General features: G+C 70.4%; 43 protein-coding genes (1 of these 43 running past the window's edge). 22 read left to right on the top strand and 21 right to left on the bottom strand.

Annotated features, from left to right (window positions below):
• From LXM50_RS15955 to LXM50_RS15940, 4 genes are all read right to left on the bottom strand, one after another.
• Positions 1 to 2,323 carry the 5' portion of a molybdopterin cofactor-binding domain-containing protein gene (locus tag LXM50_RS15955; protein WP_233312458.1) on the bottom strand. Its footprint begins 626 nt before the window's first position, so 2,323 of the gene's 2,949 nt are visible here — the first part of the coding sequence; it begins with the start codon at positions 2,321 to 2,323; its stop codon lies off the left edge, out of view.
• Complete coding sequence (locus LXM50_RS15950; RefSeq protein ID WP_233312457.1) at positions 2,320 to 3,312, bottom strand: FAD binding domain-containing protein; 993 nt, start codon at positions 3,310 to 3,312, stop codon at positions 2,320 to 2,322. The genes LXM50_RS15955 and LXM50_RS15950 overlap by 4 nt, the downstream gene beginning before the upstream one ends.
• Positions 3,303 to 4,622 (bottom strand): XdhC family protein, encoded by a 1,320-nt coding sequence (locus tag LXM50_RS15945; protein WP_233312456.1) that lies wholly within the window; start codon positions 4,620 to 4,622, stop codon positions 3,303 to 3,305. Before LXM50_RS15945 ends, LXM50_RS15950 begins: the two co-directional genes overlap by 10 nt.
• A 357-nt stretch (positions 4,623 to 4,979) precedes the next feature.
• Positions 4,980 to 5,744: a class I SAM-dependent methyltransferase gene (locus LXM50_RS15940; RefSeq protein ID WP_233312455.1), complete on the bottom strand. Its 765-nt coding sequence runs from the start codon at positions 5,742 to 5,744 to the stop codon at positions 4,980 to 4,982.
• Between the two features lie 236 nt (positions 5,745 to 5,980).
• On the opposite strand from LXM50_RS15940, the gene LXM50_RS15935 reads away from it, so the two are divergent.
• Positions 5,981 to 6,694, top strand: a complete 714-nt coding sequence (locus LXM50_RS15935; RefSeq protein WP_233312454.1) for a response regulator transcription factor — start codon at positions 5,981 to 5,983, stop codon at positions 6,692 to 6,694.
• Positions 6,695 to 6,781: 87 nt separating this feature from the next.
• Positions 6,782 to 7,111 (top strand): hypothetical protein, encoded by a 330-nt coding sequence (locus LXM50_RS15930; RefSeq protein ID WP_233312453.1) that lies wholly within the window; start codon positions 6,782 to 6,784, stop codon positions 7,109 to 7,111.
• A gap of 57 nt (positions 7,112 to 7,168) precedes the next feature.
• Here LXM50_RS15930 and LXM50_RS15925 read toward each other — a convergent pair whose 3' ends face one another.
• From LXM50_RS15925 to LXM50_RS15900, 6 genes are all read right to left on the bottom strand, one after another.
• Entirely contained in the window at positions 7,169 to 7,747 is a 579-nt protein-coding gene (locus LXM50_RS15925; protein ID WP_308192536.1) for a DapH/DapD/GlmU-related protein, read from the bottom strand.
• 41 nt (positions 7,748 to 7,788) lie between these two features.
• Positions 7,789 to 8,616, bottom strand: coding sequence for a xanthine dehydrogenase accessory protein XdhC (xdhC, locus tag LXM50_RS15920; protein ID WP_233312452.1), 828 nt, complete (start codon positions 8,614 to 8,616; stop codon positions 7,789 to 7,791).
• An 84-nt stretch (positions 8,617 to 8,700) separates the two neighbouring features.
• The gene (xdhB, locus tag LXM50_RS15915; protein WP_233312451.1) at positions 8,701 to 11,094 is read right to left on the bottom strand and encodes a xanthine dehydrogenase molybdopterin binding subunit; all 2,394 of its coding nucleotides are present in this window, start codon (positions 11,092 to 11,094) and stop codon (positions 8,701 to 8,703) included.
• Positions 11,091 to 12,566, bottom strand: coding sequence for a xanthine dehydrogenase small subunit (locus LXM50_RS15910; protein ID WP_233312450.1), 1,476 nt, complete (start codon positions 12,564 to 12,566; stop codon positions 11,091 to 11,093). Before LXM50_RS15910 ends, xdhB begins: the two co-directional genes overlap by 4 nt.
• A gap of 280 nt (positions 12,567 to 12,846) precedes the next feature.
• The gene (locus LXM50_RS15905) at positions 12,847 to 13,602 is read right to left on the bottom strand and encodes an IclR family transcriptional regulator (RefSeq protein ID WP_233312449.1); all 756 of its coding nucleotides are present in this window, start codon (positions 13,600 to 13,602) and stop codon (positions 12,847 to 12,849) included.
• Positions 13,603 to 13,758: 156 nt separating this feature from the next.
• Positions 13,759 to 14,664 (bottom strand): aldose 1-epimerase family protein, encoded by a 906-nt coding sequence (locus LXM50_RS15900; protein ID WP_233312448.1) that lies wholly within the window; start codon positions 14,662 to 14,664, stop codon positions 13,759 to 13,761.
• 279 nt (positions 14,665 to 14,943) lie between these two features.
• Between LXM50_RS15900 and LXM50_RS15895 the strand changes: the two genes are divergently transcribed.
• Positions 14,944 to 17,148 (top strand): DEAD/DEAH box helicase, encoded by a 2,205-nt coding sequence (locus tag LXM50_RS15895; RefSeq protein WP_233312447.1) that lies wholly within the window; start codon positions 14,944 to 14,946, stop codon positions 17,146 to 17,148.
• A 105-nt stretch (positions 17,149 to 17,253) separates the two neighbouring features.
• Here LXM50_RS15895 and LXM50_RS15890 read toward each other — a convergent pair whose 3' ends face one another.
• Entirely contained in the window at positions 17,254 to 17,730 is a 477-nt protein-coding gene (locus LXM50_RS15890; RefSeq protein ID WP_233312446.1) for a GNAT family N-acetyltransferase, read from the bottom strand.
• A gap of 242 nt (positions 17,731 to 17,972) precedes the next feature.
• On the opposite strand from LXM50_RS15890, the gene LXM50_RS15885 reads away from it, so the two are divergent.
• The gene (locus LXM50_RS15885) at positions 17,973 to 18,806 is read left to right on the top strand and encodes a phospholipase (protein ID WP_233312445.1); all 834 of its coding nucleotides are present in this window, start codon (positions 17,973 to 17,975) and stop codon (positions 18,804 to 18,806) included.
• 136 nt (positions 18,807 to 18,942) lie between these two features.
• Here LXM50_RS15885 and LXM50_RS15880 read toward each other — a convergent pair whose 3' ends face one another.
• The gene (locus LXM50_RS15880) at positions 18,943 to 21,012 is read right to left on the bottom strand and encodes an intein-containing Rv2578c family radical SAM protein (RefSeq protein ID WP_233312444.1); all 2,070 of its coding nucleotides are present in this window, start codon (positions 21,010 to 21,012) and stop codon (positions 18,943 to 18,945) included.
• A 97-nt stretch (positions 21,013 to 21,109) separates the two neighbouring features.
• On the opposite strand from LXM50_RS15880, the gene LXM50_RS15875 reads away from it, so the two are divergent.
• Together LXM50_RS15875 and LXM50_RS15870 are read left to right on the top strand one after the other, a co-directional pair.
• Entirely contained in the window at positions 21,110 to 22,075 is a 966-nt protein-coding gene (locus LXM50_RS15875; protein ID WP_233312443.1) for a D-alanyl-D-alanine carboxypeptidase family protein, read from the top strand.
• Between the two features lie 208 nt (positions 22,076 to 22,283).
• Positions 22,284 to 23,447, top strand: coding sequence for an acyl-CoA dehydrogenase family protein (locus tag LXM50_RS15870; protein ID WP_233312442.1), 1,164 nt, complete (start codon positions 22,284 to 22,286; stop codon positions 23,445 to 23,447).
• Positions 23,448 to 23,568: 121 nt separating this feature from the next.
• Here the strand turns inward: LXM50_RS15870 and LXM50_RS15865 are convergent, their stop codons facing one another.
• Positions 23,569 to 23,994 (bottom strand): molybdopterin-binding protein, encoded by a 426-nt coding sequence (locus LXM50_RS15865; RefSeq protein WP_233312441.1) that lies wholly within the window; start codon positions 23,992 to 23,994, stop codon positions 23,569 to 23,571.
• Between the two features lie 194 nt (positions 23,995 to 24,188).
• Between LXM50_RS15865 and LXM50_RS15860 the strand changes: the two genes are divergently transcribed.
• The 5 genes from LXM50_RS15860 (at position 24,189) to LXM50_RS15840 (ending at position 27,284) form a co-directional block, all read left to right on the top strand.
• A complete protein-coding gene (locus tag LXM50_RS15860) occupies positions 24,189 to 24,638 on the top strand; it encodes a hypothetical protein (RefSeq protein WP_233312440.1) in 450 nt (149 codons plus the stop codon).
• Positions 24,639 to 24,987: 349 nt separating this feature from the next.
• Positions 24,988 to 25,347, top strand: a complete 360-nt coding sequence (locus LXM50_RS15855) for a PadR family transcriptional regulator (RefSeq protein WP_233312439.1) — start codon at positions 24,988 to 24,990, stop codon at positions 25,345 to 25,347.
• A 1-nt stretch (position 25,348) separates the two neighbouring features.
• Complete coding sequence (locus tag LXM50_RS15850) at positions 25,349 to 25,714, top strand: DUF1048 domain-containing protein (RefSeq protein ID WP_233312438.1); 366 nt, start codon at positions 25,349 to 25,351, stop codon at positions 25,712 to 25,714.
• Positions 25,715 to 25,716: 2 nt separating this feature from the next.
• Positions 25,717 to 26,523 carry an ABC transporter ATP-binding protein gene (locus tag LXM50_RS15845; protein WP_233312437.1) on the top strand — a complete coding sequence of 269 codons (807 nt, stop codon included), beginning with the start codon at positions 25,717 to 25,719 and terminating at the stop codon, positions 26,521 to 26,523.
• Positions 26,520 to 27,284 (top strand): ABC transporter permease, encoded by a 765-nt coding sequence (locus LXM50_RS15840; RefSeq protein ID WP_233312436.1) that lies wholly within the window; start codon positions 26,520 to 26,522, stop codon positions 27,282 to 27,284. The genes LXM50_RS15845 and LXM50_RS15840 overlap by 4 nt, the downstream gene beginning before the upstream one ends.
• Before the next feature lie 99 nt (positions 27,285 to 27,383).
• Here LXM50_RS15840 and LXM50_RS15835 read toward each other — a convergent pair whose 3' ends face one another.
• The 5 genes from LXM50_RS15835 to LXM50_RS15810 all read right to left on the bottom strand — a co-directional run bounded on the left by LXM50_RS15835 (position 27,384) and on the right by LXM50_RS15810 (position 32,959).
• Complete coding sequence (locus LXM50_RS15835; protein WP_233312435.1) at positions 27,384 to 28,259, bottom strand: siderophore-interacting protein; 876 nt, start codon at positions 28,257 to 28,259, stop codon at positions 27,384 to 27,386.
• Between the two features lie 85 nt (positions 28,260 to 28,344).
• On the bottom strand, positions 28,345 to 30,987 hold the full coding sequence (locus LXM50_RS18785) for an ATP-binding cassette domain-containing protein (protein ID WP_308192535.1): 2,643 nt from the start codon (positions 30,985 to 30,987) through the stop codon (positions 28,345 to 28,347).
• Between the two features lie 132 nt (positions 30,988 to 31,119).
• Positions 31,120 to 31,662, bottom strand: a complete 543-nt coding sequence (locus LXM50_RS15820; RefSeq protein WP_233312434.1) for an ECF transporter S component — start codon at positions 31,660 to 31,662, stop codon at positions 31,120 to 31,122.
• A 50-nt stretch (positions 31,663 to 31,712) separates the two neighbouring features.
• Positions 31,713 to 32,648, bottom strand: a complete 936-nt coding sequence (locus tag LXM50_RS15815; RefSeq protein ID WP_374107841.1) for a pirin family protein — start codon at positions 32,646 to 32,648, stop codon at positions 31,713 to 31,715.
• 2 nt (positions 32,649 to 32,650) lie between these two features.
• A complete protein-coding gene (locus tag LXM50_RS15810) occupies positions 32,651 to 32,959 on the bottom strand; it encodes a GNAT family N-acetyltransferase (RefSeq protein WP_233312432.1) in 309 nt (102 codons plus the stop codon).
• Positions 32,960 to 33,198: 239 nt separating this feature from the next.
• Here LXM50_RS15810 and recQ point away from each other — a divergent pair, with 239 nt between their 5' ends.
• From recQ to LXM50_RS15795, 3 genes are all read left to right on the top strand, one after another.
• A complete protein-coding gene (recQ, locus tag LXM50_RS15805; RefSeq protein WP_233312431.1) occupies positions 33,199 to 35,226 on the top strand; it encodes a DNA helicase RecQ in 2,028 nt (675 codons plus the stop codon).
• Positions 35,227 to 35,531: 305 nt separating this feature from the next.
• Positions 35,532 to 38,219 carry an aminotransferase class I/II-fold pyridoxal phosphate-dependent enzyme gene (locus LXM50_RS15800; RefSeq protein ID WP_233312430.1) on the top strand — a complete coding sequence of 896 codons (2,688 nt, stop codon included), beginning with the start codon at positions 35,532 to 35,534 and terminating at the stop codon, positions 38,217 to 38,219.
• 186 nt (positions 38,220 to 38,405) lie between these two features.
• Entirely contained in the window at positions 38,406 to 40,478 is a 2,073-nt protein-coding gene (locus LXM50_RS15795) for an acyl-CoA dehydrogenase (RefSeq protein WP_233312429.1), read from the top strand.
• 129 nt (positions 40,479 to 40,607) lie between these two features.
• On the opposite strand, the gene LXM50_RS15790 is transcribed toward LXM50_RS15795, so the two are convergent.
• The gene (locus LXM50_RS15790) at positions 40,608 to 41,567 is read right to left on the bottom strand and encodes a nucleoside hydrolase (RefSeq protein ID WP_233312428.1); all 960 of its coding nucleotides are present in this window, start codon (positions 41,565 to 41,567) and stop codon (positions 40,608 to 40,610) included.
• A gap of 64 nt (positions 41,568 to 41,631) precedes the next feature.
• The gene (locus tag LXM50_RS15785; RefSeq protein WP_233312427.1) at positions 41,632 to 43,020 is read right to left on the bottom strand and encodes an MFS transporter; all 1,389 of its coding nucleotides are present in this window, start codon (positions 43,018 to 43,020) and stop codon (positions 41,632 to 41,634) included.
• Between the two features lie 154 nt (positions 43,021 to 43,174).
• On the opposite strand from LXM50_RS15785, the gene LXM50_RS15780 reads away from it, so the two are divergent.
• From LXM50_RS15780 to LXM50_RS15770, 3 genes are read left to right on the top strand one after another with little or no spacing between them, the layout of a single operon-like run.
• On the top strand, positions 43,175 to 43,954 hold the full coding sequence (locus LXM50_RS15780) for a GntR family transcriptional regulator (protein ID WP_233312426.1): 780 nt from the start codon (positions 43,175 to 43,177) through the stop codon (positions 43,952 to 43,954).
• Positions 43,955 to 43,994: 40 nt separating this feature from the next.
• A complete protein-coding gene (locus tag LXM50_RS15775; RefSeq protein WP_233312425.1) occupies positions 43,995 to 44,837 on the top strand; it encodes a PfkB family carbohydrate kinase in 843 nt (280 codons plus the stop codon).
• Positions 44,838 to 44,871: 34 nt separating this feature from the next.
• The gene (locus LXM50_RS15770; RefSeq protein WP_233312424.1) at positions 44,872 to 45,444 is read left to right on the top strand and encodes a DNA-3-methyladenine glycosylase I; all 573 of its coding nucleotides are present in this window, start codon (positions 44,872 to 44,874) and stop codon (positions 45,442 to 45,444) included.
• A gap of 21 nt (positions 45,445 to 45,465) precedes the next feature.
• Here LXM50_RS15770 and LXM50_RS15765 read toward each other — a convergent pair whose 3' ends face one another.
• Positions 45,466 to 46,020: a hypothetical protein gene (locus tag LXM50_RS15765; protein ID WP_233312423.1), complete on the bottom strand. Its 555-nt coding sequence runs from the start codon at positions 46,018 to 46,020 to the stop codon at positions 45,466 to 45,468.
• A 185-nt stretch (positions 46,021 to 46,205) separates the two neighbouring features.
• Between LXM50_RS15765 and LXM50_RS15760 the strand changes: the two genes are divergently transcribed.
• From LXM50_RS15760 to LXM50_RS15740, 5 genes are all read left to right on the top strand, one after another.
• The gene (locus LXM50_RS15760) at positions 46,206 to 52,289 is read left to right on the top strand and encodes an Ig-like domain-containing protein (protein ID WP_233312422.1); all 6,084 of its coding nucleotides are present in this window, start codon (positions 46,206 to 46,208) and stop codon (positions 52,287 to 52,289) included.
• Between the two features lie 61 nt (positions 52,290 to 52,350).
• Positions 52,351 to 53,322: a MoxR family ATPase gene (locus LXM50_RS15755; RefSeq protein ID WP_233312421.1), complete on the top strand. Its 972-nt coding sequence runs from the start codon at positions 52,351 to 52,353 to the stop codon at positions 53,320 to 53,322.
• 74 nt (positions 53,323 to 53,396) lie between these two features.
• Complete coding sequence (locus tag LXM50_RS15750; protein WP_233312420.1) at positions 53,397 to 54,647, top strand: DUF58 domain-containing protein; 1,251 nt, start codon at positions 53,397 to 53,399, stop codon at positions 54,645 to 54,647.
• Positions 54,644 to 57,139: a transglutaminase domain-containing protein gene (locus LXM50_RS15745; RefSeq protein ID WP_233312419.1), complete on the top strand. Its 2,496-nt coding sequence runs from the start codon at positions 54,644 to 54,646 to the stop codon at positions 57,137 to 57,139. The genes LXM50_RS15750 and LXM50_RS15745 overlap by 4 nt, the downstream gene beginning before the upstream one ends.
• The coding region (locus tag LXM50_RS15740; protein ID WP_233312418.1) for an RDD family protein at positions 57,136 to 57,671 on the top strand (536 nt) is incomplete at its 3' end. The genes LXM50_RS15745 and LXM50_RS15740, both read left to right, overlap by 4 nt.

Raw genomic sequence — 57,671 nt, 5'->3', positions numbered from 1 at the left:
CGTCGAGCAGCGACGCTGCCCGGGCGAGGATGCGCCCGGCCAGCGCAGTGGCGGCGGCGTGCGTGGCCCGGCCCGCGACGACGGTCCCGGTGGATCCGAAGGCGCCGGTGTCGTGCGGCACCAGATCCGAGTCGGACTGGCACAGCCGCACGGCGCGCGTCGTCGTCTGCAGCACGGTCGCGGCGATCTGCTGGTGCACCGTGGAGGTGCCGTTGCCGAACTCCGCCGTGCCGACGTCCAGCCCGAACGCCCCGTCGGCCTCGAGCCGGATCACGGTGTGCGAATGGTGCCCGCGCGGGGGGACCGTGGCGATCATCGCGACGGCGGATCCCTCCCCGAGACGCCATCCCGGCGCGAGTCCGGCGCGGTCCGTCTCCCGATCCCGCGCGAGGCCGTCGCGCACGATCTGCACGCATTCGTCCAGACCGTAGCTGCCGATGATGAGGTCGGGCTCCTCGTGCGCGGCGATCATCGCGTCGTCCTGACCGATGAGGTTCGCGGTCCGGAACGCGAGCGGATCCATCCCCAGCCGGCGCGCGATCTCGTCGACGGTCGATTCGATCGCGAAGATCATCTGGCTCAGGCCGTAGCCGCGGAACGCGCCGGAGGGCACGGTGTTCGTGTAGACGACGTCGGCGTCGATCTTCTTCGCGTCTGCGCGATAGACCGCGATGGACTCGCCCACGCCGTGGAACATCACACCGGGGCCGTGGTTGCCGTAGGCGCCCGTGTTGGAGCGCACGTCCACGCCGATGCCGGTGATCCGGCCGTCCTTCGTCGCGCCCATGCGCACCCGGATGCGGAACGGGTGCCGCACGCTGGTCGCCGTCAGCACCTCCTTGCGGGAGAACTCGACGCGCACCGGTCGCCCGGTCGCCATGGTCGCCAGCAGCGCCAGATCCTCGGTGAACACCTCCTGCTTGCCGCCGAAGCCGCCGCCGACGCGGGCGGAGTAGACGCGCAGCTGCTCCCGATCGATGCCGAAGATGCGGGCGAGCGTGCGCCGGGCGAGGAACGGCACCTGAGTGCTGCTGCGCACGACGAAACGGCCGTCCGGATCCTGCCAGGCGATGGATCCGTGCGTCTCGAGGGCCGTGTGCGAGACGCGGTGGGTGTGGAAGGTGCGGTCCTCGACGACGTGGCTCGCGGCGAGCTCGGCCGTGAGGTCGCCGACCTCGGTGTGCAGCTCCATGACGATGTTGTCATCGGGGCGGGCGACGCCCTCGGGACTCGATGCCTCGCGGCCCGCGGCCCGATCGCGCTGACCGCCCGGCGAGGCCGGACCGTGCAGGGCGAGCGTGCCGCGGCGATCGGCGCGTTCCGGATCCGTGTTCGCGGGCAGGACTTCGTACTCGACGTCGACGAGACGCGCGGCACGATCGGCCGCGCGCTGCGACTCCGCCACGACCAGGGCGACGCGCTGTCCGACGAAGCGCACGTACTCGTCGAACACGCGGGTGTCGTACGGGTCGTCCGCCTCGATCTCGTGCTGCGCCGTGGAGAACACGGTCGTCGGAGCGTCGTCGCGGCTGAGCACCCGCACGACGCCCTCGGCGGCGAGAGCGCGCGACGCGTCCACGCGCACCACGCGGGCGTGCGGGTGCGGGCTGCGCACGACGGCGGCGTAGAGCAGCGGGCCGGGGAGCTCGGCCGGGTCGATGTCCATCGTGTAGCGGACGGTCCCGGTCACCACCCCGGTCGCGGCAGGGGCTCCGGTGGCACGGCCGACGCCGCCGGCGCGGTCATCGATGTTCACGGTGCCGCGCACGGCATCCTCGATCGCGCGGTATCCGGTGCAGCGGCAGATGTTGCCCTTGAGGGTGCGGCCAAGGTCCTCCTCGGCGCCGGCGGGCATCGAGGCGACCGTGCACACCATGCCCGCGGTGCAGAACCCGCACTGGAAGCCGGCGGCGCGGCGGAACCGCTCCTGCACGGGGTGCGGATCCTCGGGGGTGCCGAGGCCCTGGACCGTCACGATGTCGCGGCCGGCGGCGCGGTGCGCGGGGTACACGCAGCTGTGCACCGCCTCGCCGTCGACGATCACCGTGCAGGCGCCGCAGTCGCCGCCGTCGCAGCCCTTCTTCACGCCATACGAGCCCTGATCGCGCAGCCAGGTGCGCAGGCACTGCCCGGGCTCGGGATCGACGGCGACCGCGCGACCGTCGAGCGTCGCGGTCGCGGTGCGGGAAGCGCCGGATCCGCAGATCGCCCCTCGTGGGTCTCCGTGTCCTGCCTGAGACTCCCTGCTCTGTGCGGAGTCTCGTGCCGGATCCGGAGTCTCGCGCTGCGGGGGCCGGACGGTCCCGATGTTCTCGGCGGTCATCGTGCACTCCTCTCGATGCGCAGGTCGCCCGTGACCCGCCCGATCGCGTCGTCGACGCCGGTCGCGAGGCTCGGCAGCAGTTCCGCGAGGATCTCCTCGCCGAGGCGATGCGTCATCCGCCGTCGCCAGGCGGGCTCGCCGTGGATGTCGTCATACCAGCCGCGGGTGCGGTCGACCGCGGCGTCGACGGCGGCGCGCCACGCAGGGCCGTCCGCACGTGTCGCGAACCCGTCGCCCGTCCCCGCGGATTGAGCATCGGGATCCGCCGTCAGGTCGAGCACGAGGGGGTGGAACGTCGAGGCCGTCACCGTGAGCCGCAGCGTCGAGGTCGAGGTGCGGCGTCCGATCAGCAGGGCGGCCGAGCGCCCGCGCTCGGTGAGGGAGATACGGCGGAAGGCGGACTCCTGCGCGAGCGCGCGGACGGCCACGAGGAAGCCGCGGATCAGCTCGCCGTCGGCCAGGCGGGTGCGGGCGGGGCCGACGATGAGGTCGGCCACGGGTGTGCGCCGCTCTGATCCGTCCGGGCACAGGATCACGGCGGTCGCGTCCCAGCTGCTCAGCAGTGAGATCATCGGCCCGGCCGGCAGCGCGGTGGCCACGTTGCCGCCGACGGTCGAGACGTTCCAGATCTTCCATGACGCGACGAAGGAATCGCAGGCCGGCGGGATCAGATCCAGCCCGGGCAGGCTCCTGCGCGGCATCCCGCCGGGGAAGGGCTCGTCGGCGAGGGCGCGCAGATCCGCGATGCGGCACGTCGCGGCGATCTCCAGCGTGCCGTGCTCCAGCGACCCCAGACGGTCGCCGGTGCCGTGCCAGGTCAGCGGCGCCCATCCGGCTCCCGTGATGTCGAGCAGCCGGGTGGGCGCGCCGCGGGTGATATCGGTGCCGTACGAGAAGATCACGGTGCCTCCTGCGAGCCAGGAATCCCCCGGACGCCACAGCCCGGGGTCGGCGCACATCAGCACCTCGTCGACGCTCGTCACGTCCATGCCAGGGCCTCCTTCGGGGTCGCGGAGAGTCGCGGGGCGGCCGCGCAGGTGCGGCCGGCAGACGCCGCTCCGCTGCCGCGCTCGGCGGTGACGGTCGTCGCGACCGGCTCGGCTCCGCGCCGGGCATCGTCGTGCACGTCGCCGGCGGTGTCACGGAGCCGGGCAGGCAGCGCACGGTTCCCGGCCTCGGCGGGGGAGCTGGCAGCCGCGGATCCGGATCCGGCTCGCGCGGCGGACTCCACGAGGATCAGCTCGGCGAGGATCGAGACCGCGACCTCGGCCGGGGTGCGCGCGCCCAGGTCCAGCCCGATCGGGGAGTGCAGCCGGTCGAGGTGGGCGGAGGTGAGCCCGCCCGCGCGCAGCTCCTGCTCGCGCTTCTCGTGCGTGACGCGGGATCCCATCGCGCCGACGTACGAGACCTCGCGGCGGAGGGCGGCATCGAGCACAGGCAGGTCGAAGCGCGGGTCGTGCGTGAGCATCACGATCGCGGTCCGCCCGTCCACGCGCCCTGCCGCGACCTCCTGCGCGAAGTGCTCGGCCGGGTGCATCAGCACGACCTCATGCGCGCCCGGGTGGCGATCCCGTGTGGCGAACACCGGCCGCGCGTCGCACACGGTGACGTGCCTGCCCAGCGCTGCGGCGGCCTGTGCGAGCGCCGCGGAGAAGTCGTTCGCGCCGTAGATGAGGAGCCGCGCCGGCGTCGCCGTGGACTCCACGAGCAGGCGCCGCACCACCGGGCACTCCGTCGCGGTGCGGTCGGTGACGTCGATGACGTGCGTGCCGCCGGCGCGCAGCGCGGCGCGGACGTGGTCGGCCGAACGCCCCGCGGCACGGGCGACCTCGGCCGGGAGCTGTTCCCCGTCGAACGCCGCGCAGACCGCGTCCGCACCGAGTGCGATGCCGAGGCCCTCCGCAGTGAGGAGAGCGCCGGCCGTGGTGTCGTGCAGGGGCAGGTCGCGCACCAGATGCGCGCGAGCGCCGGGGTCGACCGTGCCGAGCGCCCGCACCGGCTGCACGAGCACGCGCACGTCGCCGCCGCACATGAGGCCGATCGAGATGCCGTCGTCGTCCGCGTAGCCGAAGGAGTGCAGCTCGGTCGCGCCGGAATCCAGGCACGTGAGTGCGGCATCGACGACGGCGCCCTCGATGCAGCCGCCGGAGACGGATCCGATCGTGCGGCCGTCGTCGCGCACGGCCATCGACGTGCCCGCCGGGCGCGGGACGGATCCGGACACCTCGACGATCGTCGCGATCGCCCAGCGGTCGGGTTCGGCGAAACACTCGCCGTACTCGTCGACACGATCCAGCATGGGGCACCTCCTCATCCAAGTGCCGGCCATCGGCACCTGATCAGGACGGTGCGTCGGGACTGTGCCGGAGCGCCTCGTGCGTGAGGGACCTTCCTGGCGAGGAGGAACCCCGGGTCACAATCCACGGCGTCACCGCCTGGGATGCCCGGTAGATGGTTCACTGTCGTAACCCGCCTAGGCCTGAGGTGATTCTACGTGACCATCGTCCGAGTCGCAAGAAAAACATCCGTAATGCGGATTTGAGTTTCCGCTGTGCGAACTTGATGGTCGATGCACGAGGCGCCCGTCTGCGTCGTCCGGGCGACGACGCGACGGCGACTCGCGACGTCTGCGATCCGCGGGAGTGGTCCGGCGTCGTCAGATCCGTCGGCCGCTGATGCTCATGGCGCAGCCGAAGAAGTGTCGGCGCACCTCGACGCGCAGGCCCGCTTCCGAGCGGAAGGCCTCGACGGCACGGGAGCCGTCGCCGAAGCCGGCGAGATAGCGATGCAGCATCCGGTACTCCGTCGGATTCGAGAGCAGCAGGATCCCTGCGAGCGGCACGATCCAGCGCAGGTGCGTCCGATAGAGGAACCGCAATGCTCGGCATCCGGGCTCGGTGACATCGATGAAGGCGAACGAGCCGCCCGGGCGAAGCGTCCGCACGACCTCGGAAGCGAGCCGCTCGAGCTGCGCGGCGTCGAGGGTCTTCAGGCCGTAGGCGCTGACCACGACATCGACCGTGGCGTCCTGCGTGGTCCCCGCCAGGGCGTCCTCCTCGCGCAGTCGCACGCGTCCGCCGAATCGGGCGTGACTGCGCACCTGCGCCTGTGTCATCATCTGCGCGGAGAAGTCGACCGCGGTGATCTCCGCCTGCGGGAATCGACGCTCGATCTCCGCCCAGGTCTCACCTCGCCCGCTCATCAGATCCAGCACGGTCCGGGGTGATCCGGCGGCGGGGACCAAGCCGAGCAGCTGTCGTCGCCAGAGCGCCGAGAAGCCCAGGGACAGGACGATGTTCATCCGGTCGTACGAGGCGGCCATGCGGTCGAAGAGCCGGCGCACGTCCGCGGGATCGTAGAGGGGGTCTGTGGGTGCGGGAACGCGGCAGGCAACCGTGGCGCTCTCCGGGATCTCGGTCATGCGACGACGATACCGCTTGAACTGAACATGTTCAATAATGAGGTGTGGCGAACCGCGGATCATCGTGACCGTCACGAGTAGTCAGCATCCTTCTGTCCGCACCCTCGCACGGTGAGGGCGATTCACCCCTAAGGGTGAAGACAGCTGCCCGATGGATGAATAGCGTTGAGAGCGTTCAATTCAGCGGACCGATGTGGATCGGCTGACCGTTGTCACGCGAGAAGCGAGGGTGGGAGATGGTCCGTCCCCCGGTCGGAGGCGCCGAGTCGCTGCGGATCGCGCTGGTCAATGACTACGAGGTGGTCGTTCGCGGGCTCGCCGCGATGCTGCACGCGTACCAGGACGTGATCCAGATCGTCGAGCTGGATCTGAACAAGCCCGTCGTGGAAGCGGTCGACGTCGCCCTGTACGACACGTTCGCGTCGACGCAGGGCGACCGCGCCGATGTCCACGACCTCGCTGCGAATCCGCAAGTCGGACGCGTGGTGGTGTACTCGTGGAACCTCGACGACGGGTTGATCGATGCAGCGATCACCAATGGCGTCGGCGGCTATGTCTCCAAGGGGATGCCCGCGAGCCAGCTGGTGACGGCCCTGCAGCAGATCTGTGCCGGGGGGCCGCAGGTCTGGACCGATGCACAGGGGCGGGCCGCGATCACGGCGGGCGATTGGCCCGGCCGCGAGGAAGGGCTCACGGCCCGGGAGTCCGAAGTTCTGGCGCTCATCACGCAAGGGCTGTCCAACGCGAAGATCGCCGACCGCACCCACCTCTCGATCAACTCGGTCAAGACCTACATCCGATCCGCATACCGACGCATCGGCGCGACGTCTCGCACCGAAGCCGTCCTCTGGGGTGTGGAGCACGGCTTCCGCCCGGACCGGATGCGGGTGCGCGACCCGGAGATCCCCTCGACCGCGGATGGGACCGAAGCCGACGGGAGCGTCGCGTGACTTTCTCGCGCGGCACGCGGCCGATCCCGATCCCTCATCTCGCATCGGCCGGGACGCATCCTTCCCGGCGTGAGGGATAGGCGCCGCGTGGGAACCATCTACTACGGCGGATCCGCATCTCCGATTCACATCGAGGATCGCGTCCTGGCGCATCTCAAGATCGTGATCGCGACGAAGCTGCGCCGGGGGGAGAGCTTCACGGTGTCGTGGCCGCACCCGGAGGACGGACCGCCCGGACGCAGCACGATCTGGCTGAACCCGGCCGTCGAGCTGAGGTTCGTCTTCCAGACGCCCGAGTCGCTTGAGCTGAGCCGGGAGTATCTCGCGCAGCTGGCGACCACCGCGAACTCGGCGGGTGGCATCTGTCTCACGGCGGAGGACGTCGGCCTCTGCGTGTGCTCGTCGCACCCCTGGTGAACGCCGCAGGGGCCTGCCGTTGAACGGCCCGGCGCGCTGGGCGCCGCACGCGCCTCGTCACCACTCTCGCAGCACGGCCGCCTTCGGGCCTGCGACCAGGGAACGCGCGGGGACGTCGTCGGCCACGACGGCGCCCGCGGCGACCACCGCATCCTGGCCGATCGTGACGCCCGGCAGAACGGTGGCGCCTGCGCCGATCCAGACGTTGTCCTCGATGAGGATCGGCGCACCCGAGAGGTACTGCCGCCGCTCCTCGGGGTCGACCGGGTGCCCCACCGTGATGAACGTCGCCTTCGGTCCGACCATCACACCGTCGCCGAGCCGGATCCCCGCGAAGTCGAGGAACGTGCATCCCTGGTTGATGAAGACGCGCTCGCCCAGCTCGAGGCGCAGTCCGTGGTCCGTATAGAACGGGGGGTAGATCGTGAGGCGCGGGGGAAGCGGCCGCCCGAGGACCTGCTCCAGCAGGGCGGCTCTGCCGTCGGCGTCGTCGAAGGGCAGCACGTTGAGGCGGGAGGTCAGCGCCGTCACCTCGAGGACGCGCTCGCTCATCGCCCGGAAATCGGCGCCCAGCACGCGCTCGCCGGCGGCGAGCAGTTCCGGGTCGTGGATGGGCAGGAAACGATCGCGTGTCATCCGACCAGTATGCGGACCGCGGCCGACACCCGCCCCGACCGTCAGTCGGCGACCGCCGCCTCGTCGATGAGCTGCAGGATGCGGGCCGCGACGCTCACCGCGATCACGGCGGGCTGCTTGCCGGCGACCTCGGGGATCCCGATCGGGGTCGTCACCCGTGCCACATCGTCGTCGGTCTGGCCCAGCTCGTGCAGCTTCTTGCGGAAACGCGCCCATTTCGACGCGGATCCGATCAGGCCGACGGATCCGAGTCCCGTGGTGCGCAGCGCCTGATCGACGATCGCGAGGTCCTCGACATGGTCGTGCGTCATGACCAGCACGTGTGCGCCGGGCGTGAGATCTGCGAGAGCCGCCTCGGGGACGGGCGCGTGCACCACGCGCACCCGCGCGACGGCGTCGCCGAGCGGGCCGCGCATTCCGGGGATCCCGATCCGCTCCTCGGCGAGCATCTCGGCGCGCGAATCGACGAGGGTCAGCTCCAGTTCGTGCCGTGCGAGGATGCGCGCGAGCTCGAGACCGACGTGGCCGAGGCCGAACACGGCGACGGCCGGGGTGACCCGGATCGGCTCGAGCAGCATGGTGACCTCTCCTCCGCAGCACTGCACGCCGTACTCGGTCACGGCCTTGTCGCTCAGCGTGAGCGCGAGCAGCTCGGGCTCGGCGGAGCCGTCGGCGAGCATCCGCCGCGCCTGCTCGATCGCGGTCTGCTCGAGGTTGCCTCCGCCGACCGTGCCGTGCACGGCGTCGGGGGAGACGACCATCTTCGCGCCGCCGTTGCGTGGCGCGTGGCCGCGGACGGTCGCCAGGGTCACGATCACGGCCGGGATCCGCCGCGACCGCAGATCCTGCAGCGCGTCCAGCCAGTCCATGGTGTTCCTCTTCTGTTCGAGCCGTCCCCCTCAGGGTGGCCCAGGCCCTGTGCTGAGGGGGACGACTCGAAGGCGGTGGTGCGGTCAGTCGCCGGCGGCGGTGACGAGGGGGCGTTCTGCGCGGGCGGTGGGCGCAGCGAGATCAGCGGCGCCGGACTCCTGCGCGGCACGGACGGCCCAGAACACGGCCTCCGGCGTCGCGGGGGAGCCCAGATCGACCGAGTGGCCGGCCGGCCCGAAGGCCGCCACGGCGTCGCGGATCGCTTCGCGTGCACTGAACGCGAGCATGAACGGCGGCTCGCCCACGGCCTTGGAGCCGTAGACGGCGCCCTCCTCGCGCGCGTTCTCGAACAGCCGCACGTGGAACTCCTCCGGCATCTCGGAGAAGCTCGGCAGCTTGTACGTCGACGCGGACTGGGTCTGCAGCCGGCCGCGATGCGGGCCGTCGCTGGTGTCCCAGCGCAGCTCCTCCAGCGTCAGCCAGCCCACACCCTGCACGTAGGCGCCCTCGATCTGGCCGATGTCCAGCATCGGCGAGAGCGAGTCGCCCACGTCGTGCACGATGTCGACGCGGCGCACGCGATAGGCGCCGGTGAACTCGTCCACCTCGACCTCGGTGGCCGCGGCCCCGTAGGCGAAGTACTTGAACGGGGATCCCTGCATGATCTCCGGGTTCCAGTGCAGGCCTTCGGTGCGGTAGTAGCCCGCGGCGAAGAGCTGCACGCGCTGGAAGTACGCCGCCTTGACGACCTCGCCCCAGGAGACGCGGTTCACGGGCGCGCCGAGCGCGGTCACGAAGCCGCCGCCGAAGCGCACGTCGCGCTCGTCGACACCGAGCATGCGCCCCGCGACTTTCGCGAGCCGGTCGCGGAGCTGCTCGCACGCGTTCTTCACGGCGCCGCCGTTGAGGTCGGCGCCCGAGGACGCCGCCGTGGCCGAGGTGTTGGGCACCTTGTCGGTGCGGGTCGGGGCGAGGCGCACCTGGTGCAGGTCGACACCGAGCGCGGTCGCGGCGACCTGCAGCATCTTGGTGTGCAGGCCCTGCCCCATCTCGGTGCCACCGTGGTTGATGAGGATCGAGCCGTCCTTGTAGATGTGCACGAGAGCGCCGGCCTGGTTGAACGCCGCGAAGTTGAACGAGATCCCGAACTTGATCGGCGTCATCGACAGGGCGCGCTTGACGTGCGGGCTGGTCTCGTTGAAGCGGGCGATCTCCGCGCGGCGTGCGTCCACCTCGGCCTCATCCGAGAGCTGGTCCCAGATGGTCTCGAGACGGTCCGCGTCCTTCACGAGCTGGCCGTAGGGCGTCGTCTGCCCGGGCTTGTAGAAGTTTCTGCGGCGCAGCTCGAGGGGGTCGATGCCGAGAACCGGGGCGATCCGGCCGAGGATGTCCTCGATGAGGAAGACGCCCTGCGGGCCGCCGAATCCGCGGTAGGCCGTGTTCGAGGTCTTGTTGGTCTTCACGATCTGCCCGTAGGCGTGCACGTTGGGGATCCAGTAGGAGTTGTCCAGGTGGCAGAGGGCGCGGCCGAGCACCGGCTCGGACAGGTCGATCGACCAGCCGCCGTCGCAGGTCAGCGTGGTGTCGAGGGCCTGCATCAGACCGTTCTCGTCGAAGCCGACCTTCCACGCGATGTGGAACGGGTGCCGCTTGCCGGTCATCGTGATGTCCTGCGTGCGGTTCAGGCGCAGGCGCACCGGGCGACCGGTGAGCTTGGCGCCGAGGGCCGCGATCGCCGCGAAGCCGTGCGGCTGCATCTCCTTGCCGCCGAAACCGCCGCCCATGCGCAGGCACTGCACCGTGACCTCGTTCGCCGGGATCCCGAGCACGTGGGAGACCAGATCCTGGGTCTCGGTGGGGTGCTGCGTGGAGCACTGGATGAAGTACTGCCCCTCCGAGTCGCGGATCGCGAACGACGCGTGCGTCTCGAGGTAGAAGTGCTCCTGACCGCCGAACTCGGTCACGCCTTCGAAGACGTGCGCCGAGGCCGCGAGTCCTGCGGCGGCGTCGCCGCGCTGCACCGTGCGCGGGGTGCCCTGGAACGATTGCGCGTCGAGCGCGTCCTGCACCGTGATGAGCGAGGGCAGCGGCTCGTACTCGACGGTGACGCGCTCGGCGCCGAGGCGCGCGGCCTCCTGCGTCTCGCCGAGCACCCAGACCAGGGCATGGCCGTAGAACATGGCCTCGCTCGGGAACAGCGGCTCGTCGTTGCGGATGCCCGCGTCGTTCAGGCCGGGGACATCCTCGGCGGTGAGCACGCGCACGACGCCGGGCACCTCATAGGCGCCCGACACGTCGATCGTGACCTTCGCGTGCGCGTTCGTGGACTGCACCGGCCAGGCGGTCAGCACGCCCGCGGTCTGCTCCGCGATGTCGTCGGTGTACATCGCCGCGCCCGTGACATGCAGTGCGGCGCTCTCGTGCGCGGCCCGCAGGCCGACGGCGGGGTTCTCCGGGCGGTCGGCGAGAGTGCTCATGCCGACACCTCCTTCGAGTCGATGACGGTCGCGCTGTAGAGCTTGAGCAGCGCGGTGTTGAGCATGAGCGAGCGGTACTCGCTGCTGGCGCGATGGTCGGACATCGGGGTTCCCTCACCGCGCAGGATCTCGGCGGCCGCCTTGACGGTGGCGATGTTCCAGGGCTTGTCGATCAGCGCGTCCTCGGTGGCTCGGGCGCGCAGCGGGGTGGCGGCGACCCCGCCCAGGCCGATGGTCGCGGCGGTCACGATCCCGCCGTCGATGTCGAGTGCGAACGCGACGGCGACGCTGGAGATGTCGTCGAAGCGGCGCTTGGCGATCTTGTGGAAGGCGGTCGTGGTCGCGAGCGGCAGCGGGATCCGGATCGTCTTGATGAGCTCATCGGGGCGCTTGACGGTCTGCCGGTATCCGGTGAAGTACTCCGCCAGGTCGACCTCGCGCTCGCCGTCGACCGAGGCGAGCACGACGCTCGCGCGCAGGGCGAGCAGTGCCGGCGGGGTGTCGCCGATCGGGGACCCCGTGCCGAGGTTGCCGCCCAGCGTGCCGCGGTTGCGGATGAGGCGCGAGGCGAACTGCGGGAACAGCTGCGCGAGCAGCGGGATCCGCCCGTCCAGTCGCTTCTCGATCTCGGAGAGCGGGAGTGCGGCGCCGATCTCGACGTACTCGTCGGCGAGGGTCAGGGTGCGCAGCTCCGGGAGCTGCTCGATCGCGACGACGAGCGGGGCACGGCGGCCGCGGATGTTCACCTCGACACCCCAGTCGGTGGATCCGGCGACGAGCAGCGCGTCCTTCTCGTCGTGCAGGATCCGCAGAGCCTCGGGGAGCGTCGCGGGGCGGACGAAGCGCGCGCCGTCGACCTCGGCGTCGGTCGCGACCGGCTCCGGGGCGGGCCGGGCGAGCCTCTGCTGCAGCGGATCGTCCGATTCGGGCGAGCCGAGCGTGTAGGCGGCGTCGCGGATCGGTCGATAGCCGGTGCAGCGGCACAGGTTGCCGCTCAGCGCGTGCAGGTCGAAGCCGTTCGGGCCGTGCTCGGGGTCATGGACGGGACACGTGTCGTCATCGGCGCCGTGGGCGTCGTCCGCGGGCGTGCGGTCGGCCCGGTAGTACTCTCCCGCCATGCTGCAGGCGAAGCCCGGGGTGCAGTAACCGCACTGGGATCCGCCGGCCTCGGCGAGCTTCGCCTGGACGGGGTGCAGGTCGTCGGGGGATCCGAGGCCCTCCGCGGTGATGAACTCCTGTCCGTCGAGCGCGTAGACGGGGACCAGGCAGGCGTTGACCGGAGTCCAGGCGGTGCCGCCGTCGGCGGTCGGCGTGGCGAGCAGCATCGCGCAGGCGCCGCACTCACCCTCCGCGCAGCCTTCTTTGCTGCCGGACAGGCCGTTGTCGCGCAGCCAGTCCAGGGCGGTGGCGTGGGCGGGCGTTCCGGCGAGCGGACGCTGCTGCCCGTTGACGGTGACGGCGATGTCGGTCATGCGAATCTCCTCGATTCCGGCGACAGTGTGCGATGCGGCTCAGGCCGTGCCGACTCTCTGTGAGACGGAGCCTAGGCCCGGAGACTGCCCGCTGGGGAGCATTCTCCTGTTCAGGAGCGCAACGCTGTGTGGTCAGGCGTCGTCGCCTTGGCCTTACCGCCAGTAGATTCGCGCTGTTTCCGATATACGGAAACCGTGTTCCGAAAACATCGACAGCCTAAGACGACGGGCCGCCATCCGTCAAGGCATGGCGTGCCGGAGCGCGCGGGATCCGGTGGGGTCAGCTCGCGTTCGTCACGGCCGAGATGTCGGCCACGACCTCGCGCAGCACCGGGATCGCCTGCTCCGCGAAGTCCTCGCCGACGCGCGACATGGGTCCCGAGACCGAGACCGCGGTGAGCACGGGCATGTTCGGCACGGCCATCGCGAAGCAGCGCACACCGATCTCGTGCTCGCCGTCGTCGACCGCGTATCCGCGCTCGCGGCTCAGTGCGAGATCCGCGAGCAGTGCGTCGATCGTGTCGAGCGAGCGCGGCGTGGAATGCGGCATGCCCGCGCGGGTGATGATCTCTCGCACCTGGTCGTCGCCGAGCTGAGCGAGGATCGCCTTGCCGACGCTCGTGGAGTGCAGCGGTGCGCGCCCGCCCACCTCTGTGAACATGCGCATCGCGTGCGGCGACGGAGCCTGCGAGACGTACACGACGCCGTCGCCGTCGATGGTCGCCAGGTTCGCGGTCTCGCCGAGGCGCGCCACGAGCGACTTGAGCTGCGGCATCGCCATCAGGCCGAACTGGCGGTTCGCGACCTCGCCCAGGCGCACGAGCTTGGGCCCGAGGGCGTAGCGGCGATTGGCGAGTTGACGCGCGTATCCCTCTGCGACGAGGGTGCGCAGCAGTCGGTGGATCGTCGGCAGGGGCAGCTCGGCCGCAGTGGACAGCTGGCTGATCGTGGCATCGCCGCCGGCGTCGGCGATGAGTTCGAGCAGATCGAAGACACGCGAGACCGACTTGACACCGACGGAGCTCTCAGCGGCCATGCGGATCCTCTCACTCAAGATCCGGGCGCGATTATCCGCATGCCGGAAAGTTGATTCCCGAGCAGAGTATCCCACGCCTGGCGAAGCGGGCCGACGCCGCGCGATTCGTAGGCCCGCGGAGGGCGCCGGGCGGGTTGCTCCGTCTGTTCGTGCGCCTCACGAATTGGTGAGCGTCACGCCCCACTGCGCGGTCCAGGTCTCTCCCGGTGCGAGATGGCGCAGACCGCGCCCTGAGTTGAACGCCTCGGCGGGTGCGGACATCGGCTCGAGGGCGACCACGAGCTCCTGCCCGGGGTAGCTCGTGCTCGTGTAGGCCTGGAGATAGTCCAGCCCCGCGCCCTGCCAGAGCGTGACCACCCGACCGTCGGGGGCGGTGATCGTGCTGTGCACGCGCCCGTCCTCCTCGCGGCGGAGCGTGGCGAAGCCGGTGTCCAGCTGCACGTCGGCGAGGCGCCGGGGCGTGCGCAGATCGGTGCCGCCGGACACCGGGGACTCGCCGACCGGCAGCAGCCGGTCGTCGGTCTCGAAGAAGGTCTCGGCGGGGATGCGCAAGAGGAGCTGCTTCGGATCCACGTCCGAGACGGTGAGGAAGGGATGCGTGCCGAGTGCGACGGGAGCCGGATCCTCGGAGCGGTTCACGATCGTGTGCTCGACGGTGACGCCGTCGTCGTCGAGCGTGTAGCGCACGCTCGTCTCCAACAGGTAGGGATAACCGATCTGCGGCACCACGTCCGCGCGCAGCAGCACGGTCGCGTCGCTCTGCTCGGCGATCTCGTAGGCGGTGTAGCGCAGCAGCCCGTGGATCGCGTTGTTCAGCTTCGGCTCGGTGATGGCCAGCGCCCGTGTTTCGTCGCCGTCGACCCAGATCCCATCACGGATCCGGTTCGGCCATGGCACCAGAACGACCCCGGAGCAGGAGGGGGCGGGGCTGTCGTCGGGGTAAGGCGGAACGACCGTGGTGTCGCCGACGAGGAGGTGCCGGAGAGATGCGCCGACCTGCGAGATCTGCGCGCGGACGCCATTCGCCTCGAGGTGGACCTGGACGCCGGTCGGAGTGGTCATGCCGCCATCGTAGAGCGGCGCAGTGCCGGGCGGGCTCCCAGGCGACTCCGATAGAGTAGGGGAGTCGGCTTCGGGCAACCGCAGCCCCACGGGATCCCCGTCGGGCGCGGATGTGTGCGAACGTGTGAGCCCAGGGGCCGATGGTGAGTTCGGCGGACGTCGTCGAGCGCTTCATCCATCACATGAATGGCCCCCGGCCGACGACTGCCCGGGTTTCCCCGCGCCCCACGAGGGCGGCGGGGCGCTGTTCTCGTGCGAGAACCAGACAAGGACATACCCGTGCCCAAGAACCACAAGCCCAAGGGCGGACGCCCCTCGGCGAACTTCGAGCCGCGCTACGCGAAGAAGACCTCCTTCCACGATCGTCACAATCAGGGGCGACCGTCCCGCGATGGCGAGTCCGGCCGCGGCGGATATGACCGCGATGCCCGTCCGGCCCGCGACGATCGGCGTGTGGACTCGCGTCCCGGCAGCCGTTCCCCGAACCACCGGGGCTACCGCCCCGAGCCCGCCGCGGGCGAGCGCGCGCCGAAGCAGCGCTGGTCCGCGCAGGAGCGCGCCGGTCGCGATGAGTCGCGCTCGATCCGCAACCGTGCCGAGTCGGGCCGTATCGACGCCCCGCACCGCCGGGATGACCGCCCGCGTTTCGATCGGGACGACCGTTCCCGTCGCGATGACCGTCCCCGGTTCGACGACCGCTCCGGTCGCACCGAGCGTCCGCGCTTCGACCGGAGTGACCGTCCGCAGCGGGATGACCGTCCGCGCTTCGACCGGAACGATCGCCCGCAACGTGACGACCGTCCCCGCTTCGACCGGAGTGACCGTCCCCAGCGGGATGACCGTCCCCGCTTCGATCGCAATGATCGCCCGCAGCGTGACGACCGTCCCCGCTTCGACCGCAACGATCGTCCGCAGCGCGACGACCGCGCCGGCCGGACCGAGCGTCCGCGCTTCGACCGCAACGATCGCCCCCAGCGGGATGACCGTCCGCGGTACGACCGGGATGACCGCTCTCGCGCCGACCGCCCGCAGCGTGACGACCGCGCCGGCCGTCCGTCCTTCGACCGTCCGCGGTATGACCGGGACGACCGTCCCCGTCGGGACGATCGTGCTGAGCGCCCGCGCTTCGGTCGGGATGACCGTCCGCGCCGGGATGACCGTCCCCGCCGTGCCGACGGACCGAGCCGCAGCGACTGGAACCGTACGGCGGACCGCGGTCCGAAGCACGAGCAGGTCGAGGACGTCGTGCATGAGCGCCTCGAGGCGCAGACCGTGCAGGCCGAAGAGGTCGCGGATGTGACCTTCGGCGACCTCGGGCTCGGGTCGAACATCGTCGAGGTGCTGACGAACATGGGTGCGGTGACGCCGTTCCCGATCCAGGCGGCCTCCGTCCCCGCCGTGCTCGAGGGGCGCGACGTGCTCGCCCGCGGGCGCACCGGATCCGGCAAGACCATCGCGTTCGGCGCTCCTCTCGTGGAGAGCATCCTGAAGGCGCAGAAGGGCAAGAAGCGCGAGTTCGGTCGTGCGCCGCAGGCGATCATCCTCGCTCCGACGCGTGAGCTCGCGCTGCAGATCGACCGCACCGTGCAGCCGATCGCGCGCAGCGTCGGCCTCTTCACCACGCAGATCTACGGCGGCGTGCCCCAGGCACGCCAGGTCGGTGCGCTGAAGAAGGGCGTCGACATCGTGATCGGCACGCCCGGCCGCATCGAGGACCTGATCAACCAGGGCAAGCTCGACCTCTCCGATGTGCGGATCGCCGTGCTCGACGAGGCGGACCACATGTGCGAGCTCGGGTTCGTCGAGCCGGTGCAGCGGATCCTCCGCGCGACGGGGGAGGGCAGCCAGAAGCTGCTGTTCTCGGCCACGCTGGACCGTGAAGTCGCCGCGCTCGTGGACGAGTTCCTCGTGGAGCCGGCCGTCTTCGAGGTCGCCGGAGAGACTCAGGACTCCGGCACGATCGAGCACCGCGTGCTCGTGATCGAGCACCGCGACAAGGGCGAGATCCTCACCTCGCTCGTCGACCGCGACGGTAGGACGCTCGTCTTCTCCCGCACCCGCGCCTACGCGGAGCAGCTCGCCGAGGCGTTTGAGGACGCGGGGATCCCCGCGGTCTCGCTGCACGGCGACCTGAACCAGGCCAAGCGCACGCGCAACCTGCAGAAGCTCACCTCCGGCCGGGTGAACGTGCTCGTCGCGACCGACGTCGCCGCGCGCGGCATCCACGTCGACGACATCGACCTGGTCGTGCAGGCCGATGCGCCGGACGAGTACAAGACGTACCTGCACCGGGCCGGCCGCACCGGTCGTGCCGGCAACGCCGGCCGCGTCGTGACCCTGATCACCCGCCCGCGCGGTCGTCGTATGACCGAGCTGCTGAACCGCGCCGAGATCGACGCCCCCTTCGAGGAGGCCCGCCTCGGTGATGACGTCATCGAGGAGATCGCCGGACGTATGCCGTCCGCGGCGGATCTCACCTCCTGACCGTCACGCGGCCACGCGGCGAGCTGTCGCGGTGAAGGGCCGGGCGCCGGATCCGGATCATTCCGGATTCGCGCTCCCGGCCCTTCGTGCACCGGCGGCGCTGCCTCAGAGCACGAGCACCCAGTCGTTGCTGAGCAGCTCCTCGCCGCGGAACGGGAACGATGTGGTTGTGCGCAGCGAGAACCCGGCACGACGACAGAGCGCGTTCGAGGGCTCGTTGTCGACGGCGGGATAGGCGTGGATCTCGCCATGCCGCCCGTCAGCGCGGACGACGGCGATGAGCTCCTGAAGCGCCAGCCCTGCGAGGCCTCGACCCTGATGCTGCGGAAACACTCCCCACCCGGTCTCCCAGACGACCTCTCCGCCGTCGCGGATCTCCCAATAGCCGATCGATCCGACGGGCTCTGACCCGTCGAGGATCACGAGCATCCGCCCGGGAAGGTCCTCCTTCAGATAGCGGAGATGGCGCTGCTCCAGCTCCGCCGTGCTCTCGGGAGCGACGAGATGCGCCGTCATCGCGGGCGTGTTGAAGGCGTCGAGCAACGGCCGGTCTTCGGGCAGCCAAGAGCGAAGTGTGACCATGCCGCGACGCTATCCGGAACCTCTGACATGACGGGGTGAGAGGCGCGAAGAGCGCGTTGCGGCCCGAGATCTGTGGCGAAATCGGAACCTGAGAATTCGGACAAAATATTCTGCAGGATCCCGGGATCTTCGGTGTGCTCTCAGGAACAGTGATGCAGGATCGTTACCTTGTACGCCCGACCCGAGGGCGTTGGCGTCGCTACCCGAGTGGCGCCGAAGACTTCAAGGATCGTTACTTCGTCATGTCGAGAACCCCGCTCTTCCGCTCTGCCCGCAGCAAGACCGTCGCCGCATTGAGCGCGACCGCCGTGCTCGGCGCCCTCGTCGTCGGCGGTGCCGTGCTCATCGCACCGACCGTCGCCGCCGCCTCTCCGGCCGTGGCCCAGGTCGACGATGTGACCGCCTACAACCAGCGGGTGCAGGTGCGTGCGGCACTCGACAGCGCCAAGACCGCGATGGCTGACGCCGCGACCGTGAACGCCGATGTGAAGGCGTCCGGCCTCGACCTCGGCCAGGGCCGCAAGCTCGTCGACGTGACCGGCCTGACGTCGGCGCACGATGTGCTGTCGGCCGGGACTGCGGAGAAGGGCGCCGTGCATACCGCCCTCGCCGTGGCCGTCACCGACTACTCCGAGAAGGTGGAGTCGCAGGTCGCCGAAGTGCGCACCAACCTGAACAACGCCGTCGCGCAGAAGCAGGCGGCGGATGCGGCTGCCGCGCAGGCCGCCGCTGCGGCTCAGGCCGCTGCCGAGGCGCAGGCCGCGGCGAACACTCCGGACGGCGCGCGCGCCGCCGCACAGCAGATCATGGCCAGCGAATACGGCTGGGGCGATGACCAGTTCCAGTGCCTGAATTCGCTCTGGAACAAGGAGTCCGGCTGGAACTACCAGGCCTACAACTCGTCCGGCGCGACGGGCATCCCGCAGTCGCTGCCCGGCGACAAGATGGCCAGCGCCGGTGACGACTGGCAGACCAACGCCACCACCCAGATCCGCTGGGGACTCGGCTACATCTCCAGCGTCTACGGCACCCCGTGCTCGGCCTGGGGCCACTCGCAGGCCACGAACTGGTACTGAGCCTCCGCACCGGTGAATCGCAGGCCGACGGCACGGCTTGCCGCCGACTGCACGGCTTGCCGGCCTGTTCGCGCGGCTCTCCCGTCCAGTCGACGGAATCCCGTGCAATCGGCGACGTGATACTCGGCGAGGGTGATCAGAACAGCGTCGATGACGGCTCCGGGGTGCGCACCGCGCGCGCCGGAGCCGTTCTGCTGCCCCGCGCCGGCCGGTCGTCGGAGTGCAGCGCCTCCAGCCCGTGCAGCCGGATCAGCGGTCTGACCCGCCGCGCGAGCCAGGCGCGATAGTCCTTCGTCGCCTCGGCTGCGGACCCGGGGTACAGCACCCGGTAGGACGACATCAGGTCGGGCCGGTACTCGGACAGCCATTGCAGGAACCAGGGCTTCACTCCCGCCCGCAGGTGCAGAGCCCCGTAGATGACGTGGTCGGCGCCGGACTCCTTGATCCGTCGCAGGGCGCCGTCTATCGCGTCCACCGAGTCGGTGAGGTGGGGCAGGATCGGCATCAGGAACACCCCGACCCTGAATCCGGCGTCGCTGAGCGCGCGCACCGTGTCGAGTCGAGCCTGCGTGGACGGGGCGCCGTGCTCGATCGCCTCACGCAGCGTCTCGTCGAACATCGCGATCGACAGCTGCACGTCCACGGGAACGCGGGCGGCGGCCTCGACGAGCACGGGGATGTCGCGGCGGATCAGCGTGCCCTTGGTGAGCACCGAGAACGGCGTCCCCGAATCCGCCAATGCCCGGATGATCCCCGGCATCAGCCGGTACCGCCCCTCCGCGCGTTGATACGGATCCGTGTTCGTGCCGAGTGCGACCGTCTCGTGCTTCCAGGATCCGCGGCGCAGCTCCTTCTCGAGGGTCTCGACCACGTTCACCTTGACCACGATCTGCGAGTCGAAGTCGCGCCCCGCGTCCAGGTCGAGATAGGTGTGCGTCCCCCGGGCGAAGCAGTTGTGGCTGATCACGCCGTTGGCGATGAAGTCGCCGGTGCCCGTCGTGATGTCGAGCAGGTCCTGCTCCCTGTGCAACGGCTCGATCGACACCACGCGGAGGTCCGCGACGGTCTTGACGGCGGTGCCTTCGATGTCGAGCTTTCGACTGATTGCAGGCTGCGTGACGGCGAAGAACCGCTGACGCATCGGAAGTCCCCCGACGACGCGGGCCGAACGAACTTCATTGGGGCGCGGAGGCTCGATGACGTGGGGGATCTGCCAGGCGGTCATCGCGGTCGAGAGCAGATCAAGGAACTCGGGATCCTTGTTCGCGATGCGAAGCACTCCTCGGGAGCAGCTTCCCTCGGCATCGAAGGCACCGGACAGAAAGCCTGCGCACCACTCGTGGTCAGACGGCAGCGATCCCGTCGCGATGCTCTCGATGCGATCGACCGAGTGAGCGACACCAGTGTGGATCGCGTTCATCGCACGCCTGGTCGGTGTCTCCGCGGCGAATGCGCGCTCACGGACCTCGACGCCTTCCTTGTCGAGGAAGAGACGCGAGCGTTCCAACGCTTCCGCGTCGGCCAATGCAAGCCGAAACATGTTCATCTTCCGGACCCGCTTACCGTCGTCATATGCGCGCCGGAAGACCATCCCATCGCCGCGGATCATCCCCGAGAGATACCCGAGACGGAACGACTCCCCGTCGCGGTTCGGTGCATCGACAACACCTGTGCCGAACCCCATCAGGCGGTTGTTCGTGGTGAGGTGCGGACGCTGCCCCTGCTCGGCATTCGTGACATGCTTCCACCCACGGTCCGTGAGGAACCGATGATCGCCGCTGGCGATGAGTTTGGTGCCATCGGCCAGAGTGATCCGGTATGCCTGCTTGCGCGTCGCCCACTTCGCCTGGATTCGCGTGCGGACGTATCGCCGATAGGCGCCGTTGATCTCGGTTCCGTAGATCTCATCTCCCACGTCGAGATCGCGCAGCGGCCTCTGCCGCCCGTCGCCGCAGAGGATCAACGTGTCGGGAGAGACGCAGTAGACACAGGCATGACTGCAGCCGCGATAGGGGTTGACCGTCCAGTCGAACGGCATCTTCGAGGGGCCGGGCACATGGTTCAAGGCTGACTTCGCCAGCACCTCGTGGAAGGTCATTCCGGCGAACTCGGGGGTCGTCACGGTGCGGAGGAATCCCGTGCGGTTCTCCATGCCGGGCAGCGCGAGCGCGTCCGTCTCGTCGATCCTCTGCCCTTGCCACCTCATGGCCATATTCGAACATAACAACGATAAGGAGTCAAGAAAGAATCGTGGAGAACTTCGAATGTCGCGGATGTCCAGGTCCGCCGGTGAGAATGGATCCGTGGCAGACCCGCGGCACCCGACTCGCGCGCGCCGCATGGATCCGCGTGTGACGTTCCGGCTGTTCGTCACCCTCGGGCTGGCGGTCGCGCTGATCGGCGCGCTCTGGGCCCTCGCGGACGGTTCGGCCAAGGCCGGTCCCGGAGGTCTCGCCGCGGCGGATCCGGGCCCGAAGCCGGCCGGCGTCACGATGCCCGAGGCCGCCACGAGCCTCCCGTCCGTGCAGCTGCACGCGACTCCCGCGGCGAACCCCTGTGCGCAGGCGGGCGTGCAGCAGGCCCTCGCATCCGGTGGCGACGACGCGGTCGTGGCGGCGTTCGGCGGTGGTGCCGCGTTCCGGGATGCGGTCGCCGCAGGGAACGCCCCGTGCATAGACCTGGCGGACCCGAACCGGGACTGGGTCGTCGTCAACAAGACCCGGCCGCTCAACCCGGTGACCTTCGCGCCCACATCCTTCGGGGATCCGGCGCTCACCGTCGACGGAGCGGGATCGCTGCGCTCCGACACGTCTCACGCCCTGGACCAGCTCTCGGCCGCGGCGAACGCGGCCGGTGTCGGTTCGATCGCGCTCGCCAGCGGCTATCGCTCCTACGACACCCAGGTGCAGACTTACTCGGGGCAGATCGCCCAGTACGGCCAGGCGCAGGGCGATGCGCTCTCCGCCCGTCCCGGCCACAGCGAGCATCAGACCGGGCTCGCGGCCGATGTGGTCTCGTGCGCGGCCGGCTGCGGCGACATCGACTCCTTCGGGGGCACAGCTGCCGGCGCCTGGGTCGCCGCGAACGGCTGGCAGTACGGCTTCATCGTCCGCTACGTCGCCGGGCAGACCCCGGTGACCGGATACGATCCCGAGCCGTGGCATCTCCGCTACGTCGGCGTGCCCCTCGCGACGGCCTATCACGACGGGGGCTACGCCACCCTCGAGCAGTTCTTCGGACTCGCCGCGGCTCCCGCATACGTCGGCTGATCGACCTCCTCCGTGCATGCCGTCACGCCTGCGGGCGCGACCGCGCAGGCGTGATCCCCTCGATTTCCGCACCGCTGGAGCGATTGCACAAATCGTGACACCGAGTCTCACGATCCGTGGGATGCATTCCCACAATCTGCGCCGAGATCCGCGAATTCCCGCGTAGGATCGCGAGAGCGAAGACGCACACACGATCTGGAGGAGCGCGATGGAACGCGACATCTACGACGAGGATCACGAGGCCTTCCGCGGCCTGGTCAAGGACTTCATCGGCCGCTACGTCACGAACGAGGCCATCGAGCGCTGGGAGGCGGCGGGCGAGATCGATCGCGCGACCATGCTCGCGGCGGGCGAGGCCGGCCTGATCGGTCTCTCCGTGCCCGAGGAGTTCGGCGGCGCCGGGATGCTGCAGGACTACCGCTTCCGCACCATCGTGATGGAGGAGGTCATCGCGGCCGGCGCAGGATCGCTCGCGGGCGCCTTCGGGATCCAGGACGATCTCGCCGTGCCGTACCTCGTGCACATGGGTACGCCGGAGCAGAAGGCGAAGTGGCTGCCCCGCATGGCGACCGGCGAGGTGCTCGGCGCGCTCGCGATGACCGATCCCGGTGCGGGGTCCGACCTGCGCGGCATCAAGACCAACGCGAAGAAGGTCGACGGCGGGTACATCCTCAACGGCGCGAAGACGTTCATCTCCTCGGGGACCACGGCGGACATCGTCGTGACCTTCGTGAAGACCGGTGAGGGCAACCGGCCCGACGCCTTCAGCCTGCTGATCGTCGAGAAGGGCATGGCGGGCTTCGACCAGGGCAAGAAGCTCAGCAAGATGGGCTTCCACGGCTGGGACACGGCAGAGCTCAGCTTCACCGACGTCTTCATCCCCGACGAGAACCTCATCAGCGGCAAGGAGGGGCAGGGATTCATCCAGCTGATGATGAACCTCCCGCTCGAGCGCCTGTCGATCGGTGTCGCCGCCGCTGCCGCGGCCGAGGCCGCCACGAACTGGACCATCGCCTACACGAAGGATCGCGAGGCGTTCGGAGAGCGCATCGCCGACTTCCAGAACACCCGCTTCCGCCTCGCCGACATGGTCACCACCACCGAGGTGATGTGGGCGTACGTCGACCGCGCGCTGCTCGCCTACAAGGACAGCAAGCTGTCGGCCGAGGACGCCGCGAAGGTCAAGTTCTGGACGACCGAGCGCGAGTGGGAGGTGCTCGACACGGGTGTCCAGCTGCACGGTGGCTACGGCTACATCATGGAGTACCCGATCGCGAAGGCGTTCACCGACGCCCGCGTGCACCGCATCTACGGCGGCACGAACGAGATCATGCGCGATCTCGTCGGCCGTCAGATCGCCGGCAAGCGCTGATCGCCTGACGCCTCACGGTACGCCCTCGGATCTTCGGATCCGGGGGCGTCTCCGCTGCCTGCAGGATCGTCCTCCGCCTGCTCGCCGTGGCAGGAAGGGGGCGAGCCGGCTGAACGGTCGCTCAGCTCGGAATCGCGAGGATGACGTTCGAGGCCTTGAACATGGCGGTGCTGGCGGCGCCGACCTCGAGACCCATCTCGTCGACGCTCTCGTTGGTGATCACGGCGGTGATCACCACATCGCCCGAGGTGACGTCGACGGCGGAGTTCACGGAGCCGCGGTCGAGTCTGCTGACGGTGCCGACGAACTGATTGCGTGCCGAGAACCGGTAGCCCTCCGTGTCCGTGGCCAGGATCACCCACGGGGCTTTGGTCAAGGCCACCACCTCGGAGCCGATCGCGAGGCCGAGGCGCTCGGCGCTGTTGCGGGTGACCATGGCGGCGATCGTGCGACCGTCGGGCAGCGTCACCTCCACCTCGTCGTTGACGGTGCCGACGGCGATCCCGGAGACGGATCCGGTGAAGCGGTTGCGCGCAGAGGTCTTCATGGGGGCGACCATACCCGCGTTCCGATCCCGCGCCGAATCCTTCCGCGGACGCGGAGATCGGGGCGTTTCCGGGCCGGAATCGCGGGGCGTCCGACGGTCGTCGATGGTTATCCACAATCGCGGATCCGGCGCAGTTCCGCACCGGTTGCGTGATCGGCCGGTCACCGGTCCCGCCGGACGAGCAGGCTGACCGCATGAACCCCGACACTCTGCGCGACCACGTGCTCACCGGCGACGACGACCTCCGCGATGCGTTGGAGCTGCTGCTCCAACGGGCGAACCAGCGGCAGTTCTGGCTGCTCTTCATCGACGGCCGGGGACGGCTCGGCGAGCCGCTCATGCCGATGGCCGACTATCCGGCAGATCCGCTCGAGGTGGTGTCGATCGATGAACTCGGCGACGTCGCCCAGGCGCATGTGCTCGCGCACCGGATCGGGATGCTCCGCGAGCTCACCGGCAATGCGGCCGTCGTGCTCGTGTGGGAGCGGATCGGCGACGCGACCGTCGGCGGCGAGGACGACGATGTGCGGCTCTGGGCCCGGGCGCTGCGGCGGCAGACGTCATCGCTCGGCATCCCCCTCCGGGCGCAGTTCCTGCTGCACGACCGCGGCGTGCGCCAGCTGCATGCCGATGACTGGGCTTGAGAGGTGCTGACACGGTCGAAGCGGATCATCCCGCGAAGCCCCTGGTGTCGGGGCGCCCGGCTGTCCTGGCGCCTGCCTGACGGACGAAACCCCCGGATCCTCGGATCCGGGGGTTTCGTCATGCGGTGGGCGAGAGGTCGGCTCGGGGATGAGGGGGTCGCTCGCGCCATCGAACCCGTCGGCGCCGCGGACGGATCTGACGCTGATCCAGGAATGAGCGGTGCGGCTGATGGGAGCCGCCAGAACCGGGGAGAAAAAAGTTCGGTATTCAGTGTTGCTATGTACCGGTACTCAGTGTTACTGTCTACCGGTAGTCAACATCACTGAGTAGAAGAAGGAGGCGATCGCGATGGCGAGTCAGATGACCGAGATGCTCAAGGGCACTCTCGAGGGGATCGTCCTGGCGATCCTGGCCGAGCGATCGGCTTACGGATACGAGATCACCACGCGGCTGCGGGACGGAGGGTTCTCCGACATCGCGGAGGGCACCGTCTACGCGCTGCTGGTGCGGATCGAGCAGCGGGGCCTCGTGGATGTGGAGAAGGTCCCGTCCGAGAAGGGGCCGCCGCGCAAGGTGTACTCGCTCAACACGCAGGGGCGGGATCAGCTCGCCGAGTTCTGGAGGACCTGGAGCTTCCTCGCAGAGCACATCGAACAGCTCCGCCACACCTCCCACATCAGCACGACCGACACGAACGAAGGAGCCTGACATGGCCGCCAAGTGGATCGAAGCCCTCACCGGGTCCCTCGAGCAGAAGAAGCAGTACCGGCAGTACAAGGCCCGTATCGAGGCCCTCGCCCAGCCCTACGGCACCGTCGCCAAGGCAACGGATCGCTACCTCATGCTCGCCGGCGGCATCGTCGACGGCGACACCATGGTGACGATGCTCAGCGACCTCGCCGACCTCTGGGAGCGCGCGGCCGCCGACGGCACCCCGGTGCGCGACATCGTGGGCGACGACCCGGCGGAGTTCGCCGAGACGTTCGCCCGTGCCTACAACGGCAAGGTGTGGCTGGACAAGGAGCGCACCCGCCTCAACAAGGCGATCGACGACGTCGCAGGAAAGGAGAACTGATCATGACCACCCTCACCGCCCCCGCGATCCGCGTGCGGGGCATCACCAAGGCGTTCAAGGACCTGCAGGTCCTGCGCGGCGTCGACTTCGAAGTCGAACGGGGCAGCATCTTCGCCCTGCTCGGCTCGAACGGCGCCGGCAAGACCACGCTCGTGCGGATCCTGTCGACGCTGCTGAAGGCCGACGGCGGAGCCGCCACCGTCCAGGGCTTCGACGTCGCCTCGGCGCCGAACGACGTCCGCGACGCGATCAGCCTCACCGGCCAGTTCGCCGCGGTCGACGAGATCCTCACGGGACGCGAGAACCTCGTGCTCGTCGCGAAGCTGCGGCACCTGAAGGATCCCGGATCCGTCGCCGACGAGCTGCTGGCACGGTTCTCGCTCACCGACGCCGGAGGGCGTCGCGCGGGCACCTACTCCGGCGGCATGCGCCGCCGGCTCGACATCGCGATGAGCCTGATCGGCAATCCGCCGGTGATCTTCCTCGACGAGCCGACCACGGGTCTCGACCCGCAGGCGCGGATCGAGGTGTGGGACACCGTCAAGGAGCTCGCGAACGGCGGCACCACCGTGCTGCTCACCACGCAGTACCTCGACGAGGCGGAGCAGCTGGCCGACCGGATCGCGATCCTGCACGAGGGCACGATCATCCAGAACGGCACGCTCGCCGAGCTCAAGCGGCTCCTGCCGCAGGCGAAGGTCGAGTACGTCGAGAAGCAGCCCACCCTCGAGGAGGTCTTCCTCGCCCTGGTCGGCCCGTCCGCGGGTTCCGCGACCACCCCTGATTCCACGAAGGAGGCAGTGAAATGACCAGCCACGTCCTGAGTGACACCGGTACGCTCACCGGCCGCTCGCTCAAGCACATCCTGCGCAGCCCCGACACGATCATCACCACCGCGGTAACTCCGATCGCGCTCATGCTGCTGTTCGTCTACGTCCTCGGCGGGGCGATCCACACCGGATCCGACCAGTCGTACATCGACTACATGCTGCCGGGCATCCTGCTCATCACGATCGCGTCCGGCATCGCGTACACCTCGTACCGGCTGTTCCTGGACCTGCAGGGCGGCATCTTCGAGCGCTTCCAGTCCATGCCGATCGCCCGATCGAGCGTGCTCTGGGCGCACGTGCTCACCTCGCTCGTCGCGAACATCGTGTCCGTGGCGATCGTGGTCGGCGTCGCGTTCGCGCTGGGCTTCCGCACCGGGGCCTCGGTCGGGGCATGGCTGGCCGTGGTCGGGATCCTCATCCTGTTCACCCTGTCGCTGACCTGGCTCGCCGTGATCGCGGGTCTGAGCGCCAAGACCGTGGACGGCGCGAGCGCCTTCAGCTACCCGCTCATCTTCCTGCCGTTCATCAGCTCGGCGTTCGTGCCCACCTCATCGATGCCGGGTCCGGTGGCCTGGTTCGCCGAGTACCAGCCGGTGACGTCGATCGTGAACACCATCCGTGCGCTGTTCAACGAGCAGCCGGTGGGATCCAGCATCTGGATCGCCCTCGCCTGGATGGTCGGGATCCTCGTGGTCGCCTACGGCTTCGCGATCGCCATCTACAAGAAGAAGATCAGCTGAGCGGGCTCGATGCCTGAGTCCGCTGCCGGTCCGAACCGGATCGAACCGCCTTCGGCGCCCCGTGCGCCCGGAGGCGGTTCGAGGCGGTTCGGGAGGGAATCAGCCCAGCGGTTCCGCCGCCGTCTCGCGCGCCGCGCGGGAGGCGGGAGAGGACGAGCCGATCCGCCAGTAGCCGCAGAAGCTGACCTGCCCCTTGTCGACGCCGCGCTCGCCGACCAGAAGCTTGCGCGCACCGGAAGCCAGCGCCTGCTCTCCCGCGGCATAGGCGTGGAACGGCGCCTCGGGGAGAGCCAGATCGCGCAGTGCCGCCAGAGCGAGCACGCCGGGCCGGTCGGAGGGCGCGCGCACGAACCACTGCACGTCGATGCCGTCGGGGTGCGGGAAATCCAGCGCGTCCTCCGCGGACGGCGCCTCGAGCAGCACGGATCCGGTCGCGTGCGCGGGCAGCGACGCGCAGATCGCGGCGATCGCGGGCAGAGCAGTCTCATCGCCGACGAGCACCACCCGGTCCGTGCCGCGCTCGGGATTGAAGGTGAGCCCCTCATCGATCACGAGCACGTGCTCGCCTGGACGGCAGGTCTCGGCCCACCGTGAGGCCGGGCCCGCGGTGCCGTCGGCGGCGGAGCCGTGCAGCACGAAGTCCACGTCGAGCTCTGCCTCGGCCTCGGCCGCGGCAGGGCGGAACGCACGCACGCTGTAGTTGCGCATGACCGGGCGCTCGCCGTCGGGGATCCGGAGGAACTTCAGGTACCCGAGGGTGTGGTTGGCCTTGGCCGGCACTCGGCTCAGCGCCGCCTCGCCGCCGACAGGCAGGAAGAGCCGGAACCATTGGTCGAAACCCATCGGGGTGAACCGTTCGATCTCACCGGCGCCGAGGGTGACGCGGATCCAGTGCGGGGCGAGCCGCTCGGTCCGCAGCACGGTGAGGGGGACGAGCCCGGCCGAGGCCGGCTTGACCATCTTGCTGTATGCCATCGGGAACCTTTCATCTGTGTTTCGAAGTGCGCAAATGGCTCCGAAATCGCGGTGCATGGAGTCATTTGCGCGCTTCGAATCCGGATCATGTCAGGACCAGGAGAGCCGCGGAGGCGGCGAGCATCAGGATCAGGAAGAGGAGGTCGCGCGCGCGGAACGGCACCTCGTGCCGCTCGGTGCGGGTGGGATGCGCGCCGAAGGCGCGCGAGTCCATGGCCAGCGCCACCCGCTCGGCATGCCGGATCGCGCTCGCCAGCAGCGGCACGATGTAGCCCCAGCCGCGTGCGACCCGGGCGAACGGGCCGCGCCCGCCATGCGTGCCGCGCACCCGGTGCGCCGCCCGGATCACGCTCAGCTCGTAGCCGAAGCGCGGCACGAACCGGTAGGCCGCGAGCGCCGTGTAGCCGATCCGGTACGGGATCCGCAGCTGCTGCACGCCCGCACGCACCACGTCCGGCCCGGTCGTGGTGAGGCCGGAGATGAGCGAGAGCGCGAGGATCGCCGCCAGCCGCAGTCCCGTCGCGAACCCGGCCTCGAGCGCGCCGGCGTGCAGCTGCCATGCGCCGATCTGCAGCACGGCGGGGGTCGCGGCGACCTGTGCCGGATCCGTCCACAGCGCCATGGACAGTCCCAGCACGAGGATCCCCGCGGGGATCGCGAGCAGCAGTACCGCCCAGATGCGCGCGGTCAGTCGCGCGCCCGTCAGCAGCACCATGTAGGCGAGCACCAGGAATGCGAGCGGCGTCGCGAGGTCCCGCACGAACAGCAGCAGCGCCATCGCGGGCAGCACCGCTCCGAGCTTGGCGAGCGGGTTCAGGCCGTGCAGCCAGGCGCGCGCCGGTGCCGACGGCTGCTCGGCGTACGGGGCCGTCGGGGCCGTCGGGGAGGGGTGATCCGGCGGGGTCGCCTGAGCTGATTCCGCCGCCGAGGCCGGTGGGGCCTGGGTCGTCTCTGCGCGGGGTGCTCCGGCGACGGCCGCGTCCTCGTCGGCGAGCAGCCGGCGCAGCGCCGGCGGGACCGCCGCGTATGCCGTCGGAAGCGGCATCAGGCCATCGCGCACGAGCGCCGGGGTGGGGCCGGCGGCAACGACCGCGCCGCCCTCGACGAGCACCGTGTGGGTCGTATGTCGCACCACCAGGTCGAGGTCGTGCGTCACGAGCACGATCGTCGTGCCGTTGGCGCGGAGCTCTCGGAACAGAGCGAGCAGCTCGTCGGTGCGGCGCAGATCCTGACCGAACGTCGGCTCGTCGAGCACGAGGATGCGGGGGCGCGTGATGAGCGCGGTGCCCACCGAGAGCCGGCGCTTCTCGCCGCCCGAGAGCAGGTACGGGTGCGTGGCGGCCTTGTCCGCGAGGCCGAAGCGATCGAGCATCGCCCCGACGCGCTCGGCGATCTCCTCGGGCGGGGTGCGACGCAGCCGAAGGCCATGCGCCAGCTCGTCGAACACCGTGTGCGCGATGAACTGGTGCTCCGGGTTCTGGAACACGAAGCCGATGTGCGCGGCCAGGGTGCGCGGTGACGCGGTCGCCGGGTCGAGGCCCAGGAGCCGGACACGCCCACGCGGCGGTGGCACCACTCCGGCCAGTGCCTGCACGAGCGTCGACTTGCCCGCGCCGTTCGGCCCGATCACGGCCGTGATCGACGCGGGCGCGATGTCGAGGTCGATACCGCGCAGGATCGGCGTTCGCCCGCGGGCGACGTCCAGGCCGCGCACGGCGATGACCGGCTCCGGCGCATCGACGGGATGAGGCTCCGCAGATCCGGTCGTGAGAACGCCGGATCCGGGTCGTGCTGCCGGAATCGACGGGGTCTCGGACATCGGCGCGTCCGCCCCCAGAGTCCGCAGCGCCGCCGCGAGCTCCGTGGCCGTGAGCGGAAGGGGGGCGATCGGATCCGTCCCGAGCGACGGCAGCCCCTCGTTCAGCCGCCGCGCGGCGAGGGCGGCCGTGGGAAGGCGCACGCCGAGCGCCACCAGCTCGTCGGCGTGCTCGCGCAGAATCGACGCGGCGGGGCCGTCGAAGGCGACCCTTCCGTCGTCGTCGAGCACGATGGCGCGCGTCGCGAAGCCGGCCTCGACCGTGCTCCGCGGGCTCAGGAACCACTCCGCGTCGAGGTCGTGCTCGACGAGGACGATCGCGCGCGTCGGCCCGGCGAGGCTCGCGAGCGCCGCATGCACCTCGGCGGTGCCGGACGGGTCGAGGTTCGCCGTGGGCTCGTCCAGGATGAGCACCGGGGCGGACGTCGCGAGTGCGGCGGCGATCGCCAGACGCTGCTTCCCTCCGCCGGACAGACGGTCGGGGTTCTCGTCGCGGCGCTCCCACAGGCCCATGCGGCGGAGGGCGTGCTCGGTGCGTTCCAGCACCTCGTTCACGGGCAGGCACAGATTCTCGAGCGCGAACGCCGTTTCGTCCAGGACGGATCCGGTGACGATCTGCGCATCCGGATCCTGGAACACGGTGCTGACATCCCGGCTCAGCTCGGCGACGGGCGTGGTGGCGGTCTCATGGCCGCGGACCGCGACGGTGCCGGTGATCTCGGCGTCGAGCGAGTGCGGGATCAGCCCGCCGAGCGCGAGCGCGAGCGTGGACTTGCCGGATCCGGACGGGCCCAGGAGGAGAACGACCTCGCCGGCGTTCACATCGAAGGAGACGTCGCGGACCGCGGGATCGCCCGCGCCGCGATGCGTGACCGTGAGATCGCGCACGCGCAGAAGCGGGGCGGAGGGCATGGGATTCCGTTCGGGAAGGGCTGCTTAGGCAAGCCTAACCTAGTGGGGCTGGAACCCTCGGGGTGCAGAGCGTCGGCCAGCGACGTCGGCGAAAGGTCGACGCCGTGCGGGGGCGCTCGCGAGGGGGCGCGCTCAGTGCGGGGCGACGCCGGCGCGACGCAGCGAGATGCCGATGCGCAGGCCGATCGCGGTCCAGGCGATCGGGCCGAGTACGGCCAACGGGAGGTAGATGATCCGCGCCCAGAGCGGCAGCTTCTCCAGATCGACGACGAACCACACCACGACCGCGATGATCACGCCGATGATCGCCGCCGAGACGAAGAACCTCCAGGCACCCCAGGCGCGATACCGGGTGAGGGCGGCGACGCCCTCCTGGATGAGACCGAACAGCAGCGCGGTGCCGAGGAAGCGCGGGAACCAGATCGGGTTGAAGGCGCTCGCGACGAGCGCGGCGAGCACATGCGTGAGGAGTGCGACCAGCGGCCGGCGCAGCACCTCCTGCGCGATGATCCCCGGCAGCACATGCGAACCCAGAACCAGGCCGTAGGCGAACGGCGCGCCGGCGATCACGGGGATCGTCACCCAGCCGGCCGCGGCGCCGAGCAGGCCCGTGGCGACCCCGATGGCGGCGCAGACGAGCAGGATCCGCGTGGGCAGCGGGGAGCGGGCGGGCACCCGTCCAGCGTACCGGCGCTCCCGGGCGGATCGGCCGGGAGCGCTCCCGGTCAGATCCTCCGGCGCCGTGGCATGAGGTGCACGGGCGGGATCGGCGGAGCAGGCACCCGCTCGTCGCCGTGACCGACGACGTGACCGAACCGGTCGGATCCGGCTTCCCAGTCCTCGCGCGCCTGCGCGATCTCCTCGTGGCTGCGGGCGGCGAAGTTCCACCACATCACGAGGTCCTGTTCGAAGGGCTCGCCGCCGAGGAGGAAGAGCAGCGCCCCGCTCTCGCTCGACACGGTGACGCCCTCGCGGGAGTCGCCGAGGAACAGCACGTCGTCCGTGGAGAGCGCGGTCTCGGCCAGGTCGGATCCGGAGACACGGGCGTCGCCCTCGACGAGCAGCAGACCGTGCTCCCAGGCCGGATCGAACGGCAGCACGACGGATGTGCCGCGCTCGAGGCGGATCTCCGCACCCACGATCGGCGTATAGGCCGTCGCGGGCGAGTCGACGCCCGCATAGGAGCCCATCACCACGGTGACGTCGACGTCGGATCCGGTCTCGGCGGGAAGCGTCAGACCCGGCAGCGACAGGTGCTGTTCGAAGCCGGGCGCACCGGTGGCGGCGCCGTCGGGCAGCACCACCCAGAGCTGCAGCGCGTCGAGCGGGCCGGCCTCCTCGCCCACCGAGTACTCGGAATGCGCGATGCCCTGCCCGGCGGTCATGAGATTCAGCTGCCCGCGGCGCAGCACGACATCGCTGTCGATCGTGTCGCGATGCCGGATCTCGCCGACCAGCGGCCATGTCACGGTCTGCAGGCCGATGTGCGGATGCGGCTCCACGCGCATGCGCACCTCGGCGGGGCCGAACCGGTCCAGGAAGCACCAGGCGCCGATCGTGGGCACGTCCTTGCTGGGCAGCACGCGCAGCACGTTCATCGCGCGCACGCCGCCGAGCGGAACCTCGCGCGCCTCGAGCACGGCCGCGCGCGGACCGTGCATGCTCATGCCGACCCGTCCGGGGCCGTCGGGAAACGCACCTTCGCGCCCGGGACATCATGCGTGCGGAGGTACTTGTTGATGTAGGGGCAGTACGGCACGATCGTGTCGCCGGTGGCGACCGCATCGGCCAGCGCGCCGGCGGCGAGCTGCGACGCGAGACCCTGGCCCTGGAACGCCGGATCCACCTCCGTGTGGATGAACAGGATCATCCCGGGGCGGCGCTGGAACTCGGCGAACCCCGCGAGCGCGCCGTCGCTGGTGATCTCGTAGCGCGACTCGGCCTCGTTCAAGCTCACGGCGATCTCGGGCATCGTGCTCCTTCGTGCGGTGCGGCGGTTCGGATCCAACCTACGCCCGGACGCGCGCGCCGGGGCGGAGCGCGCCCGGGGGCCGTGGAGCGAGGACGCGCGCAGCGCGAGAGAGCGTCCCATCCCGGGGTCGTTGAGCGAGGACGCGCGCAGCGCGACCGAGACGAAACGCTGTGCCCTCGCGAGGCCGCGGCCTGTGGACAGCGGCCTCCGGTGTCGGCTCCGCTCGTTACGCTGGACGCATGCCCCAGAACGATCCGCGCGACCCGTATGCGGATCTGCCGTGGTCCGATGCGCCGCTGGACGACCCGTACGCCGACGTGCCGTACGCGGACGAGCCCTGGGAAGCGGCACCCCCGCCCGAGGAGGGCGAGTGGGCGGGTACCCCGGGGGTCGTTCCGCAGGGGAGCTTCCCCGTTCCGGCGGCGACGGGCGCTCCGGCACCGAGCAAGTACCCCACGCCCCTGGCCGCGCTCACCGCGGTCTACGGCTACGACGCGTTCCGCGGAGACCAGGCCGCGATCATCGATCAGATCGTGGGCGGTGGCGACGCCGTCGTGCTCATGCCCACGGGTGGCGGCAAGAGCCTCTGCTACCAGATCCCCGCGCTCGTCCGTGCCGGCACGGGGCTCGTGGTCAGCCCGCTCATCGCGCTCATGCATGACCAGGTCGACGCGCTGCGCGCCAACGGCGTGCGCGCCGCGTACCTGAACTCCACGCAGACGTCCGCCGATCGGGCCGACGTCGAGCGGGCGTACCTCGCGGGCGATCTCGATCTCCTCTACGTCGCCCCCGAGCGGCTCTCGAACGCGCAGACCCTGGGGCTGCTGCAGCGCGGAACCCTCAGCGTGATCGCGATCGACGAGGCGCACTGCGTGTCGCAGTGGGGGCACGACTTCCGCCCGGACTACCTCGCCCTCGGCGGGCTCGCCGAGGGCTTCCCGGGCGTGCCCCGCATCGCGCTCACGGCCACCGCCACCCGCGAGACGCACCGCGAGATCACCGAGCGACTGCACCTGCCACAGGCGAAGCACTTCGTCGCGAGCTTCGACCGGCCCAACATCCAGTACCGCATCGAGCCCAAGGTCGACGTCCGCAAGCAGCTGGTGGCCTTCATCCGCTCGCAGCCGGAGGGGTCGGCCGGCATCGTCTATGCGCTCAGCCGCTCCTCCGTGGAGCAGACGGCCGAGTACCTCAGCGCGCAGGGCCTCGACGCGATCCCGTACCACGCCGGGCTCGACGCGGGCACGCGCGCGGCGCACCAGTCCCGGTTCCTCCGCGAGGACGGCGTGATCGTCGTCGCCACGATCGCGTTCGGCATGGGCATCGACAAGCCGGATGTGCGCTTCGTCGCGCACGTCGATCTGCCGAAGTCCGTGGAGGGCTACTACCAGGAGACCGGTCGCGCGGGTCGCGATGGCGACCCCTCGGTGGCATGGATGGCCTACGGCCTGGGCGACGTGGTGCAGCAGCGCCGCTTCATCCAGCAGGGCGAGGGCGACCGTGCGATCAAGCAGCGGCAGAATCAGCACCTCGACGCGATGCTCGCGCTGTGCGAGACCGTCGACTGCCGCCGGCAGAACCTGCTCGGCTACTTCGGCCAGGCCTCCGGGCCGTGCGGCAACTGCGACACCTGCCTCACCCCGCCGGACAGCTGGGACGGACTCGTCCCCGCGCAGAAGCTGCTGTCCACGATCGTGCGGCTGCAGCGCGAGCGCAGGCAGTCGTTCGGCGCGGGCCATCTCATCGACATCCTCCGCGGCGCCTCCACGGAGAAGATCCGCAAGTTCCGGCACGACGAGCTCGCGACGTACGGGATCGGATCCGATCTCGCCGACGCGCAGTGGCGCTCCGTCGTGCGGCAGCTTCTCGCACAGGGGCTCATGCAGGCGCAGGGCGAGTACGGCACGCTCGCGGTCAGCGAGGCGAGCGGCGGGGTGCTGGCGGGGACGACGCCTGTGAAGCTGCGGCACGACGTGGTCACCCGTGCGGGATCCTCCGGGGGTGGGCGCTCCGCGAAGAGGAGCGCCGCGGAGGCACTCGCCGAGGGCGATCGCGACCTGTTCGAGGCGCTGCGGGCGTGGCGGGCGCAGACCGCACGCGAGCAGGGCGTGCCCGCGTACGTCGTGTTCGGCGACGCCACGCTGCGCGCGCTCGCCGAGCATCGCCCCGCGCAGGCCTCGGATCTGGTCGGCATCAGCGGCATCGGAGAGAAGAAGCGCGAGGCGTACGGCGCGGCCGTGCTCGACGTCATCGCGGCCGCGGGCTGATCCTCACGTCCGGTGCGGTCCGTGCGCGGTGTCGCGGCGCGCGCGACCCGCGTGTCCGCCATCTCGGATCCCAGACGAGCGGTCCGACACGAGGCGATCGGATCCGCCCGCGGAGTGGCACGATGGGAGTCCGACGGGGCCCGCGAGACGGAACCCGCCCGCTCCACACGTCGTGATCGACGCCGATCGCGACGGCTCGCCATATCCCGGCGGGACCCTGGCAGCCGGTGCGCTGACGACCTCAGTGCCCGAGCCAGCCGATGCACGCGCCGCCCTCGGCGCTCCCGCCGGAAGGGAATCCGCCGATGACCAGCACGATCGACACCCCGAACGCACCGGGCATGCCGGCGAGCACCTGGCGGCTGCGCAGCGACGCCTGGGAGTTCCTGCGCTTCGCCGTCAAGCGGCTCGCGGTCGAAGCGGACGCACGTGACGCCGTCGCCAACCGTGACGAGATCCGGCGCTCGCTGCGGGCGCTGGAGACGATCGAGCTGTACTGGGCCGGTTTCGGGCAGCGCTACGTGCGGCACATCCGGGAGCTGATCGAACAGGACGACGCCACCTCCGCGCTGGAGCGCATCGGGCGGGTCGTGCATCGCCTCCGTGGCACGTCCGTCCCGGGCGGGTCCGATCAGGTCGTCGACGAGGCCGACCTCGCCGAGCTGCAGGACGATGCGGATCCGCGCACGCGGTTCGAGGTGCTGCTGATCGACGAGACCACCCCGGCGGATCGCGACGCGATCGTGTCCGAGGGGCGACGGCTGCGCACCGACGCGGACGACTTCATCTACGACTTCGTGATCGTGCCGTCGGCCGACGACGCGATCGCGGCGCTGCTCACGAACCCGAACATCCTCGCCTGCGTCGTGCGTCCCGGATTCAGCGATCGCAGCCACCAGGTGCTCAGCGGCGACCTGCGCGAGACGATCGCGCTCGCGCACGATCAGGCGGCGACGGCGCCCGCGGCGGCGCGCAGCTCGATCCCCTCGGTGCAGCGCGTGCTGCGCCTCGCCGACACCCTGCACGCCCTGCGGCCGGAGGTCGATCTGTACCTGGTGGCGGGCGCGCACATCGAGGACCTGGCGGGGGCGCTGACCCATCGGTTCCGGCGGGTGTTCCGACGCGAGGATCAGCTCGAGCTGCATCTGTCGCTGCTGCGCCGGGTCTCGCACCTCTACGACGCGCCGTTCTTCGCGGCGATCCAGAACCACGCCCGCCGCCCGGTCGGGGTGTTCCACGCCCTGCCGGTGGGGCGAGGCGGATCCGTCGTCACCTCGAAGTGGATCCGCGACCTCGCCGACTTCTACGGCATGAACCTCCTGCTCGCCGAGACGTCGGCGACGTCCGGCGGGCTGGACTCGCTGCTCGCACCGACCGGGGCGATCAAGAAGGCGCAGGATCTGGCGGCTCGGGCCTTCGGGGCGCAGCGCACCTTCCTCGTCACCAACGGCACGTCCACGGCGAACAAGATCGTGCATCAGGCGCTGGTGGAGCCGGACGACGTCGTGCTCGTCGACCGCAACTGCCACAAGTCGCACCATCACGCGCTCATGCTGACCGGCGGGCGCACCGCCTATCTCGAGGCGTACCCGCTCGACGACTTCGCGTTCTACGGGGCGGTGCCGCTGGAGCGGATCAAGCGGCTGCTCCTCGACTACCGTGCCGCGGGCCGACTGCACGAGGTGCACATGATCACGCTGACGAACTGCACGTTCGACGGCATCGTGTACGACCCGGACCGGGTGATGTCGGAGTGCCTCGCGATCAAGCCCGACCTGGTGTTCCTCTGGGACGAGGCCTGGTTCGCGTTCGCGGCGTTCCACCCGGTGACCCGGCAGCGCACCGCGATGGCGTCGGCCAAGCGCCTCGAGGAGCGGCTGCGCTCGTCCGCGCACGCGGCGGCGTACCGTGCGCAGCGCGCGAGGCTGTTCGATGCGGACTCGGGGGAGCCGCAGGACGACGAGGCGTGGATGCGGGAGGAGCTGATCCCCTCGCCCGACGCGCGCATCAGGGTCTATGCGACCCAGTCGACGCACAAGACGCTGACCGCGCTCCGCCAGGGCTCCATGATCCACGTCTACGACCAGGACTGGGCGCTCGAGGCGGAGTACGCGTTCCACGAGGCGTTCATGACGCACACCTCGACCTCGCCGAACTACCAGATCCTCGCCTCGCTCGACCTCGGCCGGCGCCAGGTCGAGCTCGAGGGCTTCGAGCTCGTGCAGCGCCAGCTCGACCTCGCGACCAGCCTCGCCCAGTCCGTCGCGCGGCACCCGTTGCTGCGTCGCACCTTCCGCGTGCTCACGATGCGCGACCTGATCCCGGCGGACTATCGCCGCAGCACCCGGCCGATGCCGCTGCGGGACGGCCTCGCCGCGATGTGGCGGGCGTGGCGCGACGACGAGTTCGTGATCGACCCGAGCCGGGTCACGATCGAGATCACGCGCACGGGCGTCGACGGCGACACCTTCAAGCACACGCACCTCATGGATCAGTACGGGATCCAGGTCAACAAGACCAGCCGCAACACGGTGCTGTTCATGACGAACATCGGCACCTCGCGCAGCGCGATCGCGTATCTGATCGAAGTGCTCGTCAAGCTCGCCGAGCGGTTCGAGCGGGATCGTGCGACGCGCGGGCTTCCGGAGGCCCGCACCGACGACGATGCGATGCCGCCGCTGCCGGACTTCAGCGCGTTCGCGCCCGCCTATGCGCATCCCTCGGGACTGCCCGACGGCGATCTGCGCGGGGCGTTCTACGACGGACAGCGGCGGGGTCTGATCGAGTATGCGACGCCCGAGGAGCTGCGCGAGCGGGTCTCGCGCGGGGAGCGACCGGTCTCGGCGGGCTTCGTGACGCCGTACCCTCCCGGCTTCCCGGTGCTCGTGCCGGGGCAGATCGTCACGGCGGAGGTGCTCGACTTCATGGCCGCGCTCGACACCCGGGAGATCCACGGCTACGACGCTGCCCGCGGCTACCGCCTGATCCGCTGAGACCTGACGGGCGGGCGCCCGTAGCGGCTGCCCTGTCCGGGGCTGCGTCCGTGCGGCTGTGGCATCGCCACAAGCGGGTGGGCCCTCGTGGCGAGTATGCCTTGGGGGAAGTCCACAGCCGCCTTCGCTCCACGTTGTGACAGATCTACCATGAAGGCATCCCCGAAACCTCACGAGAGGATCCTCATGGTCGACGCCGCCCTTCGGACGAACGCCGCGAACAGCGCTGACAACAGCTTGGACGACACCACGACGCGCATCGACGTCGACGCGGTCGGCGATCTGCTGCTCGGCACCTGGGCGGACACCCGCCGCGAGGCGCGGGAGATGATCAAGGATCCGGCGTTCTGGCGCGATGACTCGCTCGGCAAGGACGAGCACCGCGAGCGCGTGCTGAGCCAGATGCACCTCCTGGTGCAGAACAAGGCCGTGCACCGCGCGTTCCCCAAGCGCCTCGGCGGCGAGGAGAACAACGGCGGCAACATCGCCGGGTTCGAGGAGCTCGTGTCGGCCGACCCCAGCCTGCAGATCAAGTCGGGCGTGCAGTGGGGGCTGTTCGGATCCGCCGTGCTGCAGCTCGGCACCGCCGAGCACCACGACCGCTGGCTGCCCGGGATCATGAGCCTGGAGATCCCCGGCGCGTTCGCGATGACCGAGATCGGGCACGGATCCGATGTCGCCTCGATCGGAACCACGGCGACCTACGACCCGGAGGCCGAGGAGTTCGTGATCAACACGCCGTTCCGCGCGGCGACCAAGGAGTACCTCGGCAACGCGGCGCTGCACGGCATCGCGGCGACCGTGTTCGCGCAGCTGATCACGAACGGCGTGAACCACGGCGTGCACTGCTTCTACGTCCCGCTGCGCGGCGAGGACGGGGTGGATCTGCCCGGCATCGGCCGCGAGGACGACGGCCTCAAGGGCGGCCTGAACGGCATCGACAACGGCCGGCTCAGCTTCGACCACGTGCGGATCCCGCGCACCAACCTGCTGAACCGCTACGGCGACGTCGCGGCCGACGGCACCTACTCCAGCGCCATCGACAGCCCCGGCCGCCGCTTCTTCACGATGCTCGGCACGCTGGTGCAGGGCCGGGTCTCGCTCGACGGCGCCGCGTCGTGGGCCTCGGCGCTCGGCCTGGACATCGCGATCACCTACGCCACCCAGCGCCGCCAGTTCAATGGCGTCAGCGGCGAGGAGACCACGCTGCTCGACTACGGCAAGCACCAGCGCCGCCTGCTGCCCCGCCTCGCCACCACGTACGCGCAGCTGTTCGCGCACGACGAGTTCCTGCAGAAGTTCGACGGCGTCTTCTCCGGACGCACCGACACCCCGCAGGACCGAGAGGACCTGGAGACCCTCGCCGCGGCGCTCAAGCCGCTCTCCACCTGGCACGCGCTGGACACGCTGCAGGAGTGCCGCGAGGCGTGCGGCGGCGCGGGCTTCATGTTCGAGAACCGCTTCGTGGGCCTCCGCGCCGACCTCGACATCTACGTCACCTTCGAGGGCGACAACAACATCCTGCTGCAGCTGGTCGGCAAGCGCCTGCTCACAGATTTCGCCCGGCAGTTCAAGGGCGCCGACGCCAAGACGCTCGCGAAGTACGCCGTCGGGCAGACCGCGGGTCGGGTGTTCCACGGCGCGGGTCTGCGCCAGTTCGGGCAGGCCGTCGCGGATCTCGGATCCACGGCGCGATCGGTCGAGAACGGCCTGCGCGCCGAGCAGCAGCACGAGCTGCTGACCGATCGCGTGCAGCAGATGGTCGCGGACATCGCGGGACGCCTACGCGCGGCCGGCAAGGACAAGGTGCTCGGCGAGAAGCTGTTCAACGAGAACCAGGCCGAGCTCATCGAGGCGGCGCGCGCACACGGCGAACTGCTGCAGTGGGAGGCGTTCACCGACGCCCTGGGCCGCATCGAGGACGAGGACAGCAAGACGGTGCTGACCTGGCTGCGCGACCTGTTCGGTCTGCAGCTCGTCGAGAAGCACCTCGCCTGGTACCTCATCAACGGCCGGCTCTCGGCGCAGCGCGCCGCCTCGGTCTCTCGTTACATCGACCGGCTCTGCGCCCGCCTGCGTCCGCACGCGCTCGACCTGGTGAAGGCGTTCGGCTACGAGCCCGAGCACCTGCGTGCACCGCTCGCCTCGGGCGCGGAGCAGATCCGTCAGGACGAGGCCCGCGCCTACTACGCCGACCTCCGGGCGTCGGGCGAGGCGCCCGTCGACGAGAAGGCGCTGAAGAAGGCCCGCCAGCTGTAACTCCCGCTCGGGGTCGTTGAGCGAGCACTGAGCGCAGCGAGGAGCGAGACGAAACGCGGTGCCCTTGTGAGAGAGCACCGCGTTTCGTCTCCGTCGCCTTCGGCGTCGTCGCTCATCGACCCCTTCGCGTCAGGCCCCGGCGACGCGCTGCGCCAGGTGGTCCGCGAGCGGCGCGTCGGTGCCGAGCACCACGCGCACGGTGGCGCCGTCATGGTCGCGGGCGCCGAGGCGCTGGCCGCGCAGGTCGAAGACCGTCTGTCCGCGCCCGGGGCCGTCGGTCGTGTCGACCAGGGCGGGCACCGCGGGCGCGACTGTCGGGAGCACGCGGCCGACCGCGATCGCCGCGGCGAGCGGATCGTGCAGGGCGCTGCAGCGACGGCCGTAGGTCGCGCGGTAGAACTCCATGTAGAAGTCGAGCATCGCCGCGACCGCACGCGCCACGGGGGAATCCGACGCGGCCAGCAGGTCGCGGTGCGCCTCCTCGAACACGTTCTCCATGGTCACGTCCAGCGGCACGACCACGACCGGCCAGCCGGCGGCGAACACGGCGGCGGCCGCTTCGGGGTCGTTGCCGATGTTGGCCTCGGCGAGCGCCGTGATGTTGCCCGGTACGAGCGCGGCCCCGCCCATGAGGGTCACCCGCGCCACCCGGGAGGGGAGGGTCGGATCCTGCTCGAGCGCGGCGGCGAGGTTCGTGAGCGGTCCGACCGCGAGCACCTCCAGGGATCCGGCGTGCTCGTGCGAGAGCCGGATGAGCAGGTCGGCCGCCGTGCCGTCCTCGACCGCGTGAGAGGGCTCGGGAAGCGCGACCCCGCCCACGCCGTCGTCGCCGTGCACGTGCGGTGCGCCGCCGTCGTACCCGTGGGTGAGGAAGTCGTGGCGCCCGACGGCGACGGGCACGTCGTCGCGCTCGGCGAGGGCGAGCAGGCCCAGCGTGTTGCGCGCGGCCTGTGCCGAGGAGGTGTTGCCGCTGACCGTGCCGATCCCGGCGAGCACGATCTCGGGCGACGCCAGCAGGTACGCCAGAGCGAGCGAGTCATCGATGCCCGTGTCGCAGTCGAAGTACAGCGGGGCGGGGGTGTCGGTCATCGGATCCTCCTCGGGATGCGGACGCAGGGGCGGGGAACCGCGGGCCGTGCGGCCCGCGGGACGGTCAGTCGGTCTTGGGCATCAGGAACAGGCTCGCGACGAGCGCGAGCACGCTGATCCCCACCGAGATCCAGAGTGCCAGGACGAAGTCACCCGACATGACGAACGGCGCGACGATCGCGATGCCGAGGCTCGCGCCGAAGCCGAAGGCGGTGCCGTTCATGCTCGGCAGGATCGCGGGCGCCTCGCTCGGCGACTGCAGCACCCCGAGGCCGTTCGTGGTCGTGAGCACGACCCCGTTGTACGCGACGCCGAGCACCGCGAACATCGCGAACACGGTCCAGGGGCTGAACGGGAACAGCGCGACCACGATGAGCGCCCCGATCGAGAGCACGAGGCCGAGGCGCAGCATCCGGATCCAGCCGAAACGGCCCGCGAGCCAGCCGGACAGCGGGGCGGCGGCCAGGCCGATCAGCGCGGGCGGGGTGAGGTAGAGCAGGGCGGAGGTCGACGCGTTGAGACCGTAGCCGACCGCCTGGTTCTGGCTGAGGATCACGATCGTGAAGTTGATCACGGCGAACACGCTCGACAGGGTGAGCACGGTGACGGCGATGACCGGCCACACCTGGCGCGAACGCAGGTGCTGCACGGCGACGAGCGGCGTGCGGCGGCGTTTCTCGATGGCCACGAAGGCGACCAGCGCGACGATCGTACCGGCGAGGAAGAGCAGAGTGAGCGGGGCGAACCAGCCCTGGCCGGATCCGGTCGACACGAAGTAGGTGAGGCAGATCAGGCCGATCGAGAGCGCGGCGGCGCCCCACCAGTCCATGCGCCCGGTCGAGGAGGGTGCGCCGTCGCGCGGCACGGCGAGGGCCACGCTCACGATCGCGATCACGGCGACCGCGAGGATCACGACGAACAGCGAGCGGAATCCGTACGCGTCGGCCAGGAGGCCTCCGATCCAGCCGTCCACGCCGCCCACGCCGCCGTTGATCGCGGTGAGGATCCCGAGCACGGTCGGGAACACGGCAGCAGGCAGGGTCTCGGCGAGGATCACGTAGGAGATCTGGAACGCCGCGCTCGACGCGCCCTGCAGCACCCGTCCCAGCAGCAGCACGGGGAGGTTCGGGGAGATGAGGCAGAGCACCGTGCCGAGCCCGATGAGGGCGAGCACGATCAGCAGGGCGCGCTTGCGGCCGATGAAGTCGCTCCAGCGCGCGAGCACGATGCCGCCGACGGCTCCGGCGAGGAAGAACAGCGACGAGACCTGCGAGACCGCGTCCATGGGGGCGCCCAGCTGCTTCGCGATGTCGGGCAGGGCGGGGCTGATCATGCTCGAGTTCAGCTGGAAGGCGACGACCGTGAGGATCAGGGTTGCCACGAGCAGGACGGAGCGGCCGCCGCGGATCGGCGCGGGGCGATCGAGCGCCGCGGGGGCGGGGGAGAGCTGCACAGTGACTCCTTCGTCAAGGAAGGGAGCATCGCTCCCTCGGGTTATATGATGTTATACCTCTGAGGTAGAACATCTGCAAATGATCGCTTCCGTGCTTGAATGATCGGCGAGCGCGGCCGAATCACGAGGCCCGGCAGGCGGTGGAGGAGACCCGATGACGGATGTCGAGCAGTTCCTGGCCCGGCCGCTGACCGCCCCCGTGGGTCAGCCCCTGCGGGTGGCCGTCTACTCGCGCCTGGCTGAGGGGATCCGGTCCGGTGTCTTCTCCCTGGGATCCGCGTTGCCTCGTGAGACCGAGCTCGGCGTCTCGCTGGGCGTGTCGCGCACGGTCGTCCGCGAAGCGCTCATGCTGCTCGAGGAGGACGGACTGATCCTCACCCGCCGCGGGATCGGGCGCTTCGTCGCGGAGGATCTCCCCACCGTCGGTCTCGAAGAGCTGCGCCCCCTCGAAGCGGCGCTCGCCGAGAGCGGCGAGGATGTCGGCGTCCGGCAGCTCGAGTTCGTCGTGCAGCCCACCACGGACTACGTGTCGGGGCATCTGGGTCTCGACGACGCCGCGAACACCTGGTTCCGGGAGAGCGTGATCGAGCGGGCCGGCGAGCCGATCGCCATCCTGCAGGAGCACCTGCCCGCGGGACGCTACCTGACCGACGCGAGCCCGCAGATCGCGGCCGTGCTCGAGGAGGCGACCGGCGACCCGACGAGCCTCATGACGGCGCTCGCGGCCCGCGGCGTCGGCTTCGGGACGGGCGTGTGCGAGATCACGGTCAACGTCGTCGGCCGCACCCGCGGTGTGCTGCTCGGACTCAAACCGGGCGACCCCGTGCTCATCCTCACCCAGACCGTCTCCTCGGGGGGCCTCCCCGTCTACCTCGCCAAGTGCATCGTCTCCGTCAAGGCGGGCGTCCTCTCGGTCGTGCAGACCGCGCAGTGACGCACTGCCTCGTCCCCGCCCCTCAGGAAGTGGAGTCCTCATGACCGCACCGCTCGCGCTCGCCGTCGTCGGCAGCATCAACGTCGATCTCACTGCTCGCACCACCCGGCTGCCGGAGCCGGGCGAGACGATCGGCGGCGGACGGCTGTCGCGCGAGGCCGGCGGCAAGGGCGCCAATCAGGCCGCCGCGGCCGCGCGCCTCGGCGCTGCGGTGCGGATGGTCGGCGCTGTCGGCTCCGACGCCGACGGATCCTGGATGATCGACGAGCTCGCGGCCGCAGGCGTCGACACGCACGCGGTGCGCCGCGGCGGGGAGCCCACCGGCGTCGCGCTCATCGTCGTGGACGCGGAGGGCGAGAACCAGATCGCCGTGTGCGAGGGCGCCAACGGCGAGGTGAGCCTGGACGGCGTCGTGTTCGGATCCGACGAGGCGGTGCTCGCGCAGCTGGAGATCTCGATGGACGTGGTCGCCGCGCTCGCCGCGACCGCGCCCGGGTATCTGGCGGTCAACGCCGCGCCGGCGTTCGACCTGCCCGCCGCGGTCGTCGAGCGTGCCGACCTCATCATCGTGAACGAGACGGAGTACGCGCTGCTGCCCGTGCTGCGTACCGCCCGCAGGGTCGCCGTGACCTACGGCGGCGAGGGGGCGAAGCTGTTCGAGCACGGAGAGCTCGTCGCTTCGGCGCCCGCCGTGAAGACCACGGTCGTGAACAGCGTCGGCGCCGGCGACGCGTTCTGCGCGGCCCTCACGATCGGGCTCGCCTCCGGCATCGCTCCGCAGCGCGCCCTGTCGGCGGCCTGTGCGGTGGGTGCCGCCGCCGTCGCGGATCCGCGGTCGCAGCCGCTGCTCGCCGCGCTCGGGGAGTACCTGCCCGCCGAGTGAGCCCGGTGTCGGCGCCCGCGCCTACCCTGGATCCATGACGATCCCCCTCGCCGATGACGACCGTCCGCGCTGCGCCTGGGCGGGGGACGATCCCGAGTACCGTCGCTACCACGACGAGGAGTGGGGCCGGCCGCTGCACGGCGACCGTGCGCTGTTCGAGAAGATGGCGCTGGAGGGGTTCCAGGCGGGATTGAGCTGGATCACGATCCTGCGCAAGCGCCCGCGATTCCGCGAGGTGTTCGCGGGCTTCGAGCCCGACGTGGTCGCGGAGTTCGGCGAGGACGACATCGCCCGGCTCATGGCCGACGCCGGCATCATCCGCAATCGCGCGAAGATCGAGGCGACGATCGGCAACGCCGCGCTCGTGCGGGAGATGGCCGACGGCGAGCTCGACGCGCTGATGTGGTCGTTCGCCCCGGCGGCGGGCATCGGTGCGCGCCCGCGGACCATGTCCGAGGTCCCCGCGGTGACCGCCGAGTCCGAGGCGATGAGCAAGGCTCTGCGCAAGCGGGGATTCCGCTTCGTCGGCCCCACGACGATGTACGCGCTCATGCAGTCCGCCGGCATGGTCGACGACCACCTCGAGGGGTGCTGGCGCGCGGCGTGAGAGCCGCGGGCGCTGTCGGCGTCAGGACGCCGGATCCGCTGGCGCGGAGCCGGGATCCGCTGCCGCATCCGGCTTGCGGAACGCCTGGCGCATGTGGTCGCTGGTGAGGAAGTCGGCGACACCGATCATGATGAGGCTGAACACGATCTGCTCGGTCACCATCCACGCCGGATACAACCCGGGGATCGCGGCCATCACGAGGGTGATGACGGGGAAGATCTGCGCGAACAGCCGCAGCCGCTGATACGCCCAGCGCCACCCCAGTGCCGCGCGCCACGCGAAGTAGAAGAGCGTGACCGTCATCGCGAGCACGATCAGCGCGCGCATCCACACAGCGAACGGCACGGCGGTGATCGAGCCGGCCTGCACCGCGATGACGACGGCGACGACCACCGCGGCGATGCCGATCAGCAGCTCCACGGCGAGCAGCCAGAACACCCAGCGGAACGCACGGACCGTGCGGTGGTGGTCGCGGTCCGATTCGACGATCTTCTCGTGCGCGTTGCGGCCGCCGGCGAGACGGTCCACGCGCAGCAGCAGCGGCTCAACACGGCGCAGCACGGGGTCGAGGAACATGCTCCTGAGAGTACGGCCATGGCCTGTGCGGACGGCCGGTTCCTGGCCCGTCCGCAGGGAAATCGATCGAAGGGTGGATGGGGATTCCTCCCCATCGCGGCTCCCAGGATCGCGACATACACTCTTACAGTCCCCTGGCAAATGCGCATGGGACAGCTGTGTGAGGCATCCGGGGGGAATTCGTGGTGAAGTCGTTCGCGTGGTTGCGGATGCGACCGAAGACCCTCGCGTCCGCTGCCGGCGTCACCGCCGCGGCCGTCGCCGTCACCGGGATGGCCCTCGCCTACGAGGGCAACCCGACCGCCGAGGTCGACCTGCACGACGGCGGCGTCTGGCTCACCAAGACGTCCAGCCTGATGGTCGGACACTTCAACAACGAGTCCCGCGTGCTGGACGGCGGTCTGCGCACCGGCGGCGAGAACTACGACGTACTGCAGTCCGGCGGCACCGTGCTCGTCGACGACCGCTCGGCCTCCACCCTGACCAGCGTGGATCCGGCGCGCGTCGTGCTCAGCGACGCCGTGCTCATCCCCGGCGGCGCGAAGTCGGCGCTCGGCGGCACCACTGTCGCGATCCTCGATCCCAAGGAGGGCAAGCTCTGGGTGCGCGCGGCCTCGTCCCTGAGCGGGTTCAAGCCCGCGGGTACGAAGCCCTCCGCCACCCTCGGCGCCGGAGCCGACGTCACGGTGGGCAAGGACGGCACCGTCTACGCCGTCTCCGCCAAGGACCGCAGCATCGTCACCGTGCACGTGGACGGGCAGGGCGACCCGCAGCCGCCGTCCACCGAGAAGATCGAACTCGCGGAGAACGCCAAGCCCACGATCACCGTCGTCGGCACGACCCCCGTCGTGCTCGACGCCGACGCGAAGACCGTGTTCGCGGCCGGGCATCGCACCGAGCTCAGCGGCTCCGAGGTGAAGAACCTCGACGCGGCCGTGCTGCAGCAGCCGTCGGCGGAGAACGGCTCCGCTGTCCTGGCGACCGCCGATGCCCTGATCTCCGTGCCGCTGGACGGATCCGCGCCCTCGGCGCAGGAGGCCGGCGGCACCGGCGCCCCCGCGGCGCCCGTCTTCCTGAACGGCTGCACCTACGGCGCCTGGGGCGGATCCGCGAAGTTCCTCCGCGACTGCATCGGATCCGGCAATGACCTGAAGTCCTCGATCGAGGGCGCCGAGAGCAGCACCACCCTCGTGTTCCGGGTCAACCGCGACGTGGTCGTGCTCAACGACACCGCGAGCGGCGCGGCGTGGATGGCCACCGACAACCTGCAGCGCGTGGACAACTGGCAGGACATCGTGCCGCCCGAGGGTGACACCGAGAAGCAGGACGAGACCAGCGACGACCAGGTCGAGACGACGCTGCCCAAGCGCACCTCCGAGAACACCCCGCCCATCGCGCACGACGACGAGTTCGGGGTGCGTCCCGGCCGCACCACGATGCTGCCCGTGCTCGACAACGACACCGACGCCGACGGCGACGTGCTGGTCGCATCGCTCGCGCAGGAGCAGCCGGCGCTCGGCGATGTGCAGCCCATCAACAACGGCGGCGCGCTGCAGATCGCGGTGGCGGACGACGCCACCGGATCCGCCTCGTTCCAGTACCAGGCCGACGACGGCCGCGGCGGCAAGGCCACCGCGAACGTCGCGGTCAGCGTGCACGACTGGAGCGTGAACGCCGCGCCGAAGCAGAAGCGCACGCCCGGCCTGCTCGTCGAGGCGGGCGGCGCCGTGAGCTACAACGCGCTGCCCGACTGGATCGACCCCGACGGGGACGACGTGTATCTGAAGGACGTCGAGGCGGCCCCGGGCGATGAGGTCGACTTCACCCCCGACGGCCAGCTCACCTACCGCGCGGTCGCCAGCCTGCCCGGCCGCAAGGAGATCCGGATCCAGGTCGCCGATGCGATGGGCGAGCTCACGAGCGGTGTCATCCGTCTCGATATCCGTCCGGCCGGCACCACGGCGCCGAAGACCAACGCCGACCACTATCAGACCCGTGCCGGCGAGCAGGTCACCGTGTCGCCGCTGCGGAACGACTCCAGTTCCGGCAAGGAGCCGCTGCGTCTCACCCGGGTGGACGAGACCCCGGGCGCCGTGATCACACCGAACTTCGGCGAGGGCACCTTCACGTTCCAGGCCGAGCTGCCCGGCACCTATTACATGCAGTACCTCGTGAGCGCGGGGCCGAACGCCGTGCCGGGCCTCGTCCGCGTGGACGTGCTGGACAAGTCCGCCGAGGCGGCGCCGCCGATCGCGGTGCGCGACGTGGCGCTGCTGCCGAGCGGCGGCGACGTGCTGGTGGGCGTGCTGAACAACGACGAGGACCCCGCCGGCGGCATCCTCGTCGTGCAGTCGGTCACCGTGCCGCCGCACAGCGGCGTGGCGGTGTCGGTGCTCAACCATGAGACGCTGCGGATCACGGATCAGGGCAACCTCGACCAGGAGGTGCGGATCAAGTACCGCATCTCGAACGGATCCAAGTCCGCCGACGGCGACGTGATCGTGATCCCGATCCCGGCGCCCGCCAAACTGGACCCGCCGACCGCGAACGACGACACGGCCGTCGTCCGTGCGGGTGACGTCGTGACGATCCCCGTGCTGGACAACGACAAGCACGCGCCCGGCACGACCCTGCACGTGGCGCCGAAGCTGATCGACCCCCTGGTGGACCCGAAGTTCGGTGAGGCGTTCGTCTCGCAGGACACCGTGCGGTTCCGTGCCGGGGACACTCCGCGCACCGTCTACGCGACGTACGAGGCGGTGGACTCGAACGGGCAGAAGGCCGCCGGGTACATCACGATCCAGATCCTGCCGGTGGACGAGAAGACCAACACCGCGCCCCGTCCGCACGATCTCACCGTGCGCGCGTTGAGCGGCACCAGCGTGCGCATCGCGGTGCCGCTGGACGGGCTGGACGCCGAGGGCGACTCGGTCGAGCTGGTGGGCCTCGACTCCGCGCCGAAGCAGGGCCAGGTCACCGAGGTCGGCGCCAACTTCCTGACGTACCAGGCGTTCGACAAGGCCAGCGGCATCGACACCTTCACGTACAAGGTGCGCGACCGGCTCGGCAAGGAGGCGACCGCGACGGTCCGGGTCGGCATCGCCCCCGGGGCCAACATCAACCAGGCGCCGTACGCGGTCAAGGACTCGATCGTCATGCGGCCCGGTCGCACGGTCGCCGTCGCGGTGCTGACGAACGACTCGGATCCGGACGGCGACACGATCGGCCTCGTCAAGAACGGGATCGAGGTTCCCCCGGGGGTCGACGGGCTCAAGGCCACCGTCTCCGGTGACCGCGTGCTCATCACGGCGCCGAACAAGCCCGTGCAGACCTCGGTGCAGTACACCGTGGCCGACTCGAAGGGTGCGACGGCCACGGCGCCGGTGCAGATCACGGTCGCCGAAGACGTCCCGCTCGTGGCGCCGATCGCACGCGACGACCGCATCCAGGCCTCCGACGTGAAGGGGGAGAGCCTGCAGGTCGAGGTGCCGGTGCTGGACAACGACGAGGATCCGGACGGCACGGTCGATGCTCTGAAGCTCGGCGTCTCCGACCCCAGCGCGAAGGTGCTGCCCGATCGCAAGATCCAGGTCACGGTCACGGAGCAGCGCCAGCTGGTGCAGTACTCGGTCACCGATCAGGACGATCAGACCGCCTCGGCGTTCATCTTCGTGCCCGCGCTCTCCGAGCTCGCGCCGACTCTCCGCTCGACCAAGCCGGTCGAGGTGAAGAGCGGCGAGACCATCGACATCCCGCTCTCGAAGTACGTCGCCGTCGCCGGCGGCGGAGAGGTGCGGATCACCGAGGCCGGCAAGGTCAGCGCCGTCAACAGCAACGGGTCCCCGCTGCTGAAGGACGAGCACACCCTCGTGTACACCTCGAAGCAGGGCTACTTCGGCGACGACGCGCTCACCTTCGAGGTGACCGACGGCACCGGACCCGACGACCCCAAGGGGCGCAAGAGCACGCTGAGCCTGCCGATCACGGTGCTGCCGCCGGACAACCAGCCGCCGGCGTTCACGAACGCGCAGGTGTCGGTCGCGCCGGGCGAGGAGGCGCAGAAGGTCGACCTCGCGGCGCTGACGAAGGATCCGGATCCGGGCGACGCGAAGAAGATCAGCTACAAGATCACCGGCCAGCCGGAGAACGGCATCAAGGCCAGCCTGGACGGCTCGACGCTGAAGGTCGAGGCGGATTCGTCGACTCCCAAGGGCAGCGGCTCCACGGTGCAGCTGAGCATCACCGATGGCAAGACGGATCCCGTCTCCGGCACGGTCGCCGTGACGGTCGCCGCGTCCACGCGACCGCTCGCGGTCGCGAACGAGGACACGGTGCCGCAGGCGGACCAGGGCAAGGCCGTGACCATCCCCGTGCTGGAGAACGACGTCAACCCGTTCCCGGACAAGCCGCTGAAGATCCGCTCCGTGAGCGTGCAGACCGGAGACGCGAACGCGTCCGTGCAGGGCGACAAGATCGTGGTCACGCCCGACGGCAAGTTCGTCGGGCAGGTCGTGGCGACCTACCGGGTGCAGGACGCGACGAAGGATCCGGATCGCGAGGTCGACGGCCGCATCGTCGTCACGGTGCAGGGCGTGCCCGATGCACCGGGAGCCCCGCAGGTGACCAGCGTGCAGGACCGCACCGTGGTGCTGAACTGGAGCCCGCCGTCGAACAACGGCGCCGAGATCAGCGGCTACACCGTGCGCGCGACGAGCGGCGGCAGCTACACCAAGCCGTGCACGTCGACGACGTGCACGCTGGACGGGCTGACCAACAACGTCGAGTACACGTTCGCGGTGACCGCCACGAACCGGGTGGGCGAGGGCAAGCCGTCGCCGACGTCGGCCGTCGCACGCCCCGACGCGCGTCCGGACACCCCGAACCCGCCGACCCTGAAGTTCGGCGACAAGTCGCTGGACGTGTCGTGGACCACGCCGACGACGCCCGGATCCCCGGTGTCGTCGTACAACCTGGAGATCTCGCCCGCCCCGCCCAGCGGAGTGGCGACGAAGACCGGCGTCACCGGCAACAGCCTGAAGTGGGACGGTCTGGAGAACGGCGCGAACTACCAGGTGCGCGTGCAGGCGGTGAACCGCGCCCCCGAGCCCTCCAGCTGGTCGGGCTGGTCCGCCTCGGAGATCCCGGCCGGCCCGCCGACCGCGCCCGGCACCCCGCAGGCGCAGAGCGCGCCGTCGGTCGGCAGCCAGTCCCAGATGTCGGTTTCGTGGGGCAAGTCCGAGCCCAACGGCGACGCGGTCTCCAGCTATGAGCTGCAGGTGCTCCGCGGCGGGTCTCTCGTCAACACCGTCACCGTGCCCGGCACGCAGACTTCTCAGACGGTGGTGGTCGACAACTCGACCTCGAACTACACCTTCCAGGTGCGCGGCAAGAACAAGGCGGGTTCCGGAGCATGGTCTGCGGTATCGAACGCGCAGCGCGCGTTCGGGCAGCCGGGTGCGGTGACGATCACCTCCGCCAAGGAGGGTGACAACAACATCGCCGTGACGTACTCGCTTGCCGGGACGAACGGTGCCGGCGACTCCGAGATCCACTACGAGTACTCGACCGGCGGCGGCTGGAACCGCAACTGGGACGGGACGAACGTCCCGGCTGCGAACAACGGCACCTACACGGTGTCGGTGCGCGCGTACTCCGTGGTCGGCGGGCAGGAGTCTCAGCCGGGTACCGCGGGCTCGAAGGGTGGTCTGCAGCCGTATGGCCCGGTGGGAACTCCGGGCGCCCGGGCCGTCAACAACGGCCAGAGCGTGACGCTGAGCTGGTCCGCCCCGGCGCGGAACGGACGCGATGTCTCCATCAAGATCAACGTCGACGGCAACGGCTGGGAGTCGGCGGGCGACAGCGGTTCGCGCACCGTGGGCAACGGCTACGACCAGACGCACTCGATCAAGGTTCAGGCCTTCGACACGGCGGGGCAGTCCTCGGGCATCGCCGCCGATCAGGCCAAGACCAACAGCCCGCCGCCGCCTCGCGTATGGGTGACGCAGGGCGCCGCCGCCGGCAGCGGCTGCGTGAACGGCTGCCGTCTGATGGTCGTGAACTGGCAGAACCTGAACATCGGCAACTACACCGTGACCTGCCACTCCAGCGTCGACGGCCAGATCGGCGGCAACCACACCGTCAACTTCAACGGCTCCGGCAGCCAGCAGCTCTCCTGCTGGAAGGGCCGCGACGGTGTGGACGTCTGGGTCGACATCGTCGGCTGGGGCGGCGGCGTGGACACCGAGAAGAGCTTCTGGCCGAAACCGTAGCCGGGCTCGGTCCCGGCCACGCAGCACTGCAGACGAACACAGATCAGAGGAACGACAAGAGATGACGATGACCCCCGAACAGGCGGCCTGGTTCCAGGGCACCTTCACCCGCCTCGCCGACAATGTCGATCGGGCGGTGCAGGGCAAGCGCGACGTGGTGAGCCTGGTGCTCGCCTCGATGCTGGCGGAGGGCCACGTGCTCCTGGAGGACGCCCCCGGCACGGGCAAGACGAGCCTCGCCAAGGCGCTCGCCGCCACCGTGCAGGGCACCAGCACCCGGATCCAGTTCACGCCCGACCTGCTGCCCTCGGATGTGACGGGCGTGACGATCTACGACCAGAACACGCACACCTTCGAGTTCCACCGCGGTCCGGTCTTCGCCTCGATCGTGCTCGCGGACGAGATCAACCGCGCCTCGCCGAAGACGCAGTCGGCGCTGCTCGAGGTGATGGAGGAGTCGCGCGTCACGGTCGACGGCGTCGCGCACGAGGCGGGCCGCCCGTTCCTCGTCATCGCGACGCAGAACCCGATCGAGCAGGCGGGCACCTACAAGCTGCCCGAGGCGCAGTTGGACCGCTTCCTCATCAAGACCTCGATCGGCTATCCCGACCTCGACGTCACCGCATCGATCCTCGCGGGAGCCGCCGACCGCAACCCCTCGTCCAAGCTCTCGCCGGTCATCACGACGAGCGCGGTCGCCGACATGGCCGACCTCGCCGCCGCGGTGCATGTGGAGCCGGCCGTGCTGCGCTACATCGCCGAACTCGTCGAGGCGACCCGCGCCGACACCGCGATCCGCCTCGGCGTCTCGGTGCGCGGCGCCCTGGCGATGGTCCGCATCGCGAAGGTGTGGGCGGCCGCGCACGGACGTCACTACGTGCTGCCCGACGACGTGAAGGCGCTCGCCCGCCCGGTGTGGCTGCACCGGCTGCTGCTCGACCCCGAGGCCGAGTTCGCAGGCACCACCGCCGAGACCGTCATCGCCCGCGTGGTGGAGAAGATCGCCGCTCCTCAGGCGCGCGCCGCCGCCTGAGCGGTCCCCTCCGGATCCCTCCGCGCGAACCCCGCGCACGGACACGCAACCGACCTGACCCCGAAAGAGCATTCATGACCACGACCGCCCAGGCGCGCGGCACCGACCGCGAGGCCGGCTGGCGCGACATCGCCGCACTGGTGATCGCGCGCATCGGCGCGCGGCTGCGCCTGATCGCGTCCGCGGTGCGGCCCCTGGCCTGGGTACTCGGGGCGATCGCGCTGGGATGCCTCATGATCGCCCTGCCACTGGGCTGGATCGAGGTCGTCGTGATCGCGCTGGTGATCGCCGTGGTGCTCGCCCTGTGCGCCGTGTTCCTGATCGGGCGCACCGCCTACGACGTCACCCTCGACCTCGCCCGCACCCGGGTCGTCGTCGGGGAGCGCGCGGTGGGGGCGCTCACCCTCGCGAACCGCGGCTCGCGGGCGATCCTGCCCTCCCGCGTCGTGCTGCCGGTGGGCGCAGGGCGCGGCGAGTTCGGCATCAAGCGGCTGGCCCCGGGCGAGGAAGCGGAGGAGCTCTTCGCGATCCCCACCCACCGTCGGGGCGTCGTCTCAGTCGGACCCGTCAGCGTCGTGCGCGGTGACCCGCTCGGGCTCTTCGAGCGCGCGCATCGACGGGACGAACCGATCGACCTGTTCGTGCATCCGCGCACGATCGTGTTCGACGGGCAGTCGCTCGGATTCCTGCGCGACCTCGAGGGCCTTCCGGCCTCGGATCTGTCCCGCGACGACGTCTCCTTCCACGCGCTGAACGAGTACCAGCCCGGCGACGATCTGCGCCGCGTGCACTGGCGCTCCTCCGCTCGCACCGGGGTGCTCATGGTGCGGCAGTACGAGGAGACCCGTCGCTCCCACTTCGTGATCGGGTTGAGCCGCAACGCAGTCGAGTACGCCGAGCCAGATGAGTTCGAGCTGGCGATCTCGCTGGCCGGATCCATCGGCCTGCGCGCGATCCGCGACTCGCAGCACGTCGACCTGCGCGTGCAGGGACGAGCTCTGCCGTCGAGCACGGGCAAGCAGCTGCTCGACTCGCTCGCCGGCGTCGAGGAGGGGCGTGCCAAGGACGGCGGACTGGCGACGCTGGCCGGCACGGTCGCCGCGCACATGCCGTTGTCCAGCGTGGTGGTGCTCGTCGGCGGCAGCCGCACCTCCCCGGAGGAGCTGCGCGCCGCATGCGCCCGGCTGCCGTTCGGCTCGCGCGTGCTCGCCATCGTCGCCGACCTCGGTGAGGCGCCTTCGCTGCGCCGCATCGGCGAGGCCGACGTGATCACCGTGGGGGCGCTCGAGCAGCTGCCCCTCGCCCTCGGGAAGGTGCTCGCATGACCGCGCCCGCAGAGACCCGCTCCGGCCGGCGGGTGAAGGCCCCGAAGGAGGCCCAGGCTCCGAAGGCGCCGCGCGCCCGGCTCTCGCCGCGCCGCGTGCTGATCGACCTCGTCGCGGTCGCCCTGCTCATCGGGGTCGGCATTGTGGGCTGGTGGCCCTCCTTCGCCGGCGGTTCCTACCTGCCCGCCGCGATCGGCGGCCTGGTGCTCGGTCTCGGCGTCGCGCTGCTCTGCGCCTGGCGCGGATGGGGCATTCTGCCCACCGCCGGGCTCACGCTGCTCGGGTACTTCCTCTTCGGGGGCGCGCTCGCCCTCCCGCAGACGACGCTGCTCGGCGTCGTGCCCACCGGCGAGACCCTCGGCGCACTGTCGGCCGGCGCCGTCACGAGCTGGAAGGCGATGCTCACCACGGTCGCCCCCGTCGCGGTCGGCGACGGCTATGCGCTGGTGCCGTTCCTGTCCGCCCTCGTGGCGAGCGTGGTCGCCGGCGCGCTCGCGCTGCGGCTGCGCCGGGTCGCGTGGGCGCTCATCCCCGCCGCGCTGCACCTCATGCTCGTGATCGCGATGGGCGTGCCGGATCCGGCGGCCCCGATCGCGCAGGGCGTCGTGTTCGCGCTCGTCGCCGTGGCCTGGCTCGCCCTGCGGGGGATCGGCGAGAGCGCCGACGCGGCCGTGTCGGTCGCGGCCGACGGATCCCACTCCTCCGCGCTGCGCCGCCGTCGCATCCTGGCCGGCACCGCCGTGCTCGTCGTGGCGGGACTGGCCGGCACCGGCGTCGCCGCCGCGACCACGCTCGCGGAGCCCCGGCACGTGTTCCGGGACGTGGTGCTGCCGCCCTTCGACGTGCACCAGTACGCCAGCCCGCTGCAGTCGTACCGCGGGTACGTGAAGGACCACCGCAAGGACACCCTGTTCACGGTGAAAGGGCTGCCGGAGGGCGCCAGGATCCGGGTCGGCACGATGGACGCGTACAACGGCGTCGTCTACGACGTGTCGGACAAGGGCATAGGCTCGTCCGGCGCCTTCAGTCCGATCCGCGACAACATGTCGGCCGACGCGAGCGGATCTCCGGCGACGCTGGACGTAACGATGGATCAGTACACCGGGGTCTGGGTGCCCGACGCGGGCGAGGTGAGCAGCATCACGTTCGCCGGATCCGACGCCGACGCGCTGCGTCGCGGCACCTTCTACAACGAGTCCACCGGCACAGCCGTCGCGACGACGAAGCTGAAGAAGGGCGACACGTACACCGTCGACACGACGATCCCGAAGACCTGGACCGACAAGCAGCTCGAGGGCCTCGACTTCGGGACGGTCGCCATTCCGAAGCAGGCGGAGGCGCCCGAGAAGCTCGCCGCGCTCGCCTCGGACACGGTGGCCGACGCGAAGACCCCGATCGCCCAGGTGCGGGCGCTGGTCAAGAAGTTCTCCGAGGAGGGCTTCTTCAGCCACGGTCTGGACGGCGAGGCGCTGAGCCGTGCCGGCCACACCGAGGAGCGCATCTCCACGCTGATCGGCGGAGAGCAGATGATCGGCGACGATGAGCAGTACGCCGTCGCGATGGCGCTCGCGGCGCGCTCGCTGGGGATCCCGGTCCGCGTCGTGATGGGCTTCTACCCCGACAAGGGCCAGAAGGGCACGTTCTCCGCCAACGGCGACAACCTGCATGCCTGGGTCGAGGTGAACTTCGAGAAGGCGGGCTGGGTGGCCTTCGACCCGACTCCGCCGAAGGACAAGGTCCCGCAGGACCAGATCACCAAGCCGAAGGTCGTGCCCAAGCCGCAGGTGCTGCAGCCGCCGCCCCCGCCGCAGGCGCCGGTGGACCTCCCGCCGAGCGTGCCGGACCAGCGCGGCAACCAGGACGGGCCGGACAACCTGTGGAGCATCCTCGGCACGATCCTGGCGATCGGCGGTGGCGTGCTGGTGGTGCTCGCCATCCTCGCCGCGCCCTTCATCGTGATCGGCGCGTGGAAGGCCGCCCGCCGGCGCCGGCGTCGTGCGGCGGCGCTCGCCGCCGACCGCATCAGCGGCGGCTGGGACGAGCTCACCGACCGTGCCGTGGATTACGGGGCCCGCATCCCCGCGGGGGGCACCAGGGCCGAGGAGGCCCAGACGGTGGCGACGGCCCTCACCGTGCCCGCCGTGACCGCTCTGGCCGACCATGCCGACGCGCAGGTGTTCGGCCCGACCGAGCCCACGGCGGAGGACGTGGATGCGTTCTGGCGCGAGGTCGACGGCATCGTCGCGGGGCTGGGCAGCCAGTCCAGCTGGCGGCGGCGCATGCTCGCACGCCTCAGCCTGCGCTCGCTGCTCGGCGACTCGCGCCTGTCCGCGGGAGTGCAGGGTCTGCGCGACGCGGCGGCCGAGCGCATCCGGCGTCCCGGCAGCGGCTCTGGCGCCGCGGGCGGCGCAACTGGCACGATCGAGAGCACTGCAGCCAAGACGGGCGGCACCCGAACCGCACGCCCCGGATCCGAGAGCGAGACTCCATGACGAACGCCCCGAGCGGGGCAGGTGCGGCCGCCGCGCCTGTCGCACCGATCCCGCGGCGCGCGATCGCCTACGTGATCGATGCCGCGATCGCGTCGCTGCTGGTCGGCATCGGCGTGGTGACATCGTCGGTCGTCGCCGCGGCGACCGCAGACGGCCAGGGCCTGTCCGCGACATTCGCCGCGATGGCGGTGGGTCTCGGCCTCACCGGCCTGGTGGCCCTCGCGTGGTTGCTCGTCTACAGCTTCCTGCAGGGATCCGGCGGATCCGTCGGCATGCGCATCATGAAGCTGCGGCTCGTGCGCGACGGTGGCGAAGCGCCCCTGGGGCTCGGCCGGGCGCTGCTGCGCAACATCGTGTTCGGGCTGAGCGCGGCGATCGTCGTCGGCTACTTCACGCCGCTGTTCGACGGATCCGGTCGGTTCCAGGGCTGGCACGATCGCGCCGCCGGTGCACTCATGCGCGACGTCCGGGGTCTGTCGGCTCCGATGCCCGCGGCGGGCGCCCCGGCCGCGACTCCGGTTGCGCCGCCCGC

The organism is Microbacterium sp. Au-Mic1 (assembly GCF_021341785.1).
Classification (GTDB): domain Bacteria; phylum Actinomycetota; class Actinomycetes; order Actinomycetales; family Microbacteriaceae; genus Microbacterium.
This window is presented reverse-complemented; position numbering and strand designations above follow the sequence as displayed.

Excerpts from the sequence above, each read along its gene's own strand:
- LXM50_RS15950 (WP_233312457.1), bottom strand. The coding sequence starts at position 3,312 with ATGGACGTGACGAGCGTCGACGAGGTGCTGATGTGCGCCGACCCCGGG.
- LXM50_RS15945 (WP_233312456.1), bottom strand. The coding sequence starts at position 4,622 with ATGCTGGATCGTGTCGACGAGTACGGCGAGTGTTTCGCCGAACCCGAC.
- LXM50_RS15940 (WP_233312455.1), bottom strand. The coding sequence starts at position 5,744 with ATGACCGAGATCCCGGAGAGCGCCACGGTTGCCTGCCGCGTTCCCGCA.
- LXM50_RS15935 (WP_233312454.1), top strand. The coding sequence starts at position 5,981 with ATGGTCCGTCCCCCGGTCGGAGGCGCCGAGTCGCTGCGGATCGCGCTG.
- LXM50_RS15925 (WP_308192536.1), bottom strand. The coding sequence starts at position 7,747 with ATGACACGCGATCGTTTCCTGCCCATCCACGACCCGGAACTGCTCGCC.
- xdhC (WP_233312452.1), bottom strand. The coding sequence starts at position 8,616 with ATGGACTGGCTGGACGCGCTGCAGGATCTGCGGTCGCGGCGGATCCCG.
- xdhB (WP_233312451.1), bottom strand. The coding sequence starts at position 11,094 with ATGAGCACTCTCGCCGACCGCCCGGAGAACCCCGCCGTCGGCCTGCGG.
- LXM50_RS15910 (WP_233312450.1), bottom strand. The coding sequence starts at position 12,566 with ATGACCGACATCGCCGTCACCGTCAACGGGCAGCAGCGTCCGCTCGCC.
- LXM50_RS15905 (WP_233312449.1), bottom strand. The coding sequence starts at position 13,602 with ATGGCCGCTGAGAGCTCCGTCGGTGTCAAGTCGGTCTCGCGTGTCTTC.
- LXM50_RS15900 (WP_233312448.1), bottom strand. The coding sequence starts at position 14,664 with ATGACCACTCCGACCGGCGTCCAGGTCCACCTCGAGGCGAATGGCGTC.
- LXM50_RS15890 (WP_233312446.1), bottom strand. The coding sequence starts at position 17,730 with ATGGTCACACTTCGCTCTTGGCTGCCCGAAGACCGGCCGTTGCTCGAC.
- LXM50_RS15885 (WP_233312445.1), top strand. The coding sequence starts at position 17,973 with ATGTCGAGAACCCCGCTCTTCCGCTCTGCCCGCAGCAAGACCGTCGCC.
- LXM50_RS15880 (WP_233312444.1), bottom strand. The coding sequence starts at position 21,012 with ATGAGGTGGCAAGGGCAGAGGATCGACGAGACGGACGCGCTCGCGCTG.
- LXM50_RS15870 (WP_233312442.1), top strand. The coding sequence starts at position 22,284 with ATGGAACGCGACATCTACGACGAGGATCACGAGGCCTTCCGCGGCCTG.
- LXM50_RS15865 (WP_233312441.1), bottom strand. The coding sequence starts at position 23,994 with ATGAAGACCTCTGCGCGCAACCGCTTCACCGGATCCGTCTCCGGGATC.
- LXM50_RS15860 (WP_233312440.1), top strand. The coding sequence starts at position 24,189 with ATGAACCCCGACACTCTGCGCGACCACGTGCTCACCGGCGACGACGAC.
- LXM50_RS15855 (WP_233312439.1), top strand. The coding sequence starts at position 24,988 with ATGGCGAGTCAGATGACCGAGATGCTCAAGGGCACTCTCGAGGGGATC.
- LXM50_RS15850 (WP_233312438.1), top strand. The coding sequence starts at position 25,349 with ATGGCCGCCAAGTGGATCGAAGCCCTCACCGGGTCCCTCGAGCAGAAG.
- LXM50_RS15845 (WP_233312437.1), top strand. The coding sequence starts at position 25,717 with ATGACCACCCTCACCGCCCCCGCGATCCGCGTGCGGGGCATCACCAAG.
- LXM50_RS15840 (WP_233312436.1), top strand. The coding sequence starts at position 26,520 with ATGACCAGCCACGTCCTGAGTGACACCGGTACGCTCACCGGCCGCTCG.
- LXM50_RS15835 (WP_233312435.1), bottom strand. The coding sequence starts at position 28,259 with ATGGCATACAGCAAGATGGTCAAGCCGGCCTCGGCCGGGCTCGTCCCC.
- LXM50_RS18785 (WP_308192535.1), bottom strand. The coding sequence starts at position 30,987 with ATGCCCTCCGCCCCGCTTCTGCGCGTGCGCGATCTCACGGTCACGCAT.
- LXM50_RS15815 (WP_374107841.1), bottom strand. The coding sequence starts at position 32,648 with ATGCACGGTCCGCGCGCGGCCGTGCTCGAGGCGCGCGAGGTTCCGCTC.
- LXM50_RS15810 (WP_233312432.1), bottom strand. The coding sequence starts at position 32,959 with ATGCCCGAGATCGCCGTGAGCTTGAACGAGGCCGAGTCGCGCTACGAG.
- recQ (WP_233312431.1), top strand. The coding sequence starts at position 33,199 with ATGCCCCAGAACGATCCGCGCGACCCGTATGCGGATCTGCCGTGGTCC.
- LXM50_RS15800 (WP_233312430.1), top strand. The coding sequence starts at position 35,532 with ATGACCAGCACGATCGACACCCCGAACGCACCGGGCATGCCGGCGAGC.
- LXM50_RS15795 (WP_233312429.1), top strand. The coding sequence starts at position 38,406 with ATGGTCGACGCCGCCCTTCGGACGAACGCCGCGAACAGCGCTGACAAC.
- LXM50_RS15790 (WP_233312428.1), bottom strand. The coding sequence starts at position 41,567 with ATGACCGACACCCCCGCCCCGCTGTACTTCGACTGCGACACGGGCATC.
- LXM50_RS15780 (WP_233312426.1), top strand. The coding sequence starts at position 43,175 with ATGACGGATGTCGAGCAGTTCCTGGCCCGGCCGCTGACCGCCCCCGTG.
- LXM50_RS15775 (WP_233312425.1), top strand. The coding sequence starts at position 43,995 with ATGACCGCACCGCTCGCGCTCGCCGTCGTCGGCAGCATCAACGTCGAT.
- LXM50_RS15770 (WP_233312424.1), top strand. The coding sequence starts at position 44,872 with ATGACGATCCCCCTCGCCGATGACGACCGTCCGCGCTGCGCCTGGGCG.
- LXM50_RS15765 (WP_233312423.1), bottom strand. The coding sequence starts at position 46,020 with ATGTTCCTCGACCCCGTGCTGCGCCGTGTTGAGCCGCTGCTGCTGCGC.
- LXM50_RS15755 (WP_233312421.1), top strand. The coding sequence starts at position 52,351 with ATGACGATGACCCCCGAACAGGCGGCCTGGTTCCAGGGCACCTTCACC.
- LXM50_RS15750 (WP_233312420.1), top strand. The coding sequence starts at position 53,397 with ATGACCACGACCGCCCAGGCGCGCGGCACCGACCGCGAGGCCGGCTGG.
- LXM50_RS15745 (WP_233312419.1), top strand. The coding sequence starts at position 54,644 with ATGACCGCGCCCGCAGAGACCCGCTCCGGCCGGCGGGTGAAGGCCCCG.